Origin of the sequence: Phaeobacter sp. CECT 5382, assembly GCF_001457775.1 — a bacterium.
GTDB lineage: Bacteria > Pseudomonadota > Alphaproteobacteria > Rhodobacterales > Rhodobacteraceae > Pseudophaeobacter.
Genome location: NZ_CYSG01000004.1, coordinates 57,150 through 112,737, shown reverse-complemented (window position 1 = coordinate 112,737; position 55,588 = coordinate 57,150). Strand labels below are relative to the sequence as shown.

Below are 55,588 nucleotides of genomic sequence, written 5' to 3'. Positions count from 1 at the left end.
CCAGGATTTGACGCAAGGCCTGATGATATTGCTGCACTGGGGTCCCCTTTTCCAACTGTCGGCGTCGGTCCCGAAGTCATAAAGCGCAGGCTCGCCATAGTAAAAGACTATCTTTGAAACAGGCCCGGCCTACCGTTCTCTGTTGCACAGTGCCAAGAATAGTCGGTGCCTCGCCGTCATGGTCACCTGCCGCAGAATCGGGCTCCCCGAATCGCTTCAGATGAGACTATTCTGCAGCCATACCAACCTGCCGAAACAGGATGCGCCTTTTTTGTTCCGCCCCGAATTGTCGGTGGCCAGGGGCGTACCAGAACTCAAGGAATGTCGAGCATGGCGCTTACCTATCTCCACACCATGGTCCGGGTAAAGGATCTGGAGAAATCCATGGCCTTTTATGAGCTGTTGGGCCTGCGCGAAACGCGGCGCTACGACAGCGAAGAAGGGCGTTTCACCCTGCTCTATCTGGCGGCTCCCGGACAGGAAGAAACCCCGCTTGAACTGACGTACAACTGGGATGGCGACGAAGGTCTGCCAAGTGACAGCCGCCATTTTGGCCATCTGGCCTATGGCGTCGATAATATCTACGAGACCTGCCAGTTCCTGATGGACAATGGCATCATTATCAACCGTCCACCACGCGATGGCCGCATGGCCTTTATCCGCTCGCCGGACAATATCTCGATCGAGCTTTTGCAAAATGGCGAAGCGCTGGAAGCTGCAGAACCCTGGGCCAGCATGGAAAGCACCGGTCACTGGTAGGGCAGCGGCCTGGTTCAACGGCCAAGAAAAGTCAGCGATATCAGCGGCGCCCCTATTCAGGCGCCGTTTTTTTCTGTGGATCCCTTTGGGCAACCCGGCACCAATTGCAGAGCAAATGATCCGCATGATGCAGATGGTGTGAAAATGAAAACGCACTGCAGACCCTTTGGGGACCAATGCAGTGCGGTCTCTAGCGAACCCGAATTCTTCAAGTTTGTGACAGGCTGGTAATCAGCAGCTGTCGTGATCTTTGATCGTCTTTAGGCGGTGCAATTCTTGCCTCGATGCCTGTTCTCGGAGGCCGTCTGGCCTCAAAGGGGGAAGCCGGAGCTCCTGACTTTAGTAGATATAGCGAATCTGGTCAGACCAGTAGCGCTCTACTCGCTTCAGCGAGGCGGTGATGTCGGCGATACCATCGCGACTGATCACATCCTTACCTTCAAGACCCTCAGCGTGACGAGAAAACAGCCCCGCAACGATATCTCGGATCTCGCGACCGCGTGGCGTCAGGCGAACCCGGACCGAACGGCGATCAATTTCACAGCGCTGGTGGTGCATATAGTCCAGCTCAACCAGCTTTTTCAGATTATAGCTGACATTGCTGCCCTGATAGTAACCACGGCTCTTCAGTTCGCCAGCGGTGACCTCATTGTCGCCGATGTTGAACAAAAGCAGCGCCTGCACGGCGTTGATTTCAAGCACACCAACGCGCTCGAACTCATCCTTGATCACGTCCAGCAACAGCCGGTGAAGACGTTCCACCAGCGCCAGCGCTTCAAGGTAACCAGTCATGAACCCTTTGCGGTCCACCTGGCCTATTGGCAATTCCATACTCATAGGCATCTCCGACTCGAATTTGCTAATGAACAGAATGCAGAAAATTCCCGAAAAATACGTTAAGCTGGTTTTTTATGTTTTTTGATGGGTTTGCGCGATTTCATCCATCAGCCCAGCATAGTTGGCTGGGGCGGCCACCTGGCCGGTGACCCACTGGTAGAGATCCTGATCATTTTCATGCAAAAGCTGATCATAAAGGTCCAGTTTGGCAGGCTCCATCTGCGCAAGATTGGCTGCGGCATAGGCGGACAGCAGGATATCCATCTCTTTGATTCCCCGTCGCATTGATCGCATGGTCAACCGTTTGAGGCGATTCTCATGGCTTTCACTTGTAGCTGTCATGGCCTGCACCCTCATCTGTTTAACTTGCGACGCCCTGCACCAGGGTGCGAAGTTTCTTTTCCAGACGCGCGGCACGTTCGGAATTGTTGCGCATCTCGTTGCGCAAGGAGCGAAGCTCCTGCAGAACGCCGGCAAAATCTCCGACTTCCACATCCAGCTCGTTGGGTTCGGACATACCCTCACCTTCGCCGGTCAGCAGCCAGGACATCGACACATTCAAAAGCCCCGAAACCATCGACAGCTTGTTCGCCCGTGGTTCTGACAGATCCTGTTCCCAGCCCATCAGGGTGCTTTTCTTGACACCAAGGCGGCGCGCCAACTGTGCCTGCGTCATATCTGCAGCTTCGCGGGCGGCGGCGACACGGTCACCAAAAGTCGCGGCCTCAGGTCCAAACCAATCTGTTGTTTCCTCAGACATATACGCTCTCCGTTCTGGTCATTGCCAATGTAGCTTGATCGAGAATTGGTGGCACCCTATGACAGTTGCCAAGAACATTCAAACAGGGACCCGCCGTCATGTCTTTCCTTTCCAAGACGCTCGAACGTGTAAAACCGTCGCCGACAATTGCGATCACTGCAATGGCCGCCGAACTCAAGGCCGCAGGCCGCGATGTTATCGGGTTGAGCGCGGGAGAACCCGATTTTGACACGCCTCAGAACATCAAAGATGCAGCTGTCGCAGCCATCGCAGCAGGCAAGACGAAATACACAGCGCCTGATGGTATCATCGAGCTGAAACAGGCGATCTGTGCCAAGTTTCAGCGCGACAATGGCCTGACCTATGAACCCGCCCAGGTCTCGGTTGGCACCGGCGGCAAGCAGACGCTGTATAATGCGCTGATGGCGACGCTCAATCCCGGTGACGAGGTGTTGATCCCTGCCCCCTATTGGGTGAGCTATCCCGATATGGTGCTGCTGGCGGGCGGCACACCTGTCGCAGTTGAGGCCAGCCTGGAGACCAATTTCAAGCTGACACCAGAACAGCTCGAGGCGGCGATCACCCCAAAGACCAAATGGTTCATCTTCAACTCGCCCTCAAATCCCAGCGGTGCCGCCTATAACCGGGCAGAGCTGAAAGCACTGACCGATGTGCTGATGCGTCATCCGCATGTCTGGGTGATGACAGATGACATGTACGAACATCTGGTGTTCGACGGTTTTGAATTCTGCACCCCCGCCGAGGTCGAACCCGGTCTTTATGAGCGGACACTCACCTGCAATGGGGTTTCCAAGGGTTATGCCATGACCGGTTGGCGCATTGGCTATGCAGCCGGACCGCAGCATCTGATTGCCGCCATGCGCAAAATCCAGTCGCAGTCCACCTCGAACCCCTCGTCGATCAGCCAATGGGCCGCCGTCGAGGCGCTGAACGGCCCTCAGGACTTCATCGCCGAGAACAATCTAGCCTTCAAACGCCGCCGCGATCTGGTGGTGGAAAAGCTGAACGCCATTGACGGTATTACCTGCCCGGTGCCCGAAGGCGCGTTTTACGTCTATCCCTCGATCAAAGGCCTGATCGGCAAGACCACCCCCAAAGGCACAGTGATTGCTGATGACAAAGCCTTTGCGACAGCCCTTCTCGCCGAGGCTGACGTGGCTGTGGTCTTTGGTGCGGCCTTTGGCCTGTCACCAAATTTCCGGGTCAGCTATGCCACTTCGGATGCAGCGCTTACAGAGGCCTGCGCCCGGATCAAGGCGTTCTGCGCCGCGCTAAGCTAAACACAGGAAGCGAACTTATGGCCGCGACTCTGCCAGAATATTTCTTTCGTATCCGCGAAAACGGCGCCTTTGTGTTTCGGGTTGATACCGAGAACCGGCAGCGTCGGATCGATATGGAGCAGATCGCGGCCATCAATATCCGCAATGGCGAGATTAAGCCGCATGGCGGGCGCGCCCTGTCAGAGCGCGACCTTGCTGAGATCAAGACCTGGATGGCTGAGCGCAGCGCGGTTCTGGCAGCCCGCGATATCGACGATATCAAACGGGCTGTGGATCACCTCAACCTCACCGCCCATTGGGCCCAGACCAAGGCCACGGATGAGCAACTCGAGGCGGTCACTGATGATCTGTTGCTGACCATGCATGACCTGCGTAGCGTTTTGGTCCGTAAAAAGGCTGATCGGCTGATCAAGGCACAAAAAGGCGACTAAATTCCTGTGAACGATCAGACGCGGATCACGCCGCCTGTGAAGATCCGCCCGCCGCCCCTGTGCGCTTGATCGAATGCCGCCAGAAGCGCAGCATCAAAAACACCCCGGCAAAGCTGAGACCAAGCACCAGACCGGACCAGACACCAACGCCGCCCCAGCCAAAATAGAACCCAAAGAGATATGAGGCTGGAACCCCCACGGCCCAATAGCTAAGCGCGGCAATCACCATCGGCCAATTGGTATCCTGCACCCCACGCAACACGCCCAGCGCAATGACCTGCATCCCATCCGTAAGCTGAAACAGTGCTGCCATCGCCAAAAGACTGGCACCAACCAGCAGGATCTCCGGCTTGTTAGGCTCATCCGGGGACAGGAACAACGAGATCAGCTGATCAGGGAACAGCAGGAAGGCCGCACTGCCTATCAGTGCCATCAGGAGTGACATGGCGATCACCACCCGCGCGCCCAGCGCCATATGCGCGCGATCGCCCCGACCATAGGCATTGCCCGCCCGGATCGTGGCTGCATTGCTGAGCCCCAGATGCACCATGAATGTCAGCCCCGTCAGCGTCATCGCCACGCCATGTGCAGCCAGCGGAATGGTCCCCAGCCAACCCATCATCATGGCCGAGGCCGCAAACAGGCTGACCTCGCTTAGATTGGTCAGACCTATCGGCATGCCGAGCTTGAACACCTTGGCGAACATCTCCCAGTCAGGGCGGTTGAAATTCTTCAGAATCTCATGTTCAGGCAGCACCCAAAGCGCATAGGACCCAACTGCGATCAATGAGACCGTCTGGGTCGCGATCGAGGCAATGGCCGCACCGGCGATCCCCATTTCGGGCGCACCCCAATTGCCAAAAATCAGCGCATAATTGACGAACCCGTTCACCACAGCGGCCAAAATGGTAATCCACAGAACGATCTGCGTGCGTTCCAATGCCGCCAGATAGGATTTCAACACCATCACCAGCAGCGCTGGAAACAACCCCCAGCCTGCCAGTTGCAGATAGGCTGACGCGGGCCCCGCCACCTCCGGCTTTTGGCCCAGCGCCAGCAGGATCTGTTCGGAAAACAGCAAAACCGGCATTGCCGCCACACAATAAAGCAGTGACAGCCACAGCCCCATGCGGGTGGCGCGGCGAATCTGGCGATCTTCACCGGCGCCGGCAGCGGCGGCTACCAGTGGCATCACCGCAATGGCAAAACCTGCGCCCAGCAGAAAAAACACAAAGAAATAGGATCCCGCAAGGGTTACGGCTGCAAGGGCCGCAGCCCCATACCAGCCCAGCATGACGGAATCAGTCATCCCAATGGAAAACTGTGCCACATGCCCCCCGACCAAAGGAAAGCCAAGCGCCGACACCGCGCGGATATGGCCGCCGGTGGTCATCTTTGGAGTTGAAGCGGGAGTCGAAATTACATCTGCCATGACGAAGTCTTAGCAGGTACTGCGCCCCCGGCAAGCACCGAGAGCGCATCTCACGATTCACAAGAACCCTAGGGCTTCATGATCCGACAGCAACAAGATTGCCGAACTATTCCGCCCTGTTTTCGGGTTCTCGACTTAGCGCGCCCTGGTATCCGGATGCAGCGCTTTGCCAAGAATGTGATCCGACCGATGGATCACATGATGCGCCTGCCCAACAATCAAAGGATCAGGCGCCTGGGCGATCTCTGGATCTTTGCCGGGGTAGTCGATGCTATTCAAGAAGTGGCGCATACAGTTCAGACGCGCGCGTTTTTTGCAGTTGGATTTGATCACAGTCCAAGGGGCGTCGGCAGTATCCGTGTAAAAGAACATTGCTTCCTTGGCTTCGGTGTAGTCATCCCACTTGCCCAGCGAGGCCTTATCGATCGGGGACAGTTTCCACTGTTTCAATGGATCGGTTTCGCGGGACTGGAACCGGCGCAGCTGCTCTTGCTGGGTTACCGAGAACCAGTATTTGTAAAGCCGGATACCTGAGCGCGACAGCATGCGTTCCAGATCAGGCGTCTGACGCATGAATTCCAGATATTCATCAGGTTCACAAAACCCCATGACCCTTTCTACACCGGCACGATTGTACCAGGAGCGGTCATAGAGAACGATTTCACCATCTGTAGGCAGATGGTTGATGTAGCGTTGGAAATACCACTGGCCACGCTCTTCGTCGGTGGGCTTGTTCAGCGCCACCACACGGGCGGAACGTGGGTTCAGGTGTTCGGTAAACCGCTTGATGGTGCCACCTTTCCCGGCCGCGTCGCGCCCCTCGAAGAGCATGACAAATTTCTGCCCCGTCTCCTGCGCCCAAAGCTGAACTTTCAGCAACTCGGCCTGAAGACGGGCCTTTTCGGCCTCATAACTGCGGCGCGACATCTTGCGCTTATAGGGGTAGCGACCGCTCTCGAAGGCTTTGTGAATTTCCTCAGGCGAGGGACCAGAAATCTGCGCTGACACCGCTTGATTTGCAGGCGCTGCTTCTGTGGCAATAGCTGAATTCTGTTTGGTTGAATTTACGGAGGCGTTTCCAGTGGTTTCCGGCATTATTGTTCCCTTTTAACTATACATACAAAGCCTACGCGCGTTCGCGACACTCTGCGCTGACCTGTGTCAAAAAACCGTTACATTGAATGTGTTTTTTATCGCTCGCTTGGCATGACGTGACGCTGTGCTTGATCCCACGCGGGTGCTACCGCAGCCTTGTTCAAACGATCGAAAGGCGCACAGATCATGACCGGTAAAACGGAACACCGCGGGATGGGGCAAAGCGGGCCAGAAAAGCTCGGGATCGAACAGCACGGGATCGAACAGCTTGACGGGCAGTCGTTTTTCATTCGCCGCTGGGGTGATCCTGCCCTGCCCCGTCTGTTGATGCTGCACGGGTTTCCGGAATATGGCGGCGCCTGGGAAGAATTGGCTACCCAGCTCCGCCATCGGTTTCATTGCATTGCCCCCGACCAGCGCGGCTATGGCCAAAGCTGGGCACCTGATGGCATCAGCGCTTATGCCACTTCTGCCCTGGTCGAAGACATGGCAGCCCTTATCCGACAGCAGGAGGGGCCTGTGACCGTGCTCGGCCATGACTGGGGATCCGCCGTAGCCTATGGGCTGGCGATGTCTCATCCTGATCTGGTGTCCCGACTGATCATCGCCAATGGCGTTCATCCTGTGCCATTTCAACGCGCCTTGGCAAAGGGAGAGGCACAGACCGTCGCCTCGCAGTATATCCTGGATCTAAGACAGGCCGGATCTGAACAGGCTCTTGCAGCAGATGATTTCAAAGGGTTGATGGCGCTGTTTTCTGCCCATATGGACCTCTCCTGGCTAACTGGAGCCCGCCTGCAAGCCTACAAACGTGAATGGGCCCGATCCGGGCGATTGCAGGCCATGGTCAACTGGTATCGCGCCTCACCTTTGCAGGTGCCCCTGCCGGGCGCCGCCATCCCGATGCCTGATCTGCCGCTGGACCGTCTGAAGGTGCGTCAGCCCCATCTATTGCTTTGGGGCGATGGCGATACTGCGCTGCTGCCGGACACCACCGAAGGGCTCGAAGAATTTGCCGCTGATCTGACCCGCGTGACACTCCCAGGTGCTGACCACTGGCTGCATCACCAAAAGCCAGAGGCACTGGCCCGGGCGATCATGGACTGGCACCCCTGAGACTGGCATCACTGAAGACTGGCATCCCTTATCCTGCTTTTGCCTCCAAGGATCCTGCCCTGTTCCCAGCATTGTGCAGGGGGGGCAAGGCGGGCAAGATTGGTACGCCAGCCCGCCTGGCTCATCGGTCTGTCAGTTATGCCCCCAATCATCGGGGTTGTCTGAATTGTTCGGGCTCAGCCCAAGAACATCCCCTTTGGTCGAACAGCCCAGCCCAAGAACCGTCCGGTTGGCATAGGCAAAATAGGCGCAAACCTGATTGATTTCGAGGATCTGCCCGTCATCGTAGCCAGCTGCGCGCAGATCTTCGATATCGCCCTCCACCAGTGAAGCGGGGGCCTCGGTCAGTTTGCGCGCATAGACCATGGCGGCCCTTTGGGCGCTGTCCAATGGGGCCGCAGCAGGATCTTTTGCTTCGATCGCAGCGCGAATGGCGAGCCCGCGGTCGGTGTCTTGCAACAGACGCTGCAGCCCCGAGAAATGATGCTCAACGCAATACCCACAATCGTTTAGCGCGGACACCCATACGCCCAACACCTCGAGAAACCACTTGGGAATTGTATTTCCCGTATGATGCAACACGTTCTTGTAGATCGCCATGTGCCCCTCCATCGAGTGGGGGCGCAGGGAATGCACCATCATGATATTGTCGACGTTGTTGTCCGGTCCTGTCACCCGTGCATAGAGCTTTTTCAGCTTTCCGGTTGCCTCTTCGAATGGAACAGTCTTGATCCAGGCCATATCCGTCAGTCTCCCGTTTGGTCTGTTGTGATGCCTTGTTTGAGGAGACCCTAACGCGCTCTGCGCAAAGAACCACCCACCTGTAGAAAATTGCACAGCAGATCCCACAGAAGATCGCAGCACCTCTCACCTTGAGGGTTCTGGGTGACAAGGTTATCCACAGCCCCTAGCGTGGCTCTTTCACAAGGCCACAACACCTGCCATAATGCTGTCCAAACCAAAACCAACAAAGAGCAGCTCCCGCCTATGGCCAACGACCTTCTCAGCACGCCCGACGCCGAAACATACGACGCCTCTTCGATCGAAGTGCTCGAAGGGCTGGAGCCAGTCCGCCAGCGACCCGGCATGTATATCGGCGGCACCGATGAGCGCGCGCTGCATCATATGGTGGCGGAAATCCTCGACAACTCGATGGACGAAGCGGTTGCAGGCCATGCCAACCGCATTGAGGTGACGCTGAACGCGGATTATTCCGTCACCGTCACGGACAACGGGCGCGGCATTCCAATTGACCCGCATCCGAAGTTTCCAGACAAATCCGCACTCGAAGTCATTCTGTGCACCCTGCACGCGGGCGGCAAATTCTCTGGCAAGGCCTATCAGACTTCGGGTGGTTTGCACGGGGTTGGCTCTTCGGTAGTGAACGCGCTCTCCGATAGCCTCGTGGTGCAGGTTGCTAAAAACAAAGAACTGTTCGAACAGCGATTTTCCCGTGGCATCCCACTGGGGCCTGTTGAAAAAGTCGGCGCCGCCCCGAACAAGCGCGGCACCTTTGTGACCTTCCACGCGGATGAGCAGATCTTTGGCTCGCACCGGTTCAAGCCCAAGCGGCTGTTCACTCTGGTGCGCTCCAAGGCCTATCTGTTTTCGGGCGTCGAAATCCGCTGGAAAAGCGCCATCGACGACGGCGAAACCCCCTGCGAGGCAACATTCCACTTCCCGGGCGGCCTCAAGGACTACCTGACCGAGGTTCTCGGCAAGGCTTCGGTCTATGCCGAGGCACCCTTTGCAGGCAAAGTAGAGTTCCGCGAGAAATTCGGCGAGCCCGGCTATGTCGAATGGGCGATCAACTGGACACCGTCGCGCGATGGTTTCACCCAAAGCTACTGTAACACCGTGCCCACCCCCGAAGGCGGCACCCATGTCGCGGGCTTCTGGGCGGCCATCCTAAAAGGCATCAAGGCCTACGGGGAGCTGGTCGGCAACAAGAAAGCCGGCAGCATCACCCGCGACGATCTGATGGCGGGCGGCTGTGCATTGGTCTCCTGCTTCATCGCGGATCCTGCCTTTGTCGGCCAGACCAAGGATCGTCTGTCGAGCGAAAGCGCCTCCAAGATGGTGGAAAATTCCGTTCGCGACCATTTTGACAACTGGCTTGCTGCCGACACCAAATCAGCCGGCGCCATCCTCGACTTCCTTGTTCTGCGCGCCGAAGAACGCCTGCGCCGCAAACAGGAAAAAGAGACCCAGCGCAAGACCGCCACCAAAAAGCTGCGCCTGCCCGGCAAACTCACCGATTGCACCTCCAAGGACCGCTCCGGCACCGAGCTGTTTATCGTCGAGGGCGACAGCGCGGGCGGCTCCGGCAAGGGCGCGCGCAACCGAGTCAATCAGGCACTGCTGCCTCTCAAGGGTAAGATCCTCAACGTGCTGGGGGCGGCGTCAAATAAGCTTGGCTCCAACGCCGAAATCAGCGATCTGTGCGAAGCGCTGGGTGTTGGCATGGGCACCAAATTCAACCTCGACGATCTGCGCTATGACAAAATCATCATCATGACCGATGCGGATGTCGACGGGGCGCATATCGCCTCGCTCTTGATGACCTTCTTCTTTACCCAGATGCGCCCGCTGATCGACGGTGGTCATCTCTATCTCGCCTGTCCGCCCCTGTTCCGCCTGACGCAAGGCGCGCGCCGCGTCTATTGCCTGGACGAGACAGAGCGCGACGCCTGGATGGAAAAAGGGCTAGGCGGCAAGGGCAAGATTGATGTCAGCCGCTTTAAGGGTCTGGGCGAGATGGATGCCAAGGATCTGAAAGAGACCACCATGGACCCCAATACTCGGAAATTGATCCGGGTGACGATTGACGAGGATGAGCCCGGCGAAACCGGTGATCTGGTAGAGCGTCTGATGGGGAAAAAGCCCGAGCTTCGCTACCAGTATATTCAGGAGAACGCCAAGTTCGTTGAGGAGCTGGATGTGTAGAGACGAACTAAATTGAGGTCGGATTGAAAATTATTGATTTTATTATCAAAAAACACCCCGTTTGGACTACGTTTGGATATATAGGCCTGCTGACCGGAGTGTTTTATAAACACTCCTCGGCTGGACAGTCTCTTTCCTTAAATGAGCTTGGAGATTTCCTAGCAGGTGCTTTTGCACCTCTTGCATTTTACTGGCTGGTTCTAGGCTTTTTCCAGCAGAGCAAAGAGCTGAAGAACAGCGTTGATGCCCTTAACCTTCAAGCAAAAGAGTTAAGGAACTCAGTAAAAGCGCAACAAAAGCAAGCAGAAAACGCCGAAAGAAGCCTTTCACATCAACTTGAGACCGAACAATCTAGAAGAGTTGAGACTGCCCTAAAGAACACACCGAGATTTACTGTTCTGGATTTTGTTGAAAATAAAGATGATTCAGGTGCTGAATACCTTACAATCTCTCTCGTAAACTCATCTGCGACAGCTCACTATGTTACAGTTTCCTCATTCTCAAAAATGTACCCCGTACTTCGATCGGGGTTAGGAAAACGTGATCCTGGACACCCAATTGACAGGATTGAAAATGATACAGAAATTCAAATTGATGTATTTCGCCCTCACGCCGGCGGGCCATTGATCATTAATGGGAAAACCATAAACGGCATTGAATTTGAACAACAGTTCTCCATTTACAGCTCTACGGACGGTGTCTTTAAACCGGAAGAAATTTCTTTCACATACTAATCGACGAAAGCTCCAATCAAGGAGTGAACATTGCAAGCCAGATAACCAAAGGCTCACGCCTGACCTTGGGGAGGCGTGAAGCGCCTTCCCGGGGGGAAGGTCAGGCGCGGGCCTGGCGGCCCAGGCGAATACCAGCAACTATCAACTTCCAAAGCTACGGACACCTGCGAAGGGCTCCGCCCGCTTGAACCTCAAACAGTGCCCCGCACTGTTTGTCGCTATGCGAACCGGTTCCAACTCCACGGGGGAGTTGAGACCGTCGAGGAAACTGTCTGGGGGACAGGTTTAGGTCGAAACGGGCGGAGCCCAAGGCGCGGGCCGTGCGACCCAAGGGAACAGCCTGCAACTGTTGCCTTTCAGAGCATTAGACCGAAGCGAAGAGCTTCATCTATTTCCCAGACCCAAGCCGTGCAACCCCACACAGTCTCGTGATCCCTGTTGCCCGGCCCCTGCCCTCTTTCTAATCTGATCCAAACCCAAGACGGAATGCTGCATGACCTTCATCGCTGACAACCAGCTCTTGCTGATCCTGATGTTCTTTGTTGCGGGCCTGATCGGCACAGCTTTCCTTTTTCGCAAACCCGCAGGCCATCACGCCTGGAAACTGGCGGATCTGGTCTGGGTCATTCTGGGCGGCTTTGGCGCGCTGGTGGCCGTGGTCGCCGGGATCTACAAATCCGACAGCAGCCATCTGGAGCGCCAGATCGATGTCGCCTATGCCGCCACCGCCGCCTTTGACCGGGACGCGGCCCGCTTTCGCCTGCGGTTTTGCGACCCCGCTTATGATGGCGACATCGCCGTTCTTTGTGAAAAGATCGAATTTTTGTCAGCCTCCACCGCTGGCAATGCAGAACTGCCCCTGTTCATCGCCGTCACAGATGAGGTCGCCCCTTTGCAGGGGATCACCTTCCTGCTGGGCGCACGTTCCGAGATGCAAGAGATGCAGGACATGGCCGCCAAGGCCGAAGCCTTTAATCCCGATGCTTTTCTGATCTTTTCCGCCCTGGATGAAACCACACAAGATGCGGTCGACACCCTCCGCCGCAAGGTGCCGACCATCGCTGGGGATTTCCTGATCCTGGCCCGCGCCTATGACGAACTGATCGCGCAAATCCAGCGCCTGAAAGAAGAGTGGGACTACCTGCAGGACAACGCCTATATCCTGATGCTACAGCTCTTTGCGCTTTGTATGGTTGCCTTTGCAGCGCCTTTTCGTCTGGGGAAATCCGTAGTGGAACTCCTGCCAGCGCGCCGCTAGGCTTTGGCAAACAGATCAATCAAAAGGCCAGTCATGACGTCAACACAGCAGATGACACTCTCCGACGCGCAAAGCTTACTGGATGAAAACTTCGCACAATGGGTTCGCGCGCTGGATCTGACCGTTACAGAATTTGCCCCCACAGGTGTCGTGCTGCGCATGCCGCTGGCGCCGCACCTGGCGCGCGTAGGTGGCATTGTTTCAGGTCAGGCGCTGGCCGCATTGGCCGATACCGCTATGGTGCTGGCGGCCGTCGCCCATGCCGGAGAGATGCGGATGTTTGCAACCACCGACCTGCACACGCAGTTTCTGCGCCCCGGTGTTGGCACCGCCATCTTGTGCCGCGCCGAAGTTGTGCGCGCTGGCAAGGCACTTGTCTTTGCCAAGGCGGAAATGCGTGAAGAGGAAAGTGCCAAACTAATCTCCACCGCCACGGCAACTTTTTACGCGCCTTAACCGGGAGGCCCCCATGCGCAGTTTTGACGAAATCTATGAGATTTCCGCGCACCGCCATGGCGGTGAGGAAGCGCTGGAACAATCCTTACCGAAACCGGATCCCTATCTCGCCACCCTGCCCGAAGATCGCTGGCTGTCGATCATGACAAAATGCGTCTTTCAGGCCGGGTTCAGCTGGAAGGTGATAGAGGCGAAATGGCCCGGATTTGAAGCCGCCTTTGATGCGTTTGATCTGGCGCGCAATGCATTCATGGATGACGAAAAGCTGGACGCGCTGCTGCGTAACACGGATATCGTGCGCAATGGGGCTAAGATCCAGACTGTGCGCGACAATGCCGTATTTCTGATGGAGCTGCGACAGGATGGCGGCGCAGGTGAGGTGTTTGGCAACTGGCGAAACGATGATTTCGTCGGCTTGCTGGAGATGTTGAAAAACGCGGCAGCCGCTTGGGCGGCAACACGGGCCAGATGGTGATGCGTTTTGCCGGACGAGATGGCTTTGTGCTGTCAAAGGACGTGACCGCAAGACTGATCGCCGAAGGCGTGATCGACAAGCCTGCCAGCTCAAAGACAGCGCTGAGGTCAGTTCAGCAAGCCTTTGACAGCTGGCAACAGCAATCCGAACGCTCCCTGATGGAAATCAGTCGTGTTCTTGCCCTGAGTTGCGGGTAATTGATCGGTGTTTCCGGCAGGCAGGCCCAGTCACTGCTACCGCTGCAAATCGATCCACGTTAGGCTTTGTCCATGTTGATCCTGCGTCTTTGTCTGATCCTCTGCCTGCTGGCATCCTGTGGCCGCCCTTTGAGCGAGGGCGAGCGCAGCTTCCTGTCTGATATTCATGGCGAAAGCCTCGATATGGAGCGGGTGCATCTGGTCCGGGGCGCACCCGTGGCCGCAGTAACTTTTCGCCGAAAACCACGCCCCCGTGTGACCTGCCGCGAAAGCATCCTGCCGCCCGTGACCAAGGATGAAATAGTCACCTCCTCCCCTGCGGCGGTGACGATTTTCAACCGGGTTTTCTTTGTCAAAGACTGGTACACGGAAAACTACATGCCTGCCTATCCGGAACGGCTCTACCTGGTTGAGGCGATGCTGCTGGCGCATGAGGTTACCCATGTCTGGCAATGGCAGAACCGCCGCCAGACCGGGTATCATCCACTGCGGGCGGCGGCCGAACATAGCGCCAACCCGGATCCCTATCTGTTTGAACTGGACAGCAGCCCTGATTTTCTCAGCTATGGCTATGAACAACAGGGCGCCATTGTCGAAGAATACGTCTGCTGTCGCGCGCTGGCGCCGCAGGCCTCGCGCAGCAAGCGATTGCATAAGATGTTGAAAGCCGTGATGCCAGTCTCTGACCTGCCTAAGACGCGGCAAAGCGACGTCTATCTGCCTTGGAAAAAGGCCGAACTTTCAGGTATTTGCAACTAGACCGGCCAACCAACCCCACCCGTGCTGAAGAGCGCGATCAGCTCTGGATGCTTTCGAGATAGGTCAACAGGGCCGCAAGCGGTCGTGGCGTTGGCGTAAAGACACCATCCACCTCAACCGGGATCAGATCCCCCTCCAAGAGGGCACCGAATTCGGGCATCTGTTCGGCACTGACGCGCCCCCGACCATAACCGTCAATCTGCGACAGAACCTTCGTGCGGGGGAATGCCCCTTTGTGGCGTTGGGCAATCTTGCGCAGGTCCGGTGCAGATGTGGCAACTTCACGTGCTGCCAGATCCGCGTCAGTGCCATGGCAAGCCGCACAGTTCTGGTTGAACAGGGCAGCACCTTCGGCGGCTTCCGGCATGTCCATGTCTTGGATCGCACAGGCCCCAACTGTCAGGGAAAGCCCCACAAGCCCCACCAGAATACGAGAAGATTTCATGGTAATTCCTTATTCTAGCTTAGCAGTCATCGCAGAATATTTAGCACAGAACCCGCCAAGGTTTTCTACCATCAGAGTTTCACAGCACCTGGCCCGGAACCTTGCGCTGTGTCAAGCGCAGCCGCGTTCCTACCTCTTTGCCTACATCTACGGTTTTGAATTGCAAGAAAGAACAACCAGCTTAATGCCGACATATTTCCGTGCCGCAGGGTCTTGGATCCTGACGGCTCCTTTGCCCCTTGCACCCGCTCCACCTTCGAGGTCATGATCGCCCAAAGCCATCACGGCACGTCAATGATCAACCGGAGAAGTCGATGCTTCACTACGCTCTTATCATGCTGGCCGCGGGGCTTGGTATTCCCGTTTTGGCGGCGCTGAATGCCGCTTTGGGCCAGTTCATCGGCTCTCCGGCGGCGGCAGGTGTGGTGCTGTTTGCTGTCGCGCTGGTGGCAGCCGTGGTCTTTAGCCTGATCAAAGGACCGCAGGCCCTGTTGCATGTCGAAGCCGCGCCAAAACACCTCTTGCTCGCCGGGCTTCTAGTGGCCTTTTACGTTTTGTCGATCACCCATGTCGCACCGCATTTCGGCGTTGGAAATGCCGTGTTCTTTGTGCTGTTGGGCCAATTGGTCAGTGCCGCCGCCATCGACCACTTTGGCCTCTTTGGTGCGCAGGTCAGCCCCCTGACCCTGATGCGCTCGGCCGGAATTTCAGTCATGGCACTTGGGGTCTGGATCACCCAGCTCGCCTGACACCGCCTCTGCGGGTCACACGGCGGTCGACCTTTACAAAGGTCGACCAAGCTGGTCTCGAAGTGGCCGACCTTTTAAAGGTCGACCAGCACACCATTTTCCAGCTTCACCCGGCGATCCATCCGGGCTGCCAGATCAGGATTATGGGTGGCGACAAGCGCTGATAGGCCTGTGCCCGCCACCAGATCCATAAGTGCCGCAAAAACCTGATCAGAGGTGCCAGGGTCGAGGTTCCCTGTCGGTTCATCCGCCAGCAGAACCCGCGGCGCATTGGCCAGTGCGCGGCAAAAGGCGACGCGCTGCTGCTCGCCGCCAGACAGGGCCGCCGGGCGATGCTTTGCCCGATCGGTCAATCCCACCAGCGCCAACAGCTCCTGCGCGCGGGACATAGCTGCGCTCTCACTGATGCCATTGGCCAGCTGCGGCAGCACGATGTTTTCCAGCGCGGTGAATTCAGGCAGCAAGTGATGGAACTGATAGACAAATCCGATGTCCTGACGCCGCAACGTTGTGCGCGTCCGGTCACCTTTGCCGCTGATCTCTTGTCCGCCCACCTGCACTGTACCACCATCTGGTGTGTCCAACAGACCCGCAATATGCAGCAAGGTGGATTTCCCCGCCCCAGAGGGCGCCACAAGGGCCACCATCTCTGCGGGCTTCAGCGCCAGATCAACACCGCGCAACACATCGACCTGGGCAGAAGTGCCGTGGTTATAGGATTTGGTGACCCCCTTCAGCTCCAGAACAGCGTCATTCATAGCGCAATGCCTCCACCGGATTGAGCCGGGCAGCCCGCCGGGCCGGGAAAATTGTAACCACAAAGGACAGCCCCAACGACAGCCCCACTGCGGACAGCACATCCGGCAGGTTCAATTCAGCCGGCAATGCATAGATACCGCGGATCGAGGGGTCCCAGACCCCGCCGCCCATCAAAAAGTTCACAAATGAGAAGATCGGGTCGATATAGCTGGCAAAGAGACAGCCCAGAATGACGCCGAACAATGTGCCCAGCACGCCCGTGAATGCGCCACAAATAAAGAACACCCGCATCACCGACCCTTCGCTAAGGCCAATAGTGCGCAGGATGCCGATATCGCGCCCCTTGTTCTTGACCAACATGATCAGCCCCGAGACGATATTCATCGTCGCAATCAGCACCAGGATCGACAGGATAATGAACATGACATTGTCCTCGACCTCGAGCGCGCGTAAAAAGCCGCCAGAGGCGTCGCGCCAGGTCCAGACGCCCACCGCATCATCCGCTGCGCGCAGCAAAGGCAGCACCATCAGGTCCACCGCTTCGGGCTCTTTGATCATCACTTCGATCTCATCCGCAAAGCCTTCGCGATTAAAAAAGCTCTGCGCCTCGGCAAAAGGCATATAGAGCCGGGTCCGGTCGATATCGTAGCGCCCGGCGGTAAAGATATAGACCACCTCATAGGCCTTGATGCGCGGGCTGGTGCCAAAGGCCGTCTTGACCCCATTGGGCGATATCAGCTTGATCCGATCGCCGACGCTGACGCTCAGCTCGCGCGCCACACCGGATCCGATGGCGACGCCCTCGTTAAACCGGCTCAGATCGCCCATGGCACCGTCACTATTGGCCACGCCGGGAATGGTTTCGATACCCGCCTTGGCGATACCAAAAACCTCGACCCCGGCATTGCGCTGGCGCGCGTTCGCCATCACCTGCCCCTTGATCAGAGGCGCTGCCCGCACGACACCGGGCACCTCAGACACCCTGGCCGCGAGAGCGTCGAAGTTCTCAAGCTTGCGTTCGAACTGCCCGGAATCGTTCAGTTTTCCATGTGAATAGAGCGTCACATGAGCATTGGCGCCAAGAATGGTTCCAACAAATTCAGACCGAAACCCAGAGCGCACAGCAAGTGTCGCGATCAGTGCAAAAACAGCAAGCGTGATGCCGATGAGGCTGATCCAAGTCATCACCGAAACGCCACCCTCGGCACGGCGCGCGCGCAGGTAGCGCCAGGCAATCATCCATTCAAATCGCGCAAACGGCGGAGGTGTCTTGGCCATGCTGGCTCCTGCTCGGAATTTTGCGCCAAACTGGAGTTTCAAGCGTATCAGGTCAAGGTCAGGTTTCGCCCCCAGCGGGTTTTCACTGACCTCAGCCGCACCATTTCCAAGGGAAAGGCGTAGGGAGGTCTATAGGCCGAAAGCAAAAAAGAAGGGGCGAACCATCCGGCTGCCCCCCGCTTTGTGTAGTCAGAACTGTCTGCCTCAGAAACCAGGTCCAGACTGATGGTTCGCATAAATCGCAGCGATTTTCTTCACCGCCTCTTCCGGGCTCAGCTCTTCGCTTTCACCTGTGCGGCGCGAGGTGAGTTCGACCACGCCGTTTTTCAGCCCACGGGGGCCAACAGTGATGCGCCAGGGCAATCCGATCAAATCCATGGTGGCGAATTTGCCGCCCGCACGTTCCTTGCGGTCATCATAGAGCGGATCGAGCCCGATCGCGGTGAGGGCTGCATAAAGCTGCTCACAGGCTGCATCGGCCTCGTCGTCGCCCTGCTTGAGATTGACGATCCCACAATGGAAGGGGGTGACGCCTTCGGGCCAGACGATGCCCTTGTCGTCATGGCTGGCCTCGATGATGGCGCCCAGCAGGCGCGACACACCAATGCCGTGGCTACCCATGTGAACCGGGGTGGGCTTGCCATCGGGGCCTTGGACTGTGGCATTCAGCGCCTCCGAATATTTGGTGCCAAAGTAGAAGATCTGGCCGACCTCGATACCGCGCGCCACGCGGCGGCGCTCTTCGGGTACCTCGTTAAACAGGGCCTCGTCGTGGGTTTCATCGGTGCGGGCATATTTCGAAGTGAACTCTTCGAGCACACCCTGACACTGCTCCACATTGTCATAATCGATCTCGCGGTCACCAAAGCTCAGGTCGGTCACGGCAGAATCATAGAACACTTCCGACTCGCCGGTTTCGGCCAGCACCAGGAATTCATGGGTGTAGTCGCCACCGATTGGCCCACCGTCGGCGCGCATCGGAATGGCCTGCAGCCCCATACGTTCATAGGTGCGCAGATAGGTCACCAGATGGCGGTTATAGGCGTGCAGCGCGTCCTCTTTGGAGAGGTCGAAGTTGTAGCCATCCTTCATGTAGAATTCGCGGCCCCGCATCACGCCGAAACGCGGGCGGATCTCGTCGCGGAATTTCCACTGGATCTGATACATGGTCAGCGGCAGATCCTTGTAGCTGCTGACATGGGCGCGGAAGATATCGGTGATCAGCTCTTCGGCCGTTGGGGTAAACAGCATATCGCGACCGTGGCGATCCTGCATGCGCAGCATCTCTTGGCCGTAGTCGTCGTAGCGGCCGGATTCACGCCACAAGTCAGCGCTCTGGATGGTGGGCATCAGCATCGGCATGTGGCCGGCACGCTGCTGCTCTTCGTGCACGATGCCCTCAAGCTTTTTCAGCACTTTGAATCCCAGCGGCAGCCAGGAATAGATCCCGGCAGAGGATTGCTTGATCATTCCGGCCCGCAGCATGTAGCGATGGCTGACAATCTGGGCCTCGGAAGGGTTCTCTTTCAGAACAGGCAGGAAATAGCGGGACAGGCGCATGTCGGTCTCAATCTTACGAAGGGTTTCCCCTGCGGTCTAAGCCATCATTGCGCGCTATTCAATCATGCTTTGATTCTGGGCTCTGGGCCCCTGCCCCGGGCCCACTGTTAGCGGAAACGCAACGGAACGTCGTTTTTGGCCAGATTTGCCGCTTTAGTTCTTGAATGATGATACCAGTTTCTCAACAGTAGGTGAAGTTTTTTGACAAGCGAGATCCCCATGCAGCACACCGTTCTGGAACCGGCCCGCGAAACTCCGGTCATCCATACCACCGACGTTCTGGTTGTCGGCTCAGGGCCCGGCGGGTTGGCGGCCGCGCTGGCTGCGGCTCGCGCGGGCGTTGAGGTAACGCTGCTGGATCGCTTTGGCTGCTTTGGCGGCAATATCACCACCGTAGGCGTCGAAGGCTTTGCCTGGTATCGCCACGAGCAAACGGTCGAGGCCGGCGGGATTGGCTGGGAATTTGAAGAACGGGCCAAATCCATGGGCGCGGCAGTCCCCGAAAGCCAGTCACTGTCGTATGAGCTGGACAGCGAGGGCTTTAAACTGGTGGCAGACCGCCTGGTCGAAGAGGCCGGCATTCACCCCATGCTGCACCGTACCTTTGTGGCGCCCATCCGCGAGGGCAACCGCATCACCGGCATCATCGTCGAAAGCAAGGCCGGGCGCGAAGCGGTTCTGGCCAAGCGGGTGATTGACGCCACCGGCGACGCCGACATTGCCCAGATGATGGGAGCACCAACGATCAAAACCCCGGTTGAAGAGATGCAGGCGGCCAGCGTCATGTTCCACATCGCCGGTGTCGACAAGCAAAAGTTCATGGAGGGGGTTAAAGCCGACCCGCAAACCTATGCTGATTGGTCAACAGGCGAATGGCAGGTCGAGACCTCGGGCAAGGAAGACGAAATGTATTCGCCCTTTCTGGCCAAACCCTTTGGTCAGGCGATCCGCGACGGGGTGATCCCGGCACATCTCAACACCATTGGCGGCACCTGGGGCGCGGTGCATGACAGTGGCGAGATGACCTACATGAACCTGGTGCATCTTGCAGGTATCGACGGCACCGACCCCGACAGCATGACCCGTGGCGAAATCGAAGGCCGCGCCCAGGCAATGCAGGCGATCAAGGCGCTCAACGCCTACACACCGGGCTGCGAGGCCGCACGACTGCGCAATTTTGGCATGACCATCGGTATTCGCGACACCCGTAAAATCGACGCCCACCACAACATCACCGAAGACGAGACCCGCAATCAGGGCCGGTTCGAGGATACCATTGGCATCTATCCCGAATTCATCGACGGTTACGGCGTCTTGATCCTGCCCACCACTGGCCGCTATATGCAGATCTCCTATCGCTGCATGCTGCCAAAAGGCGTCGAGGGACTGCTAGTCACGGGCCGCGCCATCGGCGGCGACAAGATCGCCCACGCCGCCACCCGTAACATGGCCTGTTGCGCTGTCGCCGGTCAGGGGGCCGGTATCGCTGCGGCGCTGTCTGTCAAAGCTGATACTGCCTTGGATACCGTGGATATCACCGCCGTTCAAACAGAGCTGAAACGTCAGGGCGTGCGGATCCACTAGGTCGCGTCCAGATGGCTTAGTCGTCTTTTATTAAACCGCTTGCGTGTCTTCCTCAAAGGGCACGCAAAAACCTGCCGCGCAAAATCTTTGCGGGCAGACTCAACCTTGCCACTGGCGCGACCATAGGCAATGACTGTGGCACAGTCCCTTTCGCACGCCCCCAGCAACAAGGCAGAGTGTTCATGGCCCTTCCAGCAAAGAAACAGTTCAAATACTGGGGCATCGCCGCTGCGGTCTTTGCCATCCTTCTATGGTCCCTGGGGGATGTGCTGTTGCCCTTCGTGCTGGGCGCCGCCATTGCCTATATGATCGATCCGGTCGCTGACCGGCTCGAATCCCTAGGGCTCAGCCGTGCCGCCTCTACCGCCACCATAATCGTCGTGTCGATCCTGCTGTTTCTAGCGGGTATGCTGGTGGTGCTGCCAACCCTAATTTCCCAGATGATCGATCTTGCGCTTGTCCTGCCCGAAGCGTTTCGGGATCTGCGCGCCTTTGTGCAGACTCATTTCCCCTCGCTGTTCACCGAAGGCAGCCGGGCTCAGCAGACCGTTTCGTCGATCGCCGGCACCCTGCAAGGAAAAGGGATCGAACTACTCGAAGGACTTGTGGGGTCAGCTGCATCCTTACTGAATGTTCTGGTACTGCTGGTGATCGTTCCGGTTGTCGCCGTATATCTCCTGCTGGACTGGGACCGGATGATCGCGCGGGTTGACGCGCTGTTGCCGCGAGATCACGCGCCTATCATTCGCCGCTTGATGAGTCAGGTAGACGCCGTGTTGGCCTCCTTTATTCGCGGCATGGGAACGGTCTGCCTGATCCTGGGTAGCTACTATGCTATCTCGCTCATGATCGTCGGGCTCAACTTTGGCCTTGCCGTAGGGTTCATCGCCGGATTGGTGACGTTCATCCCCTACCTTGGTGCACTGATTGGCGGTGCACTGGCCATCGGCCTAGCCTTGTTTCAGTTCTGGGGCGACTGGTGGTCCATTGGCATCGTCGGCGCCATCTTTGCCGCCGGTCAGGTGATCGAAGGCAACTACCTGACCCCCAAACTGGTGGGCAACTCGGTTGGTCTGCATCCGGTCTGGCTGCTGCTTGCGCTGTCTGTCTTTGGTGCCCTGTTCGGCTTTGTCGGCATGTTAGTGGCGGTTCCTGTCGCCGCCGCTCTCGGAGTCGTTGCACGTTTCCTCGTAGAACAGTATCTGGACAGCCGGTTGTACCAGGGATTGAGCCACCCGGATTCGCAGCAACAAAACGAGCCTTAACATGGCGCAACAATTGAGCTTTGATCTGCCAGCCAAACCAGCGCTGGGGCGGGACGACTTTTTTGTCGCGCCTTCCAATGCCATGGGGGTGGCGCTACTGGATCCCTCGTTTGTCTGGCCCAGTGGCAAACTGGTGCTGACCGGCCCCATGGGATCCGGCAAAACCCATCTCGCCCATGTCTGGGCCAGCCAGTCCGGTGCCAAGATCCTCCAGGCTGCCGATCTATGCGAAGAGCGCGTTCCGGATCTGGCGCAGGGGCCAGTGGTGATCGAAGATGTACCTGCAATCGCTGGCAATACACAGGCACAGAACGCGCTGTTTCACTTACACAATCTAGTTTTGGCAAACGGCCATGCGCTAATGCTGACGGGGCGCGCTTCGCCCAACCTGTGGCAGCTGACGCTGCCGGATTTGCAAAGCCGCGTGCAGGCCGCAACCCATGCCGAACTGCAGGCGCCCGATGATGCCCTGCTGGCCGTGGTACTGGCAAAGCTATTCAACGACCGGCAAGTGACGCCAAAACCGGATGTGATCCCCTATCTGGTGGCGCATATGGATCGCTCCTTTGCCGCTGCTGCAGAAATCGTGGCGCAGCTCGATAACATGTCTCTTTCCGAAGGGCGCACCCTGTCGCGCCCCCTTGCGGTCAGGCTGATGTCACAAGATCGCCCACAAGACGGGGCACAAGAGACAAAATATGTCGCAACCACAGGCAATTGACCTGATCCGGGGCTTGTCCCATCGTGATCCGCGTAACCCAGACCAAATGAGGCGCCCATGACCGCAGCTCAGGATCCTGCCACCTCTGACTGGGGGCCGTTTGGACGCCCGGTTTTTGAAGACCCAAGCGCGCGGGCCTTGTCGCGTGTTGGGGTGGTTGATGTTGGCTCCAACTCTGTGCGTATGGTGATATTTGATGGCGCGGCGCGCAGCCCGGCCTATTTCTACAACGAAAAGATCATGTGCGCCCTGGGGGCCGGCCTGTCCGAGACCGGAAAACTGAACCCGAAGGGCCGCGAACGCGCCCTGTCTGCCCTGCGCAGGTTTCAGCATCTTGCTCAGGGCATGGGCCTGCCAGGTCTGTCAGTGGTGGCAACGGCCGCTGTGCGCGATGCCAGTGACGGCCCTGATTTTTGTGACGAGGTGTTGCGCGAAACCGGGCTGAAGATCTGGGTAATTGATGGTCGCGAAGAAGCACGTCTGTCCGCGCAGGGCGTGCTTTTGGGCTGGCCCGGGTCTTATGGTCTGGTCTGTGACATTGGCGGCTCATCAATGGAGCTGGCGGAAATCCACGACGGCGAGGTTGGCAACCGCATGACCTCCTCGCTGGGGCCTTTGAAACTGCGTGACATCAAAGGTGGGCGGCGGGGACGCAAAAAACACATCGCAGAGGTGATGCAGGATCTCAGCGCCCAGATGGGCAAACAGACGGACCGTCTGTTTCTGGTCGGTGGTAGCTGGCGCGCCATTGCGCGGGTCGACATGATGCGGCGCGGCTATCCTTTACGCGTTCTGCACGAGTACCGAATGACCGCCCGCGATGTGCGCGAAACCCTGAAATACATTGAGGCCACCGATATAGAAGAGCTGCGCAGCGCCTGCGGGATTTCCAGTGCGCGTATGTCATTGGTGCCCTATGCCATCGATGTGCTGTCGCGTCTGGTCAAAACCTTCAAACCCAAGGACATTGCGGTCTCCAGCTACGGGATTCGCGAGGGGCTGTTGTATGAGCAGATGCCGCAGCGGCTGCGCAAGCGTGATCCACTGGTGGAATCATGTCGCTTTGCCGAATCCAAAGACGCCCGCCTGCCCGGCTTTGGTAAAACCCTCTATGATTTTGTTCTGCCGCTGTTCAGCACCGGCCCACAGACCCAGAAACGCCTGATCAAGGCCGCTTGCCTGCTGCATGATGTCAGCTGGCGGGCCCACCCAGACTATCGCGCCGAGGTTTGTTTTGACAATGCCACCCGCGCCAATCTGGGCGGCTTGAAACATTCCGAGCGGATCTTTCTGGGCCTTGCCCTGCTGCACCGCTATCGCAACAAACGGCAGGGAACCGCCTTCGAGTATCTTTATGATCTGTTGGATGAAAAAGGCCAGAAAGAGGCCGAAATCCTGGGCAAGGCCATGCGGTTTGGCGCCATGTTGATGGTCAGCGAAGATGGCGACATCGGCCGACTGAAGTGGCAACCACGCAAACGCCACCTCTGCCTGGAGTTGCCCCGCGCCAATAAGGATCTGTTTGGCGAAGTGGCTGAAGGGCGGCTGAAGTCTCTGGCCGACGCACTTGAGGCCGAGCTTAGCGTCAAGATCACCAAGTGAGTTAGGAAGGCACGCCCGACAGAAACCTATAGTGACCCGCAACAACAGACCATAAAGGTCGGCTTCTATAGGTCGGTGGCACCATTGTCGCCATCAAGGTCCGAGGATTTCGGATCCTCGGGTTCTGGCTGTTTCTTACGGATGATAATATCACCATTTGGCAGAATTTCGGGCACCTCATAGACGCTCCAATCCTCAACCTTGTCGACGATCTCAGCTAGGGCTGGCCCCATTTCGGAAAGAAAATTCTGCATCGAAGGCCCGATGGTTGCCATCAGCTCTTCTAACTCTTCAAGCGACGGCGCCATTTCCTTGCGCAGCCCTTCCCAGAACAGTTCGGCACCGCGCTCCATCAGGCTAGAACCATTGTTGTTGTCGTTGCTTCCCTCCTTCTCCTCGGCAGAAGCCGGTGTGGTCAGAACTGACAGAGAGACAAGTGCAGGGACAAGAAGATGTTTCATGAGACCGATATAAGCTTTTTGCAAAGGAAATTTAAGTCAAGTCGAGATCGAGCGAGACGGGAAAATGATCAGAGGCCGCCAGAAGCGCTTCGCGCAGGCTCTCGTCAGCATAGCATTCCGCATCCTCAAACGGGTGCCAGATCCGCCAGCGTGGGTTATAGACGTCTAGCCCATTTGAAATCATGACATAGTCAAGCAGCGCACTAAAATATCTCTTGGTTTCAGGATTGTAGAAACGTGATGTCGAAGGAGCCATAGGCTGGCGCGGCTGCAAAAGGCTTAGCGCATGAGGATCCCTCAGCTCTTGCCCCATGACGATCTCGACCGAGGACTTGCCAAAGAGGCGCTCATATTCATCCAACCCCGGGCCATCGTTGAGATCCCCCAGAACAATCAGATGCTCTCCAGCATCAACCTGTTCTTTGACGCGCCGGTGCAACCAGATTGCCTGGGCCAACTGCTTGCGGCGATTGGCTATCGACAGGCGGGCCACTTCCTTTTGATTGCTCGCCCCATGTGGTGACTTCGACTTCAGGTGGGCGCCGATCATGCGCAGCTCAGTGCCGCCCTTGGTTCTTACATTCAATTCCAGCGGTGGTTTTGAAAATTTCACGCGATCCATGCGGTCGTCCACATCCAAATCGATATGAAAGACATCCGTGAAACCAGGTGCCTGTTCGCTGGATTGCGGATCAACCCGTACGCTCAATACATTGGGGTCAAAAAGCAGGGCAATTTCCTGATAGGTGTCATTGGCGGATCCGGTTACCGCCGCACTGGTGCGCAGCCCGGCTTCGGCAGCAAATCGTTTCAACGCGCGGGTCGCATGCTGGTTGTGCCCAGAATTTGGCGCCTCAATCACCATGATTGCATCGGCATCCAAACGCTGCAAAACCTGGGCAATTGCCATGCCCTGCGTATAGCGATCCACACCGTAGCGGCCCGATGACTTGCCATCCAGCATCAAGCGGTCCTCATCATCAAACAGATGCGAAAACCATTCGATATTATAAGTGACAAGGCGCATGTGCTAAGCCTGCTGAAGGGGCGCGTGACCCCGGCATCCGTTGATTTCGTCCCAGGCGCGATTAATGTCGATCATCCGCTTTTCTGCCAGGCGCACAGCTTCTTCGGGCACGCCGCGCCCAATCATCGCATCGGGGTGCGTGTCGCGGACCAACTGGCGCCAGTGTTTGCGGATCTGGTCTCGTGGCATATCCGGCGCCACCCCAAGAACCGTATACGGATCCTTTGGCGCATCCGGTACAAAGCGGGCTCGCAATGCCTGAAATTGCTCGGGCGTCTGGCCAAAGATCCGGCTGACCTCTTCAAGAAACTCATTCTCGCCGGGATGATAGAACCCATCGGCCATGGCAATGTGAAACAACCCTTCCATCAGATCACAAAGGGTGGTTGGATCGGCGGCAAACATGCGCTGGATACGGGCCGCATAGTCCTGGTACCCGGCAATATCAGTCCGCGCCATGTCAAAGACCCGGGCGGCGCCGGCCTCGTCGTTCTGCGCGATCTGGAACACCTCACGAAAGGCCGTGACCTCATCGCGCGTCACTTGCCCATCCGCCTTGGCCATCTTGGCTCCCAGCGCGATCACGGCAATGGCAAAAGCCACCGAACGTTCCGGTGGCGCACGCAGTCGGTCAAAGACATCGCCGAGGCTTTCGCCCTGTGTCAGCGCCGAAAGGGCATCAGAAATACGGGTCCAAAGTGACATAAGATCAACCTACTGCGGAAAGGTGGCTCTGTCAGCGCCGGATGCGCCGAAAACCACAATATCAGGAATACGCAAGCGACATCCCGCCCGGAACAAAGGCGTTATCACCGCAACACACGTCGCCCATGCGGGGTGTCAAACTCTGCCTCAAACCCGGCAGCTGCGGTCTCAAAAACAATACGGTCATCTGCCAGCGGCAGAAGGGTTTGCAACTCGTTTGCCTGCGGGTGCAGGATCGTCAACCGGTGCAGGCTGCATCCCTGCTGCTGCAAGCGCGCCGCCGGGTGCACCGAATGCCACTGCATCAGGGCCGGAAAGGCATTATCGAAGGGCAGGATACCGTCCTGTGGCACGGCCATTTCCCACGTTAGATCACCACGCGTGAGTGCAACCGGCGTTCCTACTCCATCTGGCAGATCCGCCAGTTGACCTGCCAGATCATCGCAGCGGCAGATCCAATTGCTGATCCGGGCAGAGCCGGAAAAACGATCCAGATCGAACCAGCGCGGTTGCCGCTGAGGCGTCAGATCCGGGTCGATAGCAATGGCTTCGAGATAGAGCCCATCCGCAAGGCCCAGCAGTTGATTATGAGTGCCAAAAACCAGATGTTGACCACCCGGTTGCAAGGCCACGCCCAGGGCCTCTTCGACATGGGCCGTAGCCTCCTGCAGTGTTTCGCCTGCCACCGCCAGATGATCAAATGTCATTGTTTGCTCTCCTCTTGTGCCGACACTACCCCAGCGATCTGGAGGCGCAAGAGCCCGAATTTCCAGAGCTCGCCCAAGACGCCTGCCATTAGCGAACCAGTCAAAGAAAATCTGCGCCAGCGTCTACAAGCTCTGCCAAAATGCCCTAACAAAAGAAAAGGCGAAGCAACCCGATGGGTCACTCCGCCTCAGTCCATCATTTCAGTGGGTCCGCTTAGCTGCGTGCGGCCCGGATCAGTTTCAGGATATCCTGCGCCGCCTCGGGGATATTGGTGCCGGGGCCAAAGATCGCCTTGACGCCATTGTCATAGAGGAACTGATAGTCCTGCTGCGGGATAACACCGCCACAGATCACCAGAATGTCCTCGGCACCCTGTTCTTTGAGTTCTTTGACCAGTTGTGGTGCCAGGGTTTTATGACCCGCTGCCTGGGATGAGATGCCAATCACATGCACATCATTGTCGATGGCGTCCTGTGCCGCTTCGGCAGGGGTCTGGAACAAGGGGCCTACGTCGACGTCAAAGCCGATATCGGCAAAGGCCGTGGCGATGACCTTGGCGCCGCGGTCATGGCCATCCTGACCCATCTTCACCACCAAAAGACGCGGGCGACGGCCCTCTTCTGCGGCGAAATCCTCGATCGACTTCTGGATTGCGGCAAAGCCTTCGTCGCCCTCATAGGCGGCGCCATAGACACCGGCCAGGGTCTTAACCTCGGCGCGGTGACGGCCGAATTCCTTTTCCATCGCCATGCTGATCTCTCCAACTGAGGCCCGCGCCCGGGCAGCCTCGACAGCAGCCTCCAGCAGGTTTCCACCTTCTTTCGAACGCCTGGTCAACTCATCCAGCGAGGCCTGGCAGACGGCGTCATCACGATCAGCGCGCATTTTCTCCAGCCGGGCGATCTGGCTTTCACGCACTGCGACGTTGTCCACATCCAGAATATCGATGGGGTCTTCTTTTTCCTTGCGGTATTTGTTGACGCCAACGATCACCTCTTCGCCGCGGTCAATCATCGCCTGACGGCGGGCCGCACTTTCCTCGATGCGCAGTTTCGGCATGCCAGAGGCAACAGCCTTGGTCATGCCCCCCATCTCTTCGACCTCGGTCATCAGCGCCCAGGCTTTGTCAATCAGCTCGTTCGTGAGGCTTTCGACATAGTAAGACCCTGCCAGCGGGTCGACCACATTGGTCACGCCGGTTTCTTCCTGCAGCACCAGCTGCGTGTTACGCGCGATACGGGCGGAAAACTCGGTCGGCAAGGCGATCGCTTCGTCCAGCGCATTGGTATGCAGCGACTGCGTGCCGCCCAGAACCGCCGACATCGCCTCGTAAGCCGTTCTGATCACGTTGTTATAAGGGTCTTGCTCTTGCAGCGACACGCCCGAAGTCTGGCAGTGCGTACGCAGCATTTTGGACCGGTCGGACTTGGCGTCGAACTCGGTCATCACCCGGTGCCACAGGGTCCGAGCGGCGCGCAGTTTGGCGATCTCCATGAAGAAATTGGTGCCGATGGCAAAGAAGAAGCTGAGGCGGCCGGCGAATTTGTCGACATCCATGCCTGCCTCGGTGGCGGCACGCACGTATTCACGACCATCGGCCAGCGTATAGGCCAGCTCTTGCACCAGGTTCGCGCCGGCTTCCTGCATGTGATAGCCGGAAATCGAGATCGAGTTGAACTTGGGCATCTCATTTGATGTGTATTCAATGATATCCGAGATGATCTTCATCGACGGCTCGGGCGGGTACACATAGGTGTTGCGGACCATGAATTCCTTCAGAATGTCGTTCTGAATGGTGCCCGCCAGCAGCGCCTTGTCGTGGCCCTGCTCTTCGCCTGCAACGATGAAACTGGCCAAAATGGGGATGACAGCACCGTTCATCGTCATTGAGACCGAGACCTTGTCCAGCGGAATACCGTCAAACAGGATCTTCATATCCTCAACACTGTCAATCGCCACGCCGGCCTTGCCGACATCGCCGACAACGCGTTCATGATCGCTGTCATAGCCACGGTGCGTCGCCAGATCAAAAGCAACCGAGACCCCCTGTTGACCAGCCGCGAGATTGCGCCGGTAAAAGGCGTTGGATTCTTCTGCCGTTGAAAAGCCCGCGTATTGCCGAATGGTCCAGGGACGCCCTGCATACATCGTGGCCTTGACGCCACGGGTGAAGGGGCCAAATCCCGGCAGCGTGCCCATGTGTGGCAGCTCTGCGGTATCTTCTTCTGTGTAAAGCGGCTTTACCTCGATACCTTCGAGGGTCTTCCAGGTCAGGTCTTCGAGGGGGCGGCCACGGAGCTCTTTTTCAGCCAGAGCCCGCCAATCGTCTGTCTTGCTTGTCATCGGGTGTTCCTCTTGTCTTATCTGTTTGGGGCAGGTTTACTCCCGCCACCTTGTGTTCTGGATCCTGTACCAGCTGCGCCAGCCCATCGGCCCCCGCAACCAGCCACATCAGATCATCTGCATAATTCTCACGCAGCAGCGCGGTTTGCCCGCTGGCAAAGGGCCGCCAGCGCCCCTCGCCCGCAGGCAGGTCACGCGCAGCCATCGGCGCCATGTGGCGCCGTAAATCTTCCAGTCGCAATGCGCTGTTGAGCCGGACCCGCGCGTGGGTCTTTGGAGTCTCCTTCCCCGTCAGCAGCGACAGCTGCGTTTCGGGGCGGCCGCCAAAGGTCTCAAAGGGGAGAACCTTGATCTCCACCTCTGGCATGGCGCAGGCGATATCAGTGATCACATCGCGCCAGCTACGCCGCGCCTCTGCCAGCCGCTGTAAGTGCGACGCCTGTGGCACAGAAATGCCACGCGCAACCGCACAAGAAATTACCGAGGCCCAATAGGCCTCAAGACTGCGAATATTTAGCGCAATCGAGGTGATAGCCCCATCAAACGCCGCGAAAAACCGCGTCATTCGGTCCCCAACATCACCATAAAGCTCTGCCTGGTAGAGATTGGCGCGTGCACTACCGATAACATTCTCGTCGCTGATCAGCAGCTGCTGGATACCACGCGCGCGATGACTATCGAGTTTCATCCGCAAACGGCCCTGCGCACGTTTCGCCTGGGCCTTTTTGCTATGGAACGATGGTACCGGCAGGACACCGTGGAACAGCCCCTTGCGGGTGTGACGTGGCCCCCAGACCCCAATTCCATTTCCCTCAAGCTCGGCTGCGTTTTGACGCAGATACTCCTGAAACGAAGAGGTGGCGCATCGGTGCGCTCCAAGATGAAGACAGACTTGCATCACATTTCCAATTCTTTGGACAAGAGGCGCATTTTGCGCCCCTGGGAAGGGAATTGGCGCAATTCTTGCCTGCAGACCCTCTCAAAGCGATTAACATTGCTGAACTTTTTTCCCTCGGGCTGCCAATTGCCCATCGCATTTGCCGTGCAGGCGCATATATTGAGGCCAGTAGGAGACACTATGAAACCATCTCTCAGCCCTGCCCTAACCTTTGTTTTGGCAAGTTTTCTTCCGCTCATCCAGCCTTTGGCGGTCTTCGCAGCTGAACCCGAGGCATCCGCCTTGGTCCAAGCAGGTGAAACCGCTGATCTTGGCAGCTTTCTCTGGCTGAAACGTCCGGTCGTGGTCTTTGCGGACAGCCCACAAGATCCCCGCTTCAAAGAGCAGATGGACCGGTTGACTGCAGAAGCTGACGCGCTGCTGGACCGTGACGTTGTGGTGCTGACGGATACAGATCCGGCAGCCCGGTCACAGCTGCGCCAAAAGCTGCGGCCGCGTGGCTTCATGCTGGTGCTAGTGGGCAAGGATGGCGGTGTCAAACTGCGCAAACCACATCCCTGGACGGTGCGCGAGCTGACCCGCAGCATCGACAAGTTTCCTGATCGCCTGCGTGAAGTTGAAGAACGCCGGGAAAAATAACTCTCTGAAGAACGGCCTTCAGGCGTTTGAAAGTTATTGAAAACCCTTAGCCGTTGCCGCGAACGTAGATCACGGCCTTGGCCTGGGGATCGACCACCAGAACAGCGCGCCCCTCGGGGATAAAGGCCATCCGCGAGGCCGGGTTCATGATCGCCTGATGATAGATCGACTTGACCAGTTCGCTCATGCAATTGACGCCGGCCAGGCCAGAATTCAGCACTCCAATCCCATGGGGCAGATCGCGCGACATGATCGCCTCGACCAGCGCGTTGGGAGATTTGCCGCCAACTTTGAAGACCACCGATTGCCCCTCGGCCAGCATCTTGAGTCCGGTATCGACCGACCGTGCCGGCTCCAAAAGGGACGAAATGCGCGTAGATTCGGCGTGAAAGACTGCCGCTGTACAGCTGCTGGTGGAAGCAAAGAAATAGGTGTCGCCCAGTGTGACCCAATCGCCAAGCTGAGCGCGCAATTCTTCTTCCTTGTCCAGCGCACAGCCAGTCAGAAGGGAAAGAAGCGAGATCAGAGCTATGGCCAAACGGAACATGCGGCACCTTGATAGAAAGCAATACTATCGGTCTCGCATGAAGGTCTGAAGATTTGGTGCATGGCCCCCCCCCCGCCGCCAAGCCCTCTGCGATGGAGGCAGGCATTGCGGAAATAAGGGCAGGCATCGGGCGCGGCGCGACCGCCTCCCGGTAGCAGGGCTCTGCAAGCGGGGCATAGCCCCCCGCCTGCAGCAGCCCGCCTATGCCTGCCCCCTGTGTCACCCTTCGAATTCCATGATCACATCGTCAACCGCCAGACTGTCACCGGCACTTGCGTTGATCTTGGCAATCACGCCTTTCTTTTCGGCGCGCAGGATGTTTTCCATCTTCATCGCTTCGACAGTACAAAGCGCCTGCCCTTCTTCGACCTCTTGGCCAACCTCAACATCGACCTTCACGATCAAACCCGGCATCGGGCAAAGCAGCAGCTTCGAGGTATCGGGAGCCACTTTTTCCGGCATCAACTGTGCCAGTTCCGCCTGACGCGGGGTGCGCACATGCACCTTGAGGTCGGCGCCGCGGGCGCGAATACGGAAGCCGCCCGAGATTTTGCCGACTTTCAGCACCAGCGGGCTGCCATCCACATCCAGTTTGGCCAGCTGATCACCCGGCGTCCACTTGCTGGCCAAGCGTGTCTGGCCACCATCTTTGAACACAACGGTAGAGCCCAGCTGGTCTGCCTCGATTGAGACCGCAAAATCCTGCCCCTGCAGCGAAACAACCCATTCGGTGCCAACCCGGCGTTCATGATTGTCCATCCGGCCAGAAACCCGCGTGCGGCGAATTTCCGCAACCCGGTGCATCGCCGCCGCCGAAGCTGCAATACGACGCAGTTCTGCCTCTGGCAGCTCAACACCGGTGAACCCTTCGGGGTACTGCTCTTCAATAAAGGCGGTGGTCATGGTGCCCTCGATAAAGATCGGGTGATCCATCACAGCCGACAGGAACGGCAGGTTGTGGCCGATGCCTTCGACCTCAAACCCGTCCAGCGCGTTGCGCATCGCTTCAATCGCCTCATCACGTGTTGGCGCCCAAGTGCAAAGCTTGGCAATCATCGGGTCATAGTACATCGAGATTTCGCCGCCCTCATAGACGCCGGTATCATTGCGTATTGCAAAAGAGCCTTCGGGGGCATCGCCCTGCCATTTGCCATTTTCCAACATCAGGCCGGCGGCCTGTTCTGCTGGCGGGCGATAGCGGGTCAAACGGCCAATCGATGGCAGGAAGCCGCGATAGGGATCTTCGGCATAGAGACGGTTCTCAATGGCCCAGCCGTTCAGCTGAACGTCATCTTGCGAAATGCTCAGCGGTTCACCATTTGCAACCCGGATCATCTGTTCAACCAGATCAACACCAGTGATCAATTCGGTCACGGGGTGTTCCACCTGCAAACGGGTGTTCATTTCAAGGAAATAGAAATTCTTGTCACCATCGACGATGAATTCCACGGTACCGGCCGAGGCATAATCCACCGCCTGCGCCAGCGCCACCGCCTGTTCACCCATGGCTTTGCGGGTGGCTTCATCCAGGAAGGGGCTTGGTGCTTCCTCAACAACCTTTTGCTGGCGACGCTGGATCGAACATTCACGTTCGCCCAGATAGATGCCATTACCGTGGGCGTCGCAGAGCACCTGAATTTCGATGTGGCGCGGCTGCGTCACGAACTTCTCGATGAAGATGCGATCATCCCCAAAGGAATTTGCAGCCTCGTTCTTGGATGACTGGAAACCTTCGCGGGCCTCTTCATCGTTCCAGGCAATCCGCATGCCCTTACCGCCGCCACCAGCAGAGGCCTTCAGCATCACCGGATAGCCGATCTCATTGGAGATCTTGACCGCCTCATCGGCGTCCTCGATCAGGCCCATGTGACCCGGAACCGTTGAGACGCCAGCGTCTTGAGCGATTTTCTTCGAGGTGATCTTGTCACCCATCTTTTCGATGGCACCGACAGGGGGGCCAACAAAGGCAACGCCCTCGGCAGCCAAAGCCTCGGCGAATTTGGAGTTTTCCGACAAAAAGCCATAACCGGGATGAACAGCCTGCGCACCTGTTGAGCGGATTGCCTCCATCACCTTGTCGATGACGATATAGGACTGATTGGCGGGCGGTGGGCCGATATGCACGGCTTCGTCAGCCATTTGCACATGCAGGGCCTGCTTGTCCGCGTCAGAATAGATGGCGACAGTCTTGATGCCCATTTTACGCGCGGTCTTGATAACACGGCAGGCGATTTCGCCCCGGTTCGCGATCAGGATCTTTTCAAACATTGGCAGTCCCTTGTTCTTGTGTATGCCGGAATGCAAAACGCCGCAGTCGAGCCAATGGCTCGTCCGCGGCGTTTGCGTGAATTTCTATAGCCAACCCAAAAGGTCGGCGGATCAGTGTGTCAGATGCGGAGCCCGCCCTAGCAGCGGCTGGGGTTTTCCTTGCAATAGATGAGATTGGCCGCGACCCCGACAGCTGCCCCGGTGACCGGATTGCCGTCAAGCAGCACCGAGCCAAGAGCCCCCGCGCCCGCGCCATAAAGCGCCTGCTCACCCGTTGTTTCGCCACACCCTGCAAGCCCGGTGCAAAGTCCAAGGCCGAGACTGAAAATGATTGCCCGCATATTGATACCCCTTCTATCTGGGAGAGTTTGTTTCTCTCCCAAGAAGCAGGCTGGACGACACGGTGCAATGCAACAGCCCGATCCTGCTGCATATAGGCAGCACAGCGCTCAAAGGTACCAAACGCTCGGCGGGGATTTGCCACTCCATTTCCCAGTCCAGCGGGTTGCCCATTCCAGCGTTGCGCCGTTGTCAGACCCAGCCCCGGGGCAAAGGCAGCCGCCCCGCACCTGTGCCCGCACCTGTGTACGGCGGCAGGGGCACGAGGTTTCGCGCTAAAAAAGATCTGCGGGGCAGGGTCTGTGCCAAAAGAGATCGCGCGGCCAAAAGCCACCGCTGCTCCCTTTTGCCAAGCCAGATCCCCTGCCCCGTTCATTACAGAATGCTCCCGTCGAAAGCATCCGGAAACGACAGCTGCGCAGCGTCGACATCAATCACCAGCAAAGCTTCATAGGATGCCGGATCAAAGGGATCTTCGGCTGGCAGAACCTCGCGACCAAAGAGCCAGCTCAACCGGCCAGCATCCAGATTGCCACGTTCAAAGGGTTGATCACCGAACTGCTGCAGAAGGGCCTGCATGAAGGCCGCATCGGCGCGGCGGTCGGCGGGTTTGCGGTCGCGAAAGCGTTCGCGTTTTGTCAGCGCAGTCACCCCTTTGGGGTTGGGACGGCGCACGACGAATTGAAAATCTGTTCCCGGCAGGCGGCCAGGAAATCCACGGTGTTTCAGCATGAGAGTGCCTCCAATCCGGCACCCCGAGGGACGGCTGGGGCCGGCCACAGGGCCGGACCCCTATCGTCGTTACTTGTATTTGCCGGTGTAGGCTGGTTCGACCGAAATGGGCTCGGGCTCAACCACAACGAATTCTTCTTCGCGATTGCCACAGGCGGCAACCATCGCCAGCAGACCTGCCAGCGTGATAAACTTGATGCTCTTGGACATTGCTGTCTCCTGAATGTGTTTCCGAGACCGGCTAGAACCATGGTTCTGTCCAGCATTCTGCCCAGCCTCAACCTCAATTTTTGAATGATACTGCGACCATTCGCGCCAAGAATAGCTGGGATAGAGGCCAAATCACATCGAAAAGCGGGCGGCACAGGGGCCTGTGACTGCAAAGACGCAAAAATCCGCTGACCTGGGCGGGACGCCGCAAGATGTTGTAGATCCATCAGAATGCCTCCCAGATGCAGCCATCGGAAGCCGGACGGTAGGCTTCAAAAAACTGGGTGGCTTCGGCATCTTTGGTGCCAAAGGCAACGGGTCGGTCTGACAATGAGATCACCACCCGTGCGGGGGCAAGGTCAAAGCGGCGCAGATAATCCAGCACCAGCGACTCGCACAGATGGTCCATATCCGCAGCGCTGCGCTCATAGGTCATTGCTTCGGAAGATTTTGCTACAGCATCAGAGACATCTGCCGACCGCTCGATTGCCGGGGCGACAAATCGAAACCGCGCCCAAAGCTCTCCGGGACTTTCGTCCAACAGGACCTCGTTCAGTGCGACTGCCTGTCCCGATGGCACCTCGACAGCGATAGGTTTACCTGCGCTTTGAGCGCGCGCAACAGCTGGCAGGGAAGCCATCATCGACAGCGCCACCAAAGGCATTACAAGATCACGGGCAAGCTGTGCCATATATCCGCAGCCCCGACCCCAAACTAGTTGAGCTCCTCCTGCCGGGGCTGCTGGCGCTGCGCCTAGGGCGCGCGCTGTCTCTATATGGCTGGCGCGGATCATGGTGCCGATTCGCTTCCTTTGTCAAACTCTGCTGCGCATTTGCGCAATTTCTCTGCCTGCTGCGCATTTTGCAGGCCCGATCCGGAGCTAACGCGACGTTGCGCATGCCGAACCCAACGCTGACGCTTGCTCTCATCTTCAAGCACAGCCGCGATTTTCGCTGCCAGATTGCTGGGAACGCGCCCTGCAACCCGACCTCCTGCGGTGACCAACAGGCCGCCCTCAGAGCGCTCAATGCGCACGACCGGTGAAAAGCCACGCGTACTTTGCACCGCCCGCCACATATCCTGTCGAACTTGCTGCGACACCCGCAGCGGATCCGCCAAAGGCAGCTCTGCCCTGACCGCGACGTCAAACCGCGCGGGGGTCTGACGGCATAGCGTCAAAGCCCCCTCCTCGCGCAGGATATGCCAGCTTTTGTGGCGCATCACCTACCCCGCCTTACAGAGGAATATTGTCGTGTTTTTTCCATGGGTTCTTCAGCGACTTGCCGCGAAGCGAAGCAAAGGCACGAGAGACCCGACGGCGAGTGGATTTCGGCTGGATCACCTCGTCGATGAAGCCACGTTCTGCTGCCACAAATGGATTGGCAAAACGATCCTCATAGTCAGCCGCATGGGCCGCAATCTTGTCAGCATCCCCCAAATCGGCGCGATGGATGATCTCGGTCGCCCCCTTGGCACCCATCACCGCAATTTCAGCGGTTGGCCAGGCGTAGTTGAAATCACCGCGCAGGTGCTTGGAGGCCATCACGTCATAGGCCCCACCATAGGCCTTACGGGTAATCACGGTCACCTTTGGAACCGTAGCTTCGCCATAGGCAAACAGCAGCTTGGCGCCGTGTTTGATGACGCCGCCGTATTCCTGGCTGGTGCCTGGCAGGAAGCCCGGAACATCAACCAAAGTCAGGATTGGGATTTCAAAGCAATCGCAGAAGCGCACAAAGCGTGCCGCCTTGCGCGAGCTATCGATATCAAGACAGCCTGCCAGAACCATCGGCTGGTTGGCCACAATACCAACGGTCTGCCCCTCAAGGCGGATAAAACCGGTGATGATGTTCTTGGCGTAGTCTTCCTGGATCTCGTAGAAATCACCCTCGTCTGCCACCTTGGTGATCAGCTCTTTCATGTCGTAGGGCGAATTGGGATTTGCCGGGATCAATGTATCCAGGCTGTCTTCGATGCGACCTGGTTCATCAAAGAAGGGACGTACGGGCGGCTTTTCGCGATTGTTGAGCGGCAGGAAATCGACCAGGCGGCGGACTTCGGCCAAGGCCTCCACATCGTTTTCAAAGGCACCATCTGCGACAGAAGATTTCTTGGTATGGGTGGAGGCACCACCAAGCTCTTCGGCAGTAACGACCTCGTTGGTGACGGTTTTGACCACATCAGGGCCGGTCACAAACATGTAGGAGGTGTCTTTGACCATAAAGATAAAGTCGGTCATCGCGGGCGAATAGACAGCGCCACCAGCACAGGGCCCCATGATCACCGAGATCTGCGGCACGACGCCGCTGGCCATGATATTGCGCTGAAACACCTCGGCGTAACCTGCCAACGAGTCGACGCCTTCCTGAATACGCGCACCACCAGAATCGTTCAAGCCGATGATGGGTGCCCCATTTTGGATTGCCATATCCTGAATTTTGCAGATCTTCTGCGCATGAGTTGCCGACAGTGACCCGCCAAAGACGGTGAAGTCCTGGCTGAACAGATAGACCATGCGACCATTAATCGTGCCCCAGCCGGTAATCACACCATCACCGGCAGGCTTTTGTTCTTCCATGCCAAAATCGGTACAGCGATGCGAAACGAACATGTCGAACTCTTCAAAGCTGTCTTCGTCCAGCAGAAGCTCGATACGTTCGCGGGCGGTCAGCTTCCCACGCCCGTGTTGCGCATCAATGCGACGTTGACCGCCACCCAGCCGCGCGGCATTGCGACGGTCTTCCAGCTCGGACAGAATATCTTTCATGGCATAGGTCCCCATATAGAATTTGGCGCAGCTTATCGCGGCGCAGGAAGAGACCAAAGGCAATTCTCGCAAATTTGCAAATATTTTGCATACACCAGTCGCAAATCTGAATAACTGCTAACCCATCGAATATTGTTTCCAAAATCGATCCAATGCGACATATTTTTGCTGCAAAGCGTTCACTCTATGTTCAATTCTTTCGCCACATCATCCAGCTCACTTCAGCCGATATTGAGCAGGACGTTGAGTAGAACCATGCTAAGTCAAAACGAAATTATCGAAGCGATGCAATATGATCGCTTCCACTTCAGCAACCCGATAAACACCGCCCAGGAAGGGCGCATCCAGATCAGCTATCAGTTTGCAGGCGGTGGCGCGCCCGGGGATCTGCCGACAGCTGGACAATATGGAGGCTGGCGAGGCCTCAGCCCGGCCGAAAAGGCCAGCTTCGAGGCCGCCCTTGCCCATATAGAGACCTTTCTCAATGTCGACTTCGTCCAGGTGCAGCGCACCGCCGATCCAGATCTCAATGTCGCTGCAGTGGCGCTGCCCGGGGCCACCATCGGCAATGGCGGCTATTCGGTGCATTACCGCGGCAACACGATCACCCAATGGGATGGATTTGTCGCCTATGATGCCGACCTGGACCTTGCAGCCCATAGCAACATGGATCTTTTGTTGCACGAAATGGGTCATGCGCTTGGATTGCACCACACATTCGAGGCCAGCCAAGAGCTGCCGGACCCTTATGACAGCAACCTGTACTCCGTCATGTCCTACCGCCCCAACCCGCTGAACGGCGAAGATAGTGATGCGATGATGCTCTTTGATGTTCTGGCCCTTCAGGACATCTGGGGTGCGGCCGCCTACAATGAGGGGGACACCACCTATACCGGGTGCCGCAATCAGACCGTTGACAGCCTGTGGGACAGCGGCGGCGTCGATACCCTGAATGCAAAGGGGCGCAACAGTTCTGTGAGCCTCGACCTGCGTCAGGGCGCCTTTTCTTCCTTTGACGCGGATCATGACGTGGTGATCACCTTTGGAACTGAAATCGAGAATGCTTTTGGTGCCAAGGGAAGTGATCGCATTGTCGGCAATGAGCTCGACAACCTGTTGCTGGGCAAAGGTGGGCGGGATTACCTGTCCGGCAAACAGGGGAACGACAGGTTACAGGGGGGCTACGGCCGCGACACCCTGAAGGGGGGCAACGGCGAGGACTACCTGATTGGCGGCGGCAAGGGGGATCAATTGCGCGGCGGCAATGGCGATGACAAGCTGGTTGGCAACAGAGGCTGGGACAGACTGCACGGTCAGGGCGGAGATGACCTGCTGGTAGGAGGTCGCGGTCGCGACACCTTCATCTTCAAGAACCAGGGCGGCAATGACACGGTGCGGGATTTTTCCGTCGCAGATGATTGCCTCAAGATCCTGAGCTATGGAACATCTCGGCAGCTGCTAGAACAGGCAACCGACACCGCCGATGGCGTGTTGTTTGACTTTGGCGATGGTAACAGCCTCTTGCTCCGCGACGTCACTCTTGCCGTACTGAGTGATGACTTCCTGATTTGAGCCCACGACCAATAGACAATCCTCCGAGGCTGAACTAAGCCCTTAACATGCAAAGCACCCAGCCCCCTCGCCCCAAAGGCTTGAGCAAACCCCATATCGCCACTCTGATCCTACTCGCCGGTCTTTCGGCGCTGGCGATGAATGTCTTTCTGCCCTCGCTGCCCGGCATGGCCGAGCATTTCCAGGCAGACTACCGACTGATGCAGCTATCGGTAGCGCTCTATCTTGGGGTCAATGCTGCGGTGCAGATCGTGGTTGGACCCATTTCTGATCAGATGGGCCGTCGTCCCGTCATCCTGATTAGTATCGTTTTGTTCCTTCTGGCGACTTTGGGCTGTATCTATGCGCCCTCCGCAGAAGCGTTTTTGGTCTTTCGCATGTGCCAGGCCGCCATTGCCGCTGCCATGGTTCTCAGCCGCGCTGCCGTGCGTGACATCTATGATACCGATCAGGCGGCCAGCATGCTGGGCTATGTCACCATGGGCGTCGCCGTGGTGCCGATGGTCGGCCCGATCATTGGCGGCGTGCTTGATCAGGCCTTCGGCTGGCAGGCCAATTTCTGGCTGCTGATCCTGTTTGGAGCATTCGTCTATCTGCTCACCTATTTCGACTTTGGGGAGACCGCCCGAAAGAGCGGCAAGACTCTGGCCGCTCAATTTCGCGAATACCCGGAGCTGTTCAAATCGCCACGGTTTTGGGGCTACTCGCTGGCCTCAGGTCTCGCCTCGGGGGCGTTTTTTGCCTATCTCGGTGGTGCGCCCTTCCTTGGCGCGCAGGTTTACGGGTTAAGCCCGGCCCTGTTTGGCCTTTATTTCGCAGCCCCGGCTGTGGGCTATTTCTTCGGCAACTTCATTTCCGGACGCTATTCCGTCCGCATAGGCATCAATACGATGGTTCTGTGGGGCTGCGTGATCAACGGAGTCGGCGTCGGGATTTCCCTGGGGCTGGCACTGGCTGGCCTGGATAGCGTCACCTCGTTTTTCGGCTTCATGTGCTTTGTCGGCCTCGGCAATGGCATGGCCATTCCCAATGCCACGGCTGGCGCTATTTCCGTTCGCCCACATCTGGCAGGCTCAGCATCAGGGTTGAGCGGCGCGATCATGCTCGGCGGCGGCGCCGGGCTCAGCGCCATGGCCGGCTGGGTTCTGGTCCCCGGCACCACCGCCGTGCCCCTACTGTTGATCATGTTTGTTACAGCACTTCTGGGGCTTGCCTCTATTGCCCTGGTGATCAAACGCGAAAGATCCCTCGGCTAACCCCAGTCGGCCACCTCGCCTGTCGGGAACCCGGCAAACAGCCCGCCTGAACCTGGCTCAGCTCCTCTCACACGTTTGCATCCGCAGTATTTGCATTTATACAGAAACGCAGTCAGCGATTTGCAAAGGTGTGTATGATGGCTATCCAGAAACTCTATGCCGGTGCCAAACTGCGCGAAATGCGGTCGGGCCTCAAACTGACGCAGAAGGATTTTGCCGCCAAACTCGGCGTCTCGCTGCCCTATCTCAACCAAATGGAAAACAATAACCGACCGGTTTCGACCACCGTTGTTCTGGCACTGGCACAGGAATTCGGCATGGATGTCACCGAGCTGTCGGCAGGTGACAGTGAGCGTCTGGTCAGTGATATGCGCGAAGCCATGGCCGATCCGGTCTTTGCCGATGACGCACCACCATTGGCAGACCTGCGTCTGACAGCCTCGAATGCGCCCGCCCTCGCGCGCGCCTTTCTCAGCCTGCATCGCGCCTATCGACAGACCCATGAACGCCTTGCCTCTCTGGACGAAGCACTTGGACGCGAAGATTCCCGCATCCAGGCGAGCCCTTGGGAAGAAGTGCGCGATTTTTTCCACTACTGCGACAACTACATTGATGCGGTGGACCGCGCAGCAGAACGTTTTGCCGGATCTGCCGATGTACGCACGGCTGCCACCCTGGCACTGGAAAACGCGGGTATCACCATTACCTTTTGCGACATGGACGGGCTGCGCGGCTATGATGCCAACCAGCGCATCCTGCGCCTGTCCAATCAGTCCAGTCCGCCGACGCAGGTATTTCAGTTGCTGTTGCAGGTGGCCTTGCTGAGCCAGGACAGCCTGCTCGAAGCGACATTGGATTTTGCCCGTTTTCAAAGCGACGAGGCCCGCGCCATCGCCAAGATCGGCCTGGCCAACTACTTTGCCGGTGCCGCCCTGATGCCCTATGCCCGCTTTCTGGCCGCCGCACAGGAGGACCGCCACGATCTGGAACGGCTGGCCACCCGGTTTGGCGCCTCGATCGAACAGGTAGCCCACCGGCTGTCGACCCTGCAACGTCCCGGTGCCAAGGGCATTCCGTTTTTCTTTGTACGGGTTGATCAGGCGGGCACCATCACCAAACGCCATTCGGCCACAAGGTTGCAATTTGCCCGCTTTGGCGGTGCCTGCCCCCTTTGGAACGTACATCGCGCCTTTGAAACGCCCGGGCGTTTCCTGCGCCAGCTGGCAGAAACACCGGATGGGGTGCGCTATATCTCTCTGGCACGGGATGTGTCGAAATCGGGTGGCTCCTTTGGTTCACCCGTCCGGCGCTATGCCATCGCCTTGGGCTGCGAGGTGCGCCATGCGGATGCGCTAGTCTATGCGGATAATCTGGATATGAGCCACGCCTCAGCCTATGAGCCCATCGGCATTTCCTGCCGCATATGTGAGCGCCCCAATTGCCACCAACGCTCTGTGCCACCGCTGGAACGGCGGCTCAGCATCAACAATGATCAGCGGGGCATTTTGCCCTATGAGGTGAAATGACCGACAGCAATGGTACAGCTCCCTAACAGCGCGCGGCAGGATGTTCCGGGCGTGGTACAGCGCCGCCGAAGGAGAAGCTGGTTCGCAAAACGAAAAAGGGGACGCCAAGCGCCCCCGAAACTCGTTACAACACAACCGAACTTCCCTCAGGCCAACAAAAAACGGCCGTTTGGAAAATGTCTGATCGGGATCAGGCCTTGGCCAGAATTCCCCAGATTTCGTCTTTCAAAGCCCCGCGTTTTTTGCGCAGCTCAACTTCCACCAACTCCTCAACCGGCTCGACATTCGTCTCGGCCCGGTGCACAGCGCGGTTCACTTCGTGATAGTCGTCCGCCAGCTTTGAGAAATGCGAGTCAGACTGTTTCAGCTTGCTCATCGCATCAACTTTGTCTGGAAATTCTTCTGCCAGTTCATGGGGCGTGTTTGACACCTGTTCGCTCCTTATCTTAGGTTCGAATGCAGAATATGGTGCCGTGCCCTATGCGACCTTGACGCGGATCAAATAGAGACCTGTAAAATATACTTTTCGGCCATCATTTTTGCCGCAACGTCAAGAAAATGTTAACGATCCCATCTACGCGCACGATTCGACCAAAGAAAAACCGTCCCAACCGATAACAGCTGGGACGGTTTTCTTTTTCGGTAAAAGAGGCAGATGCCTTTAGCGCTGTCTCTCCTGCCAATTCTTGTGAAACCAGGCTTCAGCATTGGAGGATGGCAGGCGACGGCCCAAGATGTGATCTGATGCTTTCTCGCCCGTCATAATGGAAGGCCCGTTAAGGTTGCCATTGGTGATCCGCGGAAAGATCGAACTATCTGCAACGCGCAGCCCCTCGACCCCGATCACCCGGCATTCCGGATCGACCACGGCCATCGGGTCATCCAGTGCGCCCATCTTGCAGGTGCCGCAGGGATGATAGGCACTTTCGGCGTGCTCGCGGATAAACCCGTCCAGCTCTTCGTCGCTTTGCAGCGCTCCCCCGGGCTGGATTTCATGTTTGACAAAGGGTTTCATCGCATCCTGAGCAAAGATTTCCCGAGTCAGACGCACGCATTTACGAAAATCGATCCAGTCCTTTTCCGTCGACATGTAGTTGAACTGGATTTTCGGCGCATCTTTAGGGTCGGCGCTGGCCAGGGTGACCTCGCCCCGCGAGTCAGAACGCATCGGTCCCACATGCGCCTGAAACCCATGTCCTTCGGCTGCAGCCTGGCCATCATAGCGCACCGCAATCGGCAGGAAATGATATTGAATGTCAGGGTAGTCCACCCCCTTATCCGAGCGGATGAAGGCGGCGCTTTCAAACTGGTTTGAGGCCCCCAGTCCGGTCTTGCTGAACAGCCACTGCGCACCGACCCAGGCCTTGCCGAATATATTCCAGTACTTGAACAGGGTGATCGGCAGTTTAGAGGCAAACTGAAAATAGAATTCCAGATGGTCTTGCAGGTTCTGGCCCACGCCGGGACGATCCGCCACCACTTCGATGCCATGTTCAGCCAGATGTTTGGCCGGGCCAATACCTGATAGCATCAGCAATTTGGGAGAGTTGAGAGAGCTTGCCGCCAGAATGACCTCCACCCCAGCCTCGATCACTTCGATTTTGCCACCACGTTCCACTTCGACACCTGTGGCGCGCCCGTCCTTGATCACCACCTTCCGGGCAAGCGCGCGGATCATGTCGCAATTGTCCCGCTTCAGTGCCGGGCGCAAATAGGCATTTGCCGCCGACCAGCGCCGCCCCTTGTAGACCGTCATCTCCATCGGGCCGAAACCCTCTTGCTGCTCGCCATTGTAGTCTTCGGTGACCGGATACCCGGCCTGGGCGCCGGCCGAAACAAAGGCGTCATGCAGGGGGTTATCGCGAGGGCCTCGGGTGACATGCAGCGGACCATCCTTACCGCGCCAATCCGCATCGCCGCCCTGCCCGCGCGCATTCCAGGTTTCCATACGCTTGAAGTAGGGCAGCACATCGGCAAAGGACCAGCCCTGCGCACCGCTTTCAGCCCAGTGGTTGTAGTCGCCGGCATGGCCGCGCACATAGACCATTCCGTTGATCGAAGACGAGCCGCCAATCACCTTGCCACGCGGTGTGACCAGTTCGCGGTTGTCGAGATGCGGCTCAGGCTGCGATTTGTAGCCCCAATCATAAAGCGACATATTCATCGGATAGCTCAGCGCACCGGGCATCTGAATCAGCGGCCCTACATCCGTGCCGCCATGTTCGATCACCAGAACGGTCTTGCCCGCCTCCGACAGCCGGTAAGCCATGGCACAGCCCGCAGAACCTGCACCGACAATCACATAATCCGCTTTCATCACTTCTCTCCGTCAGCTGGCTGCGCAACAAAGCCGCCTCATACTTGGTCAGGGTCTGCTGAGGACGCACAGCGCCCTCAGCAGGGTCTCGTCAAACACCGAACCTATTGCCCTTTGGGGCAACGGGGCGGGTGGGTGGGCGTTGTCCCAAAGGGCAATCAGAACGCAGCCTCGACATCGCCCATGCGCACATAGACCGATTTCACTTGACTGAAGTTCTTGATCGCCTCTTTCGAGTTCTCACGCCCTACCCCAGAGGCTTTCACCCCGCCAAACGGCGCCTCGACGGGGGCGTCATTGTAGGAGTTGATAAAGCAGCTGCCTGCTTCCAGGTTTCCGATCACCCGATGTGCACGGGTGAAGTCCTTGGTGAAGACCCCTGCTGACAAACCGAATTCGGTATCATTGGCACGTGCCACAACTTCTTCTTCGGTGTCGAAATCCAGAACCGACATGACCGGGCCAAAGATCTCTTCGCGCGCGATGGTCATGTCGTCCGTCACATCAGCAAAGACGGTGGGTTCAATGAACCAGCCGGACTGATCGGCACGATTGCCGCCACAGATCAGACGTGCACCTTCCGCCTTGCCCTTTTCAATGTAGCCCAGCACGATGTTCATCTGGTTTTTGGTGACCATAGGGCCAAAGCTGGTGGCCTCATCCATCGGGTCGCCCATCACGGCATTGCCGACCCGTTCAGCCAGACGGGCCAGGAATTTCTCCTTGATGCCTTTCTGGACAAACACCCGCGTGCCGTTGGAGCAGACCTGGCCAGACGAGTAGAAGTTGCCGTTTATGGCGCCCCCCACGGCATTGTCGATATCGGCGTCATCAAAGACGATCATGGGTGATTTGCCGCCTAGCTCCATGGTGACATGCTTCATACCCTCAGCGGCGGCGGCGTAGACCTTTTTACCGGTTGGTACCGATCCTGTGAGCGAAACCTTGTCGACGCGCGGATCTGTAACCAGTGCGCCACCAACTTCGCCCATGCCCTGCACAACGTTGAAAACCCCGGCAGGCAGGCCTGCTTCATGCAGGATTTCGGCCACCTTCAGCGCACAAAGCGGCGTGGTTTCCGACGGTTTGAACACCATGGAGTTGCCACAGGCCAGTGCAGGTGCGCCCTTCCAGCAGGCGATCTGGGTCGGGTAGTTCCAGGCGCCGATGCCAACGCAGACGCCAAGGGCTTCGCGCACGGTATAGACCCAGTCTTCACCCAAGGGGATATGTTCACCGGTCAGGCTGCCGGCCAGGCCGCCGAAGTATTCAAGTGCGTCGGCACCGGATGTGGCATCCGCCACCAGCGTTTCCTGCAGTGGTTTGCCGGTGTCATATGTTTCCAAAACCGAAAGGTCGTGGTTGCGCTCGCGCATGATATCAGCGGCGCGACGCAGGATGCGGCCGCGCTCGGTCCCTGTCATCTTGGCCCAGGCACTTTGCGCCGCTTTTGCACTGGCAAGTGCCTGCTCGACGATGGCCGGGGTTGCCGCATAGACTTTTGTGATCTCTTCACCGGTGGCGGCATAGATCACCGGGATCGGCGTGCCGCTGGTGTCTTCGACGTAGGCGCCGTTGATGAAATGGCTGGCGGTGGGTTTTGCTGGATGGGTCATGTCGGGCTCTTTGTTTTAGGTCACGAAGAAGGAGAGGTTCGAAAGGCGGGGACTGAAGTGCGCAGACAGAGATCAGCGAGCGGCGTCCTGCTCGACCGACCACAGGTCAGGATCAGGTTTAAACGCTCTGTCATCTCAAGGCTCTCTCAATCAGCAAAAGGCCGCCCCCCGAAATCTCGGGGGGCGGGAAAGTCATAGGGTTAGTGAACGGAATCGATCCGGTGGAAATCGAGGGTGTTTTCCTCGGGCGAGGATGAAATCGCCATCACTTCGCTGCGCTTTGCGACCACGATATAGGTGAGGCAAGCGATATAGATGCCAATCACCACGGTGCCGATCCACTGGATCTGCAGCCACTGGCTTTCAAAGGCCAGCGTCAGGCCAAACAGCACCACAGCATTGCCAAGCACATAGGGAATGGTCCCAAAGCGTTTGGCAGACAGGTTCAGGTTGTCGGTATAAAGGCGGATCAGCGAGTCAAACGAGTTGATCACGAAGATAATGCCCACAATCACCATCGACACATTGATCAGCAGCGTCGTCTCAATGCTGTTCAGGTGATAGTAATACAGAACCGAGAACCAGATCCCCAGCGGGATCGACGGGAACACCAGCAGCGCGGCCAGCACCTGCCAAGTTTTCAAACCTCCGACAAAGCGCGAGGTGAATTGACCAATCATGATCGACCAGGCGAACCACCAGAACAGGTAGAATTCGTGGTAGTCGGTCAGCGGCAGGATGAACTTGTGGATATTGGCAAAATAGCCACCAATATCGCCTGCAGTACTCGCAAGTTCTCCCAGCCCCATACCTGCATAGGCCCACATGCCCAGGATCAGGGCGAGGAACAGCGCTGTTGATCCAACGGACAGGATTCGTACGTATTTGATGTCGGTCGAAGAGAACGCCGCAAACAGGATAACCAGGAAGGTGATGACATAGAATGCCGGGATCACCGTCTCGCCGTCGCCCATGAAGGTGGCATAATATGGCAGATAAACAAGAAACAACGCACCGGTAAAGGCACAGGTGCCGATGATGACGATGTTGTTGATCCATTTGACCAGTGGAATTTCAAAGAACTTCACCCGGGGTTCGATCACACAGAAGTAGAATGTGGTCAGGAAATAGAAGCCCCAAATCAGAAAGCCCCAGAACCCGAATTCAAGCGCCAGCGGGTTGGTGAACCCGTAGGCAGGCTCGGTCGCCACATCCGCATAAAGCGGGAAATCCCAGGCCAGCGGAAACATGATCAGTCCCACATCCAGGCCAGAGGTGAAGAGAATTGCGATGAAGGTGAACAGATGCACCGGCGTCACGCCGACGTTGCTCACGTTCCACCACTTGATGGTGCAGAAGATTACCAGCGCAAACGCCAGCAAAACACCTGCAGAAATGATGAGTGTCATATGTCCCTCCCATGACGGGCTGTCGTCGCCCTAGAACATGGGAGAGATTTTTAACATGGAAATCAAATTGACCAAACACAATTCTGAACAGCCATTCAAGTTTCCGCGTGACAATAACAACAGTTGAAACCTGAACGCAGCTGGCGCAAAACTGCATCATGGGAAGAAAACGTATTAGAGACATTCGCAACGAAGAACTGATCGAAGCCACCATCGTGGCGGTGCATGAACGCGGCTACTCTGTTGTTACAATGGCGGAAATTGCACGCGAAGCCGGAGCGTCAGCGGCCTCGATCAACTATTACTTCGGATCCAAGGAAGGGTTGATGGAGGCCACAATGCGGCATTTGCTGCGAAAGTTGCGCCACGCCATGATTGAAGGTTACGCAAAGGCAGACACGCCAAAGGAGCGGCTTTATGCGGTGATGGATGCCAATTTTTCCGATGCACTTTTCACCGTGCCTCAGTGCAGCATCTGGATGCAGTTCTGGGCCAACGCGCCGTATTCCCCGCGATTGTCACGTCTGCATCGAATCAATCGCAGCCGCGTCAGCAGCCATGTACGCGCCGAATTGACCAATCTGCTGCCCGCAGACCGTGTCGAGACAGCCCGCCGGGCCCTGCAGTGCTATATGGATGGTGTCTGGCTTCAGGCGGCGCAATCGGACGACAGGCTCAACCCCGAAACGGCACGAAATGATGCCCATCGCGTGGTCGATCTCACCCTCTCATGACGGCAGCTGAACCTGGGCATCGCGCTGGTTCGAGTGTTCACTGATCGGCCCCATGCGCCCGGCGGCAAGGTCCCGCATCGAAGCGGTGCTTCGGCATGGAAACCCCGGGGAGGCCAGAGTCGTCCCTAGGGGCCCAGTTTGCGGTAGCGCAATTCAGTGCCCCTGGGGAGGTAATTCAGGACCAGATCATTGTCAGTCAGTTCCTTGACGACATAACAAAGACCGGTTCCTCCCTGGCTGTCCCACGTATAAAGATATGGCCCTTCGGAGTCGAATTCGCCGCAGTAGCGCATCACCGACAGATATTCCATGGAGGTAAGCGAGCCATCGTAGCTGTTCTGGCGGCCACTACCAAAAACCTTGAATTGGTCATTGGCATCCTTCACCGAATACCAATTGCCCTGCAGGCGTTTCAGGATCAGGTCCTCTGCATTGGCCGGGCGGGTTTCCAGATGGCGCAGCACCACATCTACCGTGGTATCGAACCGCCCGGCCCAGTCCCCTTCCAGCCGGACGGGGTCTCCGGGGGCCAGCAGATCAATGACCTCGAAAATCTCTTCCGAGGTCCGACCATCCTCCAAAACATTAAATTTCCGACCACCCCCGACAAAGAAACAAGTCCGTTTGGCGCGCTGGAACAATGAGGTGCAGCCATGGAAAATAGCCTCACCACGATAAGGAATACCCCAAACACCCTCGGCGGGCTGGGCCGTTTCGCTCTCGGCGCCTTTGCTGGATAACGTTGAATGCTCGCCGACCAGCTGCGTATAACCCGCAGCCCCTTTGCCGACATCAATCTTTGCAAAATAGGATCTGTCATAGCCGCGCTGCTCACAACCACCGTCGCCTCGGATCGTAAAGACGTCGGCTTGGGTGCAGAACGAGACCCGATCATGATCAAATTTCCAGCCATCGCCTTGAGCGAGGTAGTAATAAAAGCGGAACTTGAGCGGGCCAAGGATCGGACTGACGCAGGCCTCTGGTTCCAGCTGCCACCAGCCTTCTGAAACCCAGCCCCCGTCAAGTTTGTAGCCAATCGCAACGGACTGCGAGTCATACGTGTCATTGCAGATTTCCAAGTCTGCCCAAGCCGGATTGACCAGCCACAGCATCCAAAAAGCCAAAGCAAATCCACACCTGGCACCCTGCCTTTCCATATTCGAAACCCCTGCACCCTCGCCAAAGCATGGTCCTACACTTGGATTGTAACACAAATACGAAAACTACACTTTTGTTGCAGTATCAGGGGGGGTTATCGCCCGCCGCTTCAGCACCGCCTCACGCCAGGTTATGAAACTGATCGCCGCCAAAATCAGACCGCCACCTAAGACGACCCAGATATCTACCGGTTCAGCAAAAACCAAAGCTCCGAGCAATGTCGCCCAAATCAGTTGAAGAAAGGTAACTGGCTGGGTCACCGTCACCGGGGCTGCGGCAAAGGCCAAAGTCATGGTAAAGTGGCCGGCGGTGGCAAAACAGGCGACCGCAAAAAGTATCGCCAGCTCCTCAAAACTGGGGGTCACCCAAACAGCCAAGGCAAAAGGCGCCAGACCCAGCGTGACCCAGATCGACAGCATGGCGACCACAACCGTCGGATTGGTGCCATCGACAGTGAATTTTGCCAACAGATAAGAGGCCCCAAAAGCCAGGGCCGTGAACAGCATGGCAATATGCCCCGGAGAGATTTCACGAAATCCCGGCCGCAGGATGATCACCGCTCCGACCAGAGCCACCGCAACCGCTGCCAGCCGCCGCGTTGCCAGCTTTTCGCCCAGAAACAGGGCAGCCCCCAGTGTGACATAGACGGGCGAGAGATAATTCATCGCCGTCACCTCGGCCAAGGGGATCTGCGTCATGGCAAAGAACCACAGGATCACACCGCCACTGTGCACAACGCCCCGTCCTGCGAACAGCAGCCACAACCGCGGTGTCAGCTGCACCCGGCGCAGCGCTCCCGCCATTGGGATCAGGAAAACCAACCCCAGAAGATAGCGTAAAAAGGCAGATTGCGCAGGTGGGATTCGATGACCAAGAAACTTCACCAAGGCGGTCACGGCGACAAAGCACAGTCCCGTCACCAGCATCCAGAATGCTCCTCGAAGAGGATTGTCCTGGCGGGGTTGCATATCTGTCATCGCGCTCATGGCAAGAACAGAACACCCAAAGCAAGGTCGGCACAACCCTTCACAAGACAATTACCTCATTTGAGGGAAAGCTCTACTTAAGACAATGACCGGACTGCGGCATGCTCGCCCTCTCAAAGCAGCACGAGCTTTGCTGCAATCGCCCACATGGTGAGACCAACAATGACATCCAGCACCTGCCAAGCCCGGGGGCGGGCAAATACCGGCGCCAGAAGGCTGGCGCCATAGCCCAGCGAAAAAAAGAAGGTGAAGCTGGCAATCACCGCCCCGATCCCAAAGACCAAAGGATCCGGATCCTGCGAGGAAATCGATCCCAATAGAACGACCGTATCCAGATAGACATGCGGGTTGAGCCAGGTGAGCGCCAGAACCGTGGCCAGCACCGGCCACAGCGCGCGCTCTGCGGTCTCGCCCTCCTCGCTGAGCAGCGCTTCGCCACCTTTCCAGGCCGCAATCAGGCTGCGGGTCCCGTACCAGAGCAAAAAGGCTGCACCGCCAAAGCGCATCACAGGCTCAAACCAGGGCAGTTGCACCGCCAGTGTACCAAAGCCGAGCACCCCCGCCGCGATCAGCAGTGCATCAGAGGCCGCGCAGGTCAGCACAATGGGCAACACATGCTGACGCCGCAGCCCCTGACGCAAAACAAAAGCGTTCTGCGCGCCGATAGCCAGGATAAGGCTAAAGCCGAGGACAAATCCGGAGAGAAGACTTGGGTGCATAGTGCGCCATCCTTAGGTTCTACGCAGACCAGGGCCATGCAATGAGTTACTGGCTTTGACTAGCCCCCCGCACAAGTGTAGTAAATTTAATTATGATAACCTTGATTAAGTATGGCTAATGAAATTTGATCCGAACCATCTGGCCGCACTGGCTGCGGTGCTGCGCCTTGGCTCCTTTGAGGCCGCGGCTCATAACCTGTCAGTAACCCCCTCTGCGGTGTCCCAGCGTATCAAGGCGCTGGAAGAGCGCGTGGGCACAGCCCTGATAAAACGCGCCCTGCCCTGTCGTGGCACTGATGCCGGGCTGCGTCTGGCCAAACACGCGGAAGATATCGCCCTGCTCGAGGGGCTGGTTTCCAAGGAGCTGATGCTTGATGGCGACGTCAGCTCATCGCCACATCTGCGCACGGCCATCAATGCTGACAGCCTAGCCACCTGGTTTATCCCGGCGATGGCGGCCACGCCGGACCTGTTGTTTGACCTTGTCATCGACGATCAGGACCACAGCGCCGACTGGCTGAAGCGCGGCGAGGTCTCTGCAGCCGTCACCGCCCATGACAAACCCAGCCCCGGCTGCGACGCCTACCCGTTGGGGGCGATGCGCTATATTGCGACCGCCAGCCCGGCCTATATGGCGCGGAATTTTGCGCAGGGACCAACGCGAGAAACCCTGGCCCAGGCCCCCTGTCTCACCTTCAATGCCAAGGACGCATTGCAGCAACGCTGGCTGGAACAGAATTTTGGCAAAGGACTCAGCCCGCCTGCGCATTTCCTGCCATCGACCCAGGGCTTTGCAGATGCCGCCTGTGCCGGGCTGGGCTGGGGCATGAACCCTGTTGGTCTGGTTGCACCGGCGCTTGCCTCGGGTGACTTGGTGCCACTTTTGCCGGATGCAGCACTCGACATCGCGCTGACCTGGCAGGTGAGCCGCGTTATGGCCCCGGCGCTGGTGCCCCTGACCAAGGCAGTGCTAAGCTCAGCACGGGATCACCTGATCCAGCCGCCCTCGTGAAACCCGACGCTTCCGCCAGAGCCCGTGCCTTTGGTGACAAATCAAATGACTAGGACGATACTGCATGTTTGCCAAATCCGCCCTCGCCTACGCGCCTTTACCGCTGCCTGACCGCACTGACTATGCGCCCGCAGAAATGCAGTCACATGCGGATGAGTTTCTCGCCCATATGCAGCGTCGCCACACCGTGCGCGATTTCACCGACCAACCCGTGGCGCGCAGTGTGATCGAAAGCTGCATCCGGTGCGCAGGCTCAGCGCCCTCCGGGGCTAACCACCAGCCTTGGCATTTCGTCGCCATCGCCAATCCGGCGCTGAAACAACAGATCCGCGCCGAGGCGGAAGAGGAAGAACGCCGGTTCTATGCCGGGGGCGCCGGGGATGAATGGATAAAGGCGCTGGAGCCGATTGGCACCAATGAGGACAAGCCGCACCTGACAACCGCGCCCTGGCTGATTGTGGTCTTTGCCCAGCGCTGGGGAGAGTTCGACGATGGCAGCCGCTATAAGAACTATTACGTCCCCGAAAGCGTCAATATCGCCACCGGCTTCCTTCTCGCGGCGCTTCATACGGCGGGGCTTTGCAGCCTGACACATACGCCCAACCCGATGAAGTTTCTCAATACCGCATTGGGGCGACCAGCGTCGGAAAAGCCCACAATGATCATTGCAGTCGGCCATCCCGCTGCAGAGGCCAAGGTGCCCAGTGTTGCAAAGCTGAAAAAACCGCTGGAAGAGATCTCGACGGTGTTTGAATGACCGCATTACAAGCATTTCTTTCCGCATGAGCCGGGCTGCGCAGTCTTTGACAGGCAGTCTGGTCTGGCATCTGATAGTGCCACGTGGAGGTGCCCTGCTGATCTGGTGGGGGCTGAACCAACTGGTGCAACTGCCACCTGCCCTGCTTTGGGGCCTGATCGCTGTTGATGCGCTTTTGCTGCTTTGGGCTGCACGGGCACATCTGCGCAGCGCGGATGCCCATATGCGCGGCTCCGGTGCCATGGCACCTGTCTGGGGCGGCTATTTGGTGTTGCTGTTTTTCATTCTCGCCTCTGTGGTTTTGTGGTGGCAAGCGATCCTGATCGCCCACCGACCAGCAGAAGGCCTTAGCTATGCCGAACAGCGCAACCTGGCGCGTGCAGCCCAGTATTCCCTGACCCTGTCAGAGGATGAAACCAGCCTGCACTTTGACGGCACGGTGACTTTTGGGCTGACCAAGCGACTAAAAGCGCTGCTAGAGCAACACCCTGAGCTGCAAAAACTGCAGCTAAGTAGCCCCGGTGGCCTGATCTATGAGGCGCGTGGCGCTGCAAGCCTGCTGCAGGCGCATAACATCGAAACCGAAGCACTGGGACTTTGTGCCTCGGCCTGCACCCTGATCTTTGTCGCCGGAGAGAGCCGCAGATTGGCGGCTGGGGCCAGGCTTGGATTTCACGGCTACGCGCTTGAACATTTTGGCAGCCTGCCGCAGATCGACCTTGCAAAGGAGCAGGCCAAAGACCGCGCATCTCTGCTGCGACAGGGGATCTCTGCCGATTTTATTGACCGGATCTTTGCCACAGCGCCCAGCGATCTTTGGCAGCCATCTAAGAAGCGTTTGGCCGCAGCCGGTGTTCTGGCCCCAAAGCCATAATTTGAAATCAAAAAACCCCCGAGGACCTCGGGGGCTTTTTGTCTTCTTTCAAATTGAGGTGGCGTCTCAGAGCTGCGCCATCACTTCGTCGGAGGCTTCAAAATTGGTGGTGACACGCTGGACGTCATCATCATCTTCCAGCGCATCCACCAGCTTCATCAGCTTTTGCATGCCTTCAAGATCCATCTCTGTCGTGGTGGTCGGCTTCCAAACCAGTTTGGTCGACTCAGACTCACCCAGCTCCGCTTCCAGAGCGTTTGACACATCATTCAGGTCGCTGTCGGCGCAATAGATGGTATGGCCATCTTCAGAGGATTCCACATCCTCGGCGCCGGCTTCGATGGCGGCCATCATCACGGTATCGGCGTCGCCGACCTCTGCCTTGTAGGTCACTTCGCCCTTGCGGTCGAACATGAACCCAACCGACCCTGTCTCGCCGAGGTTGCCGCCGTTCTTGGAGAAGGTCGAGCGCACGGTGGAGGCAGTGCGGTTTTTATTGTCGGTCATCGCTTCGACAATGACGGCAACGCCGCTGGGGCCATAGCCCTCGTAGCGGATTTCATCATAGTTTTCAGCGTCACCGCCGATGGCCTTTTTAATGGCGCGGTCGATCACATCCTTGGGCACAGACTGGCTTTTGGCTTCTTTGACGGCCATGCGCAGACGGGGATTTTTATCGACATCCGGGTCGCCCATCTTGGCGGCCACGGTGATCTCCTTGGCCAGTTTGGAAAACAGTTTTGACCGCACAGCGTCCTGACGACCTTTGCGATGCTGGATGTTTGCCCATTTTGAATGGCCTGCCATGGTAGATCCTTTGTAACGTGCATGCATTAATTGGCGCTCATATAGCCTCCTCGGGCACCTGCTTTCAAGCACTCCTGTCCCACTGCGCCTGCAAGCCTGCCCCTACGGGGTCCTCAATGGCCGCTTGTCCCTGCCGTGCCAGGCGCTAAAGTGGCGCCATGACATTTGAACAGACCGCGCTTTTCGCCATTTTCGCCGCCGTTTTCGCCCTCCTGCTGTGGGGGCGCTACCGCTATGATATTGTCGCCTTTTCCGCCCTGATGGTCGCCGTGGTCATGGGCTTGATCCCGACCAAAGACGCCTTTGCCGGATTTGGCCACCCAGCGACGCTGGTGGTGGCACTGGTGCTGATAGTTTCGGCCGGGCTAGTGCGTTCCGGCGCGGTGTTTCTGATCACCCGGACATTGGTGGACAGCTCGCGTTCATTGGGCGGCCATATCGCCTTGATGGGCGGCATTGGTGCGGTGCTTTCGGCGTTCATGAACAATGTCGCAGCACTGGCTCTGCTGATGCCTGTCGACATACAGACGGCGCGCAAAGCAGGGCGTGCGCCCGGGCTCAGTCTGATGCCACTGTCTTTTGCCACCATTCTGGGCGGCATGGCGACGCTGATCGGCACCCCGCCCAATATCATCATCGCCTCGATCAGACAGGAAACCTTGGGGGAGCCGTTTGGCATGTT

Annotated in this window: 56 protein-coding genes and 1 pseudogene (2 of these 57 only partly in view); 24 read left to right on the top strand and 33 right to left on the bottom strand. The window is 57.6% G+C overall.

The window, feature by feature from the left end:
* Window positions 1-37 carry the beginning of a thymidylate synthase gene (locus PH5382_RS05930; protein WP_058333440.1) on the bottom strand. It extends 797 nt beyond the left edge of the window, so the window shows 37 of its 834 coding nt (coding positions 1-37); its start codon is at window positions 35-37; the stop codon falls past the left edge of the window.
* A 293-nt stretch (window positions 38-330) separates the two neighbouring features.
* Here PH5382_RS05930 and PH5382_RS05925 point away from each other — a divergent pair, with 293 nt between their 5' ends.
* Window positions 331-759, top strand: a complete 429-nt coding sequence (locus PH5382_RS05925) for a VOC family protein (protein WP_058333439.1) — start codon at window positions 331-333, stop codon at window positions 757-759.
* 339 nt (window positions 760-1,098) lie between these two features.
* On the opposite strand, the gene PH5382_RS05920 is transcribed toward PH5382_RS05925, so the two are convergent.
* From PH5382_RS05920 to PH5382_RS05910, 3 genes are all read right to left on the bottom strand, one after another.
* Complete coding sequence (locus PH5382_RS05920) at window positions 1,099-1,596, bottom strand: MarR family winged helix-turn-helix transcriptional regulator (protein ID WP_197410002.1); 498 nt, start codon at window positions 1,594-1,596, stop codon at window positions 1,099-1,101.
* 72 nt (window positions 1,597-1,668) lie between these two features.
* Window positions 1,669-1,938, bottom strand: a complete 270-nt coding sequence (locus PH5382_RS05915; RefSeq protein ID WP_058333438.1) for a succinate dehydrogenase assembly factor 2 — start codon at window positions 1,936-1,938, stop codon at window positions 1,669-1,671.
* A 19-nt stretch (window positions 1,939-1,957) separates the two neighbouring features.
* Window positions 1,958-2,356, bottom strand: a complete 399-nt coding sequence (locus tag PH5382_RS05910) for a helix-turn-helix domain-containing protein (RefSeq protein WP_058333437.1) — start codon at window positions 2,354-2,356, stop codon at window positions 1,958-1,960.
* A gap of 98 nt (window positions 2,357-2,454) precedes the next feature.
* Between PH5382_RS05910 and PH5382_RS05905 the strand changes: the two genes are divergently transcribed.
* Window positions 2,455-3,657 (top strand): pyridoxal phosphate-dependent aminotransferase, encoded by a 1,203-nt coding sequence (locus tag PH5382_RS05905; protein ID WP_058333436.1) that lies wholly within the window; start codon window positions 2,455-2,457, stop codon window positions 3,655-3,657.
* A gap of 17 nt (window positions 3,658-3,674) precedes the next feature.
* Window positions 3,675-4,088 carry a hypothetical protein gene (locus PH5382_RS05900; RefSeq protein WP_058333435.1) on the top strand — a complete coding sequence of 138 codons (414 nt, stop codon included), beginning with the start codon at window positions 3,675-3,677 and terminating at the stop codon, window positions 4,086-4,088.
* A 25-nt stretch (window positions 4,089-4,113) separates the two neighbouring features.
* Here PH5382_RS05900 and PH5382_RS05895 read toward each other — a convergent pair whose 3' ends face one another.
* Window positions 4,114-5,520: an MATE family efflux transporter gene (locus PH5382_RS05895; protein WP_058333434.1), complete on the bottom strand. Its 1,407-nt coding sequence runs from the start codon at window positions 5,518-5,520 to the stop codon at window positions 4,114-4,116.
* Between the two features lie 135 nt (window positions 5,521-5,655).
* Window positions 5,656-6,615, bottom strand: coding sequence for a polyphosphate kinase 2 (gene ppk2, locus PH5382_RS05890; RefSeq protein WP_058333433.1), 960 nt, complete (start codon window positions 6,613-6,615; stop codon window positions 5,656-5,658).
* Between the two features lie 213 nt (window positions 6,616-6,828).
* Here ppk2 and PH5382_RS05885 point away from each other — a divergent pair, with 213 nt between their 5' ends.
* On the top strand, window positions 6,829-7,731 hold the full coding sequence (locus PH5382_RS05885; protein ID WP_058333634.1) for an alpha/beta fold hydrolase: 903 nt from the start codon (window positions 6,829-6,831) through the stop codon (window positions 7,729-7,731).
* A 132-nt stretch (window positions 7,732-7,863) separates the two neighbouring features.
* Here the strand turns inward: PH5382_RS05885 and PH5382_RS05880 are convergent, their stop codons facing one another.
* Window positions 7,864-8,472 carry a carboxymuconolactone decarboxylase family protein gene (locus PH5382_RS05880; RefSeq protein ID WP_058333432.1) on the bottom strand — a complete coding sequence of 203 codons (609 nt, stop codon included), beginning with the start codon at window positions 8,470-8,472 and terminating at the stop codon, window positions 7,864-7,866.
* A 246-nt stretch (window positions 8,473-8,718) separates the two neighbouring features.
* Here PH5382_RS05880 and parE point away from each other — a divergent pair, with 246 nt between their 5' ends.
* From parE to PH5382_RS05850, 6 genes and pseudogenes are all read left to right on the top strand, one after another.
* A complete protein-coding gene (gene parE, locus PH5382_RS05875) occupies window positions 8,719-10,677 on the top strand; it encodes a DNA topoisomerase IV subunit B (RefSeq protein WP_058333431.1) in 1,959 nt (652 codons plus the stop codon).
* Between the two features lie 23 nt (window positions 10,678-10,700).
* Window positions 10,701-11,411 carry a hypothetical protein gene (locus PH5382_RS05870; protein WP_058333430.1) on the top strand — a complete coding sequence of 237 codons (711 nt, stop codon included), beginning with the start codon at window positions 10,701-10,703 and terminating at the stop codon, window positions 11,409-11,411.
* A gap of 493 nt (window positions 11,412-11,904) precedes the next feature.
* Window positions 11,905-12,669, top strand: coding sequence for a hypothetical protein (locus tag PH5382_RS05865; RefSeq protein WP_058333429.1), 765 nt, complete (start codon window positions 11,905-11,907; stop codon window positions 12,667-12,669).
* A gap of 33 nt (window positions 12,670-12,702) precedes the next feature.
* On the top strand, window positions 12,703-13,125 hold the full coding sequence (locus PH5382_RS05860) for a PaaI family thioesterase (RefSeq protein WP_082645573.1): 423 nt from the start codon (window positions 12,703-12,705) through the stop codon (window positions 13,123-13,125).
* Window positions 13,126-13,138: 13 nt separating this feature from the next.
* Window positions 13,139-13,797 (top strand): annotated as a pseudogene (locus PH5382_RS05855) (DNA-3-methyladenine glycosylase I).
* Window positions 13,798-13,872: 75 nt separating this feature from the next.
* Complete coding sequence (locus PH5382_RS05850; RefSeq protein WP_058333632.1) at window positions 13,873-14,556, top strand: hypothetical protein; 684 nt, start codon at window positions 13,873-13,875, stop codon at window positions 14,554-14,556.
* A 37-nt stretch (window positions 14,557-14,593) separates the two neighbouring features.
* Here PH5382_RS05850 and PH5382_RS05845 read toward each other — a convergent pair whose 3' ends face one another.
* Window positions 14,594-15,001: a c-type cytochrome gene (locus PH5382_RS05845; RefSeq protein ID WP_058333428.1), complete on the bottom strand. Its 408-nt coding sequence runs from the start codon at window positions 14,999-15,001 to the stop codon at window positions 14,594-14,596.
* A 314-nt stretch (window positions 15,002-15,315) separates the two neighbouring features.
* Here PH5382_RS05845 and PH5382_RS05840 point away from each other — a divergent pair, with 314 nt between their 5' ends.
* Entirely contained in the window at window positions 15,316-15,750 is a 435-nt protein-coding gene (locus tag PH5382_RS05840; RefSeq protein WP_058333427.1) for a DMT family transporter, read from the top strand.
* A gap of 74 nt (window positions 15,751-15,824) precedes the next feature.
* On the opposite strand, the gene PH5382_RS05835 is transcribed toward PH5382_RS05840, so the two are convergent.
* The 3 genes from PH5382_RS05835 to proS form a co-directional block, all read right to left on the bottom strand.
* Window positions 15,825-16,508 (bottom strand): ABC transporter ATP-binding protein, encoded by a 684-nt coding sequence (locus PH5382_RS05835; protein ID WP_058333426.1) that lies wholly within the window; start codon window positions 16,506-16,508, stop codon window positions 15,825-15,827.
* Window positions 16,501-17,787 carry a lipoprotein-releasing ABC transporter permease subunit gene (locus PH5382_RS05830; RefSeq protein ID WP_058333425.1) on the bottom strand — a complete coding sequence of 429 codons (1,287 nt, stop codon included), beginning with the start codon at window positions 17,785-17,787 and terminating at the stop codon, window positions 16,501-16,503. Before PH5382_RS05830 ends, PH5382_RS05835 begins: the two co-directional genes overlap by 8 nt.
* Window positions 17,788-17,991: 204 nt before the next feature.
* Window positions 17,992-19,347 (bottom strand): proline--tRNA ligase, encoded by a 1,356-nt coding sequence (proS, locus tag PH5382_RS05825; protein ID WP_058333424.1) that lies wholly within the window; start codon window positions 19,345-19,347, stop codon window positions 17,992-17,994.
* 219 nt (window positions 19,348-19,566) lie between these two features.
* On the opposite strand from proS, the gene PH5382_RS05820 reads away from it, so the two are divergent.
* From PH5382_RS05820 to PH5382_RS05805, 4 genes are all read left to right on the top strand, one after another.
* A complete protein-coding gene (locus PH5382_RS05820) occupies window positions 19,567-20,931 on the top strand; it encodes an FAD-dependent oxidoreductase (RefSeq protein ID WP_058333423.1) in 1,365 nt (454 codons plus the stop codon).
* A 182-nt stretch (window positions 20,932-21,113) separates the two neighbouring features.
* Complete coding sequence (locus PH5382_RS05815; RefSeq protein WP_058333422.1) at window positions 21,114-22,196, top strand: AI-2E family transporter; 1,083 nt, start codon at window positions 21,114-21,116, stop codon at window positions 22,194-22,196.
* Between the two features lies 1 nt (window position 22,197).
* Window positions 22,198-22,917 carry a P-loop NTPase family protein gene (locus PH5382_RS05810; RefSeq protein ID WP_058333421.1) on the top strand — a complete coding sequence of 240 codons (720 nt, stop codon included), beginning with the start codon at window positions 22,198-22,200 and terminating at the stop codon, window positions 22,915-22,917.
* A gap of 57 nt (window positions 22,918-22,974) precedes the next feature.
* A complete protein-coding gene (locus PH5382_RS05805; RefSeq protein ID WP_058333420.1) occupies window positions 22,975-24,519 on the top strand; it encodes a Ppx/GppA family phosphatase in 1,545 nt (514 codons plus the stop codon).
* Window positions 24,520-24,584: 65 nt separating this feature from the next.
* Here PH5382_RS05805 and PH5382_RS05800 read toward each other — a convergent pair whose 3' ends face one another.
* From PH5382_RS05800 to PH5382_RS05775, 6 genes are all read right to left on the bottom strand, one after another.
* Complete coding sequence (locus PH5382_RS05800; protein ID WP_058333419.1) at window positions 24,585-24,980, bottom strand: hypothetical protein; 396 nt, start codon at window positions 24,978-24,980, stop codon at window positions 24,585-24,587.
* Between the two features lie 31 nt (window positions 24,981-25,011).
* Window positions 25,012-26,007 (bottom strand): endonuclease/exonuclease/phosphatase family protein, encoded by a 996-nt coding sequence (locus tag PH5382_RS05795; RefSeq protein ID WP_058333418.1) that lies wholly within the window; start codon window positions 26,005-26,007, stop codon window positions 25,012-25,014.
* 3 nt (window positions 26,008-26,010) lie between these two features.
* Window positions 26,011-26,712 (bottom strand): TerB family tellurite resistance protein, encoded by a 702-nt coding sequence (locus PH5382_RS05790; RefSeq protein WP_058333417.1) that lies wholly within the window; start codon window positions 26,710-26,712, stop codon window positions 26,011-26,013.
* 104 nt (window positions 26,713-26,816) lie between these two features.
* Window positions 26,817-27,419 (bottom strand): VOC family protein, encoded by a 603-nt coding sequence (locus PH5382_RS05785; protein ID WP_058333416.1) that lies wholly within the window; start codon window positions 27,417-27,419, stop codon window positions 26,817-26,819.
* 214 nt (window positions 27,420-27,633) lie between these two features.
* Window positions 27,634-29,763: a methylmalonyl-CoA mutase gene (gene scpA / locus PH5382_RS05780; RefSeq protein WP_058333415.1), complete on the bottom strand. Its 2,130-nt coding sequence runs from the start codon at window positions 29,761-29,763 to the stop codon at window positions 27,634-27,636.
* Window positions 29,726-30,661 carry a hypothetical protein gene (locus PH5382_RS05775; RefSeq protein WP_058333414.1) on the bottom strand — a complete coding sequence of 312 codons (936 nt, stop codon included), beginning with the start codon at window positions 30,659-30,661 and terminating at the stop codon, window positions 29,726-29,728. The genes scpA and PH5382_RS05775 overlap by 38 nt, the downstream gene beginning before the upstream one ends.
* A 180-nt stretch (window positions 30,662-30,841) precedes the next feature.
* On the opposite strand from PH5382_RS05775, the gene PH5382_RS05770 reads away from it, so the two are divergent.
* Complete coding sequence (locus tag PH5382_RS05770) at window positions 30,842-31,300, top strand: DUF4174 domain-containing protein (protein ID WP_058333413.1); 459 nt, start codon at window positions 30,842-30,844, stop codon at window positions 31,298-31,300.
* Between the two features lie 46 nt (window positions 31,301-31,346).
* Here the strand turns inward: PH5382_RS05770 and PH5382_RS05765 are convergent, their stop codons facing one another.
* The 8 genes from PH5382_RS05765 to PH5382_RS05735 form a co-directional block, all read right to left on the bottom strand.
* Window positions 31,347-31,847, bottom strand: coding sequence for a hypothetical protein (locus PH5382_RS05765; protein WP_058333412.1), 501 nt, complete (start codon window positions 31,845-31,847; stop codon window positions 31,347-31,349).
* A gap of 219 nt (window positions 31,848-32,066) precedes the next feature.
* Entirely contained in the window at window positions 32,067-34,115 is a 2,049-nt protein-coding gene (locus tag PH5382_RS05760) for an acetyl-CoA carboxylase biotin carboxylase subunit (RefSeq protein WP_058333411.1), read from the bottom strand.
* Between the two features lie 137 nt (window positions 34,116-34,252).
* The gene (locus PH5382_RS05755) at window positions 34,253-34,456 is read right to left on the bottom strand and encodes a hypothetical protein (protein ID WP_058333410.1); all 204 of its coding nucleotides are present in this window, start codon (window positions 34,454-34,456) and stop codon (window positions 34,253-34,255) included.
* Window positions 34,457-34,829: 373 nt separating this feature from the next.
* Window positions 34,830-35,186, bottom strand: coding sequence for a hypothetical protein (locus tag PH5382_RS05750; RefSeq protein WP_058333409.1), 357 nt, complete (start codon window positions 35,184-35,186; stop codon window positions 34,830-34,832).
* 69 nt (window positions 35,187-35,255) lie between these two features.
* On the bottom strand, window positions 35,256-35,396 hold the full coding sequence (locus PH5382_RS19940; protein ID WP_009811816.1) for a hypothetical protein: 141 nt from the start codon (window positions 35,394-35,396) through the stop codon (window positions 35,256-35,258).
* A gap of 226 nt (window positions 35,397-35,622) precedes the next feature.
* The gene (locus tag PH5382_RS05745; RefSeq protein ID WP_231751806.1) at window positions 35,623-36,087 is read right to left on the bottom strand and encodes a DUF6497 family protein; all 465 of its coding nucleotides are present in this window, start codon (window positions 36,085-36,087) and stop codon (window positions 35,623-35,625) included.
* A 98-nt stretch (window positions 36,088-36,185) separates the two neighbouring features.
* Complete coding sequence (locus PH5382_RS05740; RefSeq protein WP_058333407.1) at window positions 36,186-36,617, bottom strand: hypothetical protein; 432 nt, start codon at window positions 36,615-36,617, stop codon at window positions 36,186-36,188.
* Window positions 36,618-36,630: 13 nt separating this feature from the next.
* The gene (locus PH5382_RS05735; RefSeq protein ID WP_058333631.1) at window positions 36,631-38,163 is read right to left on the bottom strand and encodes an acyl-CoA carboxylase subunit beta; all 1,533 of its coding nucleotides are present in this window, start codon (window positions 38,161-38,163) and stop codon (window positions 36,631-36,633) included.
* A gap of 255 nt (window positions 38,164-38,418) precedes the next feature.
* On the opposite strand from PH5382_RS05735, the gene PH5382_RS05730 reads away from it, so the two are divergent.
* From PH5382_RS05730 to PH5382_RS05720, 3 genes are all read left to right on the top strand, one after another.
* The gene (locus PH5382_RS05730; RefSeq protein WP_058333406.1) at window positions 38,419-39,735 is read left to right on the top strand and encodes a M10 family metallopeptidase; all 1,317 of its coding nucleotides are present in this window, start codon (window positions 38,419-38,421) and stop codon (window positions 39,733-39,735) included.
* A 47-nt stretch (window positions 39,736-39,782) separates the two neighbouring features.
* Window positions 39,783-40,991, top strand: coding sequence for a multidrug effflux MFS transporter (locus PH5382_RS05725; RefSeq protein ID WP_058333405.1), 1,209 nt, complete (start codon window positions 39,783-39,785; stop codon window positions 40,989-40,991).
* Window positions 40,992-41,128: 137 nt separating this feature from the next.
* Window positions 41,129-42,517 carry a helix-turn-helix domain-containing protein gene (locus PH5382_RS05720; RefSeq protein WP_058333630.1) on the top strand — a complete coding sequence of 463 codons (1,389 nt, stop codon included), beginning with the start codon at window positions 41,129-41,131 and terminating at the stop codon, window positions 42,515-42,517.
* Between the two features lie 190 nt (window positions 42,518-42,707).
* On the opposite strand, the gene PH5382_RS05715 is transcribed toward PH5382_RS05720, so the two are convergent.
* The 4 genes from PH5382_RS05715 to PH5382_RS05700 form a co-directional block, all read right to left on the bottom strand.
* The gene (locus PH5382_RS05715; RefSeq protein ID WP_058333404.1) at window positions 42,708-42,947 is read right to left on the bottom strand and encodes a YdcH family protein; all 240 of its coding nucleotides are present in this window, start codon (window positions 42,945-42,947) and stop codon (window positions 42,708-42,710) included.
* Between the two features lie 231 nt (window positions 42,948-43,178).
* Window positions 43,179-44,834, bottom strand: a complete 1,656-nt coding sequence (betA, locus tag PH5382_RS05710) for a choline dehydrogenase (protein ID WP_058333403.1) — start codon at window positions 44,832-44,834, stop codon at window positions 43,179-43,181.
* A gap of 158 nt (window positions 44,835-44,992) precedes the next feature.
* Entirely contained in the window at window positions 44,993-46,450 is a 1,458-nt protein-coding gene (gene betB / locus PH5382_RS05705; RefSeq protein ID WP_058333402.1) for a betaine-aldehyde dehydrogenase, read from the bottom strand.
* A gap of 200 nt (window positions 46,451-46,650) precedes the next feature.
* On the bottom strand, window positions 46,651-47,859 hold the full coding sequence (locus PH5382_RS05700; RefSeq protein ID WP_058333401.1) for a BCCT family transporter: 1,209 nt from the start codon (window positions 47,857-47,859) through the stop codon (window positions 46,651-46,653).
* Window positions 47,860-48,017: 158 nt separating this feature from the next.
* Here PH5382_RS05700 and betI point away from each other — a divergent pair, with 158 nt between their 5' ends.
* A complete protein-coding gene (betI, locus tag PH5382_RS05695) occupies window positions 48,018-48,593 on the top strand; it encodes a choline-binding transcriptional repressor BetI (RefSeq protein ID WP_058333400.1) in 576 nt (191 codons plus the stop codon).
* A gap of 125 nt (window positions 48,594-48,718) precedes the next feature.
* On the opposite strand, the gene PH5382_RS05690 is transcribed toward betI, so the two are convergent.
* From PH5382_RS05690 to PH5382_RS05680, 3 genes are all read right to left on the bottom strand, one after another.
* Window positions 48,719-49,705 (bottom strand): DUF1036 domain-containing protein, encoded by a 987-nt coding sequence (locus PH5382_RS05690; RefSeq protein WP_197410001.1) that lies wholly within the window; start codon window positions 49,703-49,705, stop codon window positions 48,719-48,721.
* Between the two features lie 111 nt (window positions 49,706-49,816).
* Entirely contained in the window at window positions 49,817-50,737 is a 921-nt protein-coding gene (locus tag PH5382_RS05685) for a DMT family transporter (RefSeq protein ID WP_255354092.1), read from the bottom strand.
* A 113-nt stretch (window positions 50,738-50,850) separates the two neighbouring features.
* The gene (locus PH5382_RS05680) at window positions 50,851-51,456 is read right to left on the bottom strand and encodes a LysE/ArgO family amino acid transporter (protein WP_058333397.1); all 606 of its coding nucleotides are present in this window, start codon (window positions 51,454-51,456) and stop codon (window positions 50,851-50,853) included.
* 118 nt (window positions 51,457-51,574) lie between these two features.
* Between PH5382_RS05680 and PH5382_RS05675 the strand changes: the two genes are divergently transcribed.
* From PH5382_RS05675 to PH5382_RS05665, 3 genes are all read left to right on the top strand, one after another.
* Entirely contained in the window at window positions 51,575-52,468 is an 894-nt protein-coding gene (locus PH5382_RS05675; protein WP_058333396.1) for a LysR family transcriptional regulator ArgP, read from the top strand.
* 64 nt (window positions 52,469-52,532) lie between these two features.
* On the top strand, window positions 52,533-53,225 hold the full coding sequence (locus PH5382_RS05670; RefSeq protein WP_058333395.1) for a nitroreductase family protein: 693 nt from the start codon (window positions 52,533-52,535) through the stop codon (window positions 53,223-53,225).
* A 25-nt stretch (window positions 53,226-53,250) separates the two neighbouring features.
* Entirely contained in the window at window positions 53,251-54,099 is an 849-nt protein-coding gene (locus PH5382_RS05665) for a COG3904 family protein (protein ID WP_058333394.1), read from the top strand.
* A gap of 66 nt (window positions 54,100-54,165) precedes the next feature.
* On the opposite strand, the gene PH5382_RS05660 is transcribed toward PH5382_RS05665, so the two are convergent.
* Window positions 54,166-54,906 (bottom strand): YebC/PmpR family DNA-binding transcriptional regulator, encoded by a 741-nt coding sequence (locus tag PH5382_RS05660; RefSeq protein WP_058333629.1) that lies wholly within the window; start codon window positions 54,904-54,906, stop codon window positions 54,166-54,168.
* A gap of 158 nt (window positions 54,907-55,064) precedes the next feature.
* On the opposite strand from PH5382_RS05660, the gene PH5382_RS05655 reads away from it, so the two are divergent.
* Window positions 55,065-55,588, top strand: partial view of an SLC13 family permease gene (locus PH5382_RS05655; protein ID WP_058333393.1) — the 5' portion only. It continues 1,252 nt past the right edge of the window; only the first 524 of its 1,776 coding nucleotides appear in the window; its start codon is at window positions 55,065-55,067; its stop codon lies off the right edge, out of view.

Excerpts from the sequence above, each read along its gene's own strand:
- PH5382_RS05720 (WP_058333630.1), top strand. The coding sequence starts at position 41,129 with ATGGCTATCCAGAAACTCTATGCCGGTGCCAAACTGCGCGAAATGCGG.
- betI (WP_058333400.1), top strand. The coding sequence starts at position 48,018 with ATGGGAAGAAAACGTATTAGAGACATTCGCAACGAAGAACTGATCGAA.
- parE (WP_058333431.1), top strand. The coding sequence starts at position 8,719 with ATGGCCAACGACCTTCTCAGCACGCCCGACGCCGAAACATACGACGCC.
- PH5382_RS05700 (WP_058333401.1), bottom strand. The coding sequence starts at position 47,859 with ATGACACTCATCATTTCTGCAGGTGTTTTGCTGGCGTTTGCGCTGGTA.
- PH5382_RS05905 (WP_058333436.1), top strand. The coding sequence starts at position 2,455 with ATGTCTTTCCTTTCCAAGACGCTCGAACGTGTAAAACCGTCGCCGACA.
- PH5382_RS05765 (WP_058333412.1), bottom strand. The coding sequence starts at position 31,847 with ATGTTCCGTTTGGCCATAGCTCTGATCTCGCTTCTTTCCCTTCTGACT.
- PH5382_RS05900 (WP_058333435.1), top strand. The coding sequence starts at position 3,675 with ATGGCCGCGACTCTGCCAGAATATTTCTTTCGTATCCGCGAAAACGGC.
- ppk2 (WP_058333433.1), bottom strand. The coding sequence starts at position 6,615 with ATGCCGGAAACCACTGGAAACGCCTCCGTAAATTCAACCAAACAGAAT.
- PH5382_RS05680 (WP_058333397.1), bottom strand. The coding sequence starts at position 51,456 with ATGCACCCAAGTCTTCTCTCCGGATTTGTCCTCGGCTTTAGCCTTATC.
- PH5382_RS05845 (WP_058333428.1), bottom strand. The coding sequence starts at position 15,001 with ATGAAATCTTCTCGTATTCTGGTGGGGCTTGTGGGGCTTTCCCTGACA.
- betA (WP_058333403.1), bottom strand. The coding sequence starts at position 44,834 with ATGAAAGCGGATTATGTGATTGTCGGTGCAGGTTCTGCGGGCTGTGCC.
- betB (WP_058333402.1), bottom strand. The coding sequence starts at position 46,450 with ATGACCCATCCAGCAAAACCCACCGCCAGCCATTTCATCAACGGCGCC.
- PH5382_RS05770 (WP_058333413.1), top strand. The coding sequence starts at position 30,842 with ATGAAACCATCTCTCAGCCCTGCCCTAACCTTTGTTTTGGCAAGTTTT.
- PH5382_RS05815 (WP_058333422.1), top strand. The coding sequence starts at position 21,114 with ATGGCCCTTCCAGCAAAGAAACAGTTCAAATACTGGGGCATCGCCGCT.
- PH5382_RS05735 (WP_058333631.1), bottom strand. The coding sequence starts at position 38,163 with ATGAAAGATATTCTGTCCGAGCTGGAAGACCGTCGCAATGCCGCGCGG.
- PH5382_RS05790 (WP_058333417.1), bottom strand. The coding sequence starts at position 26,712 with ATGTCACTTTGGACCCGTATTTCTGATGCCCTTTCGGCGCTGACACAG.
- PH5382_RS05820 (WP_058333423.1), top strand. The coding sequence starts at position 19,567 with ATGCAGCACACCGTTCTGGAACCGGCCCGCGAAACTCCGGTCATCCAT.
- PH5382_RS05840 (WP_058333427.1), top strand. The coding sequence starts at position 15,316 with ATGCTTCACTACGCTCTTATCATGCTGGCCGCGGGGCTTGGTATTCCC.
- PH5382_RS05760 (WP_058333411.1), bottom strand. The coding sequence starts at position 34,115 with ATGTTTGAAAAGATCCTGATCGCGAACCGGGGCGAAATCGCCTGCCGT.
- PH5382_RS05665 (WP_058333394.1), top strand. The coding sequence starts at position 53,251 with ATGAGCCGGGCTGCGCAGTCTTTGACAGGCAGTCTGGTCTGGCATCTG.
- PH5382_RS05725 (WP_058333405.1), top strand. The coding sequence starts at position 39,783 with ATGCAAAGCACCCAGCCCCCTCGCCCCAAAGGCTTGAGCAAACCCCAT.
- PH5382_RS05685 (WP_255354092.1), bottom strand. The coding sequence starts at position 50,737 with ATGAGCGCGATGACAGATATGCAACCCCGCCAGGACAATCCTCTTCGA.
- PH5382_RS05750 (WP_058333409.1), bottom strand. The coding sequence starts at position 35,186 with ATGCTGAAACACCGTGGATTTCCTGGCCGCCTGCCGGGAACAGATTTT.
- PH5382_RS05925 (WP_058333439.1), top strand. The coding sequence starts at position 331 with ATGGCGCTTACCTATCTCCACACCATGGTCCGGGTAAAGGATCTGGAG.
- PH5382_RS05675 (WP_058333396.1), top strand. The coding sequence starts at position 51,575 with ATGAAATTTGATCCGAACCATCTGGCCGCACTGGCTGCGGTGCTGCGC.
- PH5382_RS05755 (WP_058333410.1), bottom strand. The coding sequence starts at position 34,456 with ATGCGGGCAATCATTTTCAGTCTCGGCCTTGGACTTTGCACCGGGCTT.
- PH5382_RS05670 (WP_058333395.1), top strand. The coding sequence starts at position 52,533 with ATGTTTGCCAAATCCGCCCTCGCCTACGCGCCTTTACCGCTGCCTGAC.
- PH5382_RS05895 (WP_058333434.1), bottom strand. The coding sequence starts at position 5,520 with ATGGCAGATGTAATTTCGACTCCCGCTTCAACTCCAAAGATGACCACC.
- PH5382_RS05880 (WP_058333432.1), bottom strand. The coding sequence starts at position 8,472 with ATGGCCTGGATCAAGACTGTTCCATTCGAAGAGGCAACCGGAAAGCTG.
- PH5382_RS05740 (WP_058333407.1), bottom strand. The coding sequence starts at position 36,617 with ATGCGCCACAAAAGCTGGCATATCCTGCGCGAGGAGGGGGCTTTGACG.
- PH5382_RS05860 (WP_082645573.1), top strand. The coding sequence starts at position 12,703 with ATGACGTCAACACAGCAGATGACACTCTCCGACGCGCAAAGCTTACTG.
- PH5382_RS05915 (WP_058333438.1), bottom strand. The coding sequence starts at position 1,938 with ATGACAGCTACAAGTGAAAGCCATGAGAATCGCCTCAAACGGTTGACC.
- PH5382_RS05810 (WP_058333421.1), top strand. The coding sequence starts at position 22,198 with ATGGCGCAACAATTGAGCTTTGATCTGCCAGCCAAACCAGCGCTGGGG.
- PH5382_RS05785 (WP_058333416.1), bottom strand. The coding sequence starts at position 27,419 with ATGACATTTGATCATCTGGCGGTGGCAGGCGAAACACTGCAGGAGGCT.
- PH5382_RS05660 (WP_058333629.1), bottom strand. The coding sequence starts at position 54,906 with ATGGCAGGCCATTCAAAATGGGCAAACATCCAGCATCGCAAAGGTCGT.
- PH5382_RS05805 (WP_058333420.1), top strand. The coding sequence starts at position 22,975 with ATGACCGCAGCTCAGGATCCTGCCACCTCTGACTGGGGGCCGTTTGGA.
- PH5382_RS05885 (WP_058333634.1), top strand. The coding sequence starts at position 6,829 with ATGGGGCAAAGCGGGCCAGAAAAGCTCGGGATCGAACAGCACGGGATC.
- PH5382_RS05730 (WP_058333406.1), top strand. The coding sequence starts at position 38,419 with ATGCTAAGTCAAAACGAAATTATCGAAGCGATGCAATATGATCGCTTC.
- PH5382_RS05835 (WP_058333426.1), bottom strand. The coding sequence starts at position 16,508 with ATGAATGACGCTGTTCTGGAGCTGAAGGGGGTCACCAAATCCTATAAC.
- PH5382_RS05865 (WP_058333429.1), top strand. The coding sequence starts at position 11,905 with ATGACCTTCATCGCTGACAACCAGCTCTTGCTGATCCTGATGTTCTTT.
- PH5382_RS05920 (WP_197410002.1), bottom strand. The coding sequence starts at position 1,596 with ATGAGTATGGAATTGCCAATAGGCCAGGTGGACCGCAAAGGGTTCATG.
- PH5382_RS05800 (WP_058333419.1), bottom strand. The coding sequence starts at position 24,980 with ATGAAACATCTTCTTGTCCCTGCACTTGTCTCTCTGTCAGTTCTGACC.
- PH5382_RS05830 (WP_058333425.1), bottom strand. The coding sequence starts at position 17,787 with ATGGCCAAGACACCTCCGCCGTTTGCGCGATTTGAATGGATGATTGCC.
- proS (WP_058333424.1), bottom strand. The coding sequence starts at position 19,347 with ATGCGCCTGTCCCGCTATTTCCTGCCTGTTCTGAAAGAGAACCCTTCC.
- PH5382_RS05795 (WP_058333418.1), bottom strand. The coding sequence starts at position 26,007 with ATGCGCCTTGTCACTTATAATATCGAATGGTTTTCGCATCTGTTTGAT.
- scpA (WP_058333415.1), bottom strand. The coding sequence starts at position 29,763 with ATGACAAGCAAGACAGACGATTGGCGGGCTCTGGCTGAAAAAGAGCTC.
- PH5382_RS05745 (WP_231751806.1), bottom strand. The coding sequence starts at position 36,087 with ATGGCACAGCTTGCCCGTGATCTTGTAATGCCTTTGGTGGCGCTGTCG.
- PH5382_RS19940 (WP_009811816.1), bottom strand. The coding sequence starts at position 35,396 with ATGTCCAAGAGCATCAAGTTTATCACGCTGGCAGGTCTGCTGGCGATG.
- PH5382_RS05775 (WP_058333414.1), bottom strand. The coding sequence starts at position 30,661 with ATGCAAGTCTGTCTTCATCTTGGAGCGCACCGATGCGCCACCTCTTCG.
- PH5382_RS05910 (WP_058333437.1), bottom strand. The coding sequence starts at position 2,356 with ATGTCTGAGGAAACAACAGATTGGTTTGGACCTGAGGCCGCGACTTTT.
- PH5382_RS05690 (WP_197410001.1), bottom strand. The coding sequence starts at position 49,705 with ATGCTGTGGCTGGTCAATCCGGCTTGGGCAGACTTGGAAATCTGCAAT.